Here is a 57,671-nt window from a genome sequence, read left to right as displayed (position 1 = left end):
CATAGATCTTTTGCCCGCTGCCCGCGGAGTATTTGATTGCGTTCGACAGTAACTGTACCAGGACAAACCGAATCCACTTGGCATCGGATTGCACAACCAGCGCAGGATCTATATGTATCTCTGGATAGACGTGATTGCGGATGAAGAACCGTTTCAGCTCATGGATCGCCTCTTCCCCAGCGGTCCTCAGTATCACAGGTTCCACACTGAAATCCTGTTCGAAGGTATCCAACCTGGCCACATACAGCACAGTCTCCAAACCTCGCCTCATCTGGTCCGCTTCCTCCCGAATGCTTACGAGCCGAGGATCATCATCTTCCTGACCTTCCACGGTCAACTCAATAACGGATAACGGTGTCTTCATCTGATGGACCCATTGGTTCATGAATGTCAGATATTCTTGCTGCCGTTGTTCCAGCCGATGAAGATGAGCATGATACTGGCCGTATTGTGAATCCAACAACTTCTCCAGCGCCAGTGATAAAGGACTTGTTTCGTTCAATGGTACAAATTCCTTCAGCGAATCCATCGACCGTGACATCCGGGTATAAAAGGAGCGATGTGAATAATAACGATACACCAAATATCCGATGTATAAAAACAATCCCAGCGCTACGGCATAAGCAGCCGTGACCCAATCGTTGTAACCGTCATACCAGAACACCGCAACAACGGTGAACAAGATGGCAATAACCCAGCACGTTAAAGCGAGATGTTCTCGTATAAACAATCTCATGATGGTGAAGCGGCCTTCCAGGTATTGTTCAATCGGTAACCCGAACCTCTGACCGTTTCCAGTGCGTCCGTAATACCAAGTTCGGCTAATCGTTTACGCACCCGAGTAACGTTTACGCTGAGTGTATTGTCATCCACAAAAGAGTCATCCCACAGCTTCTCCAAGATTGTCTCTCTGCTCACAAGCTTTGGACTGCGGCGCAGTAACGTTTCCAGCAAGATCGTTTCCTTCTTCGTCAGCTGCACTTTGCGATCACCAAGCTGAATCTCCAGTCTTTCCAAGTATACGACCAAACCGTCCAGTTCCACCTTGCGTTCTTCGTCACGTGCAGCATAGTCCCCATATACCCGGCGCAGCTGACTTCGAATTTTTGCTATCACAATCTCATGCTCAAATGGCTTCGTAATATAATCATCCGCCCCGTTCTCCAGTGCCATGACCTGATCCATCTTCCCACTCCGTGCGGAGATAAACAAAATGGGGCATGTAGACAGCGTACGAATCTGGCGGCACCAATAGAAACCATCGTAACTGGGCAAGTTGATATCCAGAAGTACCACATGTGGCTGTACCTGCTCAAACTGTTGTACAATCATCTCAAAATCCTCGACCAGAACGGCCCGGTCCCCGTAGCGTTCAATATGTGATTTCAATAATCCCGCAATCTTGGGATCGTCCTCTATTATCATAATGGTATACATTATTGGATCTCACCTCTGGCAAAATCATAACACAGGATTTATTATCGAGCATCGACTTCCTTACGCCAATCCACAATATCTGCATTCAATTGCTTCAGGTCTCCGGAAGCTTTCTGATCATCCGATAACTTGTATTGTTGCTTCAATGCCAGGATACGATATACACTCTCATCAATTCGGGACTCGGTGATCTTGCCTGACTTTACTGCACTTATTAGCGTATCAAAAATCGTCTTGGCACTCTCATAACTGTGAGCTACCAACAGAATGTCACTTCCAGCTTTGACAGTTGCTAGGGCTGCCTGGTCCAACTTGTAGTTCTTCGCGATTGCACCCATACTCAGGTCATCTGTGATGACCACACCATCATACTTGAACTTCCCGCGCAAATGTTCACCTATAATGACATCCGATAAGGAAGCCGGATGATCCGGGTCCAGCTTCGGGAACAAAATGTGTGCAACCATGACCGCCTCTACCTGCTCCTTCACTGCGGCCTGGAACGGAATCCATTCAAGCTCGGCCAGTTGTTTTTCCGTTTTATTCACGACAGGGAGATCGAGATGGGAGTCTACGGACGTATCACCATGACCCGGAAAATGTTTCACTACCGGAATAATGCCTTCACTACGTAATCCCTTCATCTCTGCAATCCCCATACGTGACACCAGTTCTGCCGAGCTGCCGAATGAACGATCTCCAATTACCGGGTTCTTCGGGTTACTATTCACATCCAGCACAGGGGCAAAGTCCACATTAAAACCCGCAAGCTGAACCTGTCTCGCCAACAATTCGCCCATCGTTTCAGCAAGCGCGCTGTCTTTCGTCTCGCCTACTTTTCTACTGGAAGGAATGGATTCCACCGTCTCCGGCATACGACTGACTTTGCCACCCTCCTGATCCACACTCATGAAGATCGGTACCGGGTTGGACTGATTCGCTTCCTTGATGGACTTCACAAACTTGGCTGTTCCCTCGAGTGTTGATACATTGTTGGCATAGAAAATAATGCCCCCTACCTTTTGATTCGTAATCATCTGTTTGGCTTGATCATCCAACGTTGTCCCTTGAACACCGGCCAGTATCATCTGTCCAATCTTCTCTTCTAACGTTAATGAACTAAGCTGCTCCTGCACCGGATCGACTTCTTCTTGCGGTTCCTCTGGTACTTCTTCCTGCGGTGGAGCGGTATTCTGCTCCGGCAATGAGGAAGATTGCCCTGAGTTGGAGCCAGCGTTCGATCCGGTATTCGAGTCCGTTGCGGAGGAAGGTTTCTGTGCTTGGCCACATGCCGATAAAAGCAGAACGATCCCCAGCAGAAGACACATCATATGCAGTGGTTTTCTCCATTTATTGTTCGAGTTGTACCTATAGTTGTGCAAGGATATTCATCCTCCTTATGTAATGTCATCTTGGCAACCCTTGGGTTCAGGCCTAACCTTATCATAAGGTGGTGGATTTTCAAAATAAGTCGTACTGAAGATTGAATCGTTGTTTAGACACTTAAGCGGTAAAAAAAGTGGTTGCACTGGAACCTGAGATGTGGAACTTAATGGTGTTGTGACTAGGCGCGTGTGCGATGTATGTGGAGAATAAAAAGGAGTAACGGTGCAGAAAACGATTTTCTATTGTGAATTTTTCATATGTTGAAATTATTAGTATAGGAAGATCAAAAAGCCGCCCAAAGGCGGCCTATTTGTTCGTTTTTGTTTTACTTTTTGTTATAAATCGTTGCCGTTCAGTGTTAGTTCACCTTTCACCAAACGTTATTAGGCTTCTATTAATGGAGTGTTTGCAACACTTCTGTTGTAAATGGAATGATTTCGGATATGCGACCTTCACGAACTTTGGCAGGCCATTCGGGATCACTAAGCAGAACACGACCCAAGGCGATCAAGTCAAATTCATTGTTCTCCAACTTCTCATTTAATTGATCCAAATGGGCATCCCCTGTTCCCTGGTTCTCGGTTGCTCTGTCTACAAATTCAGCTTCAAGACCTACCGATCCAACGGAAATGGCTGGTTTACCCGTTATTTTTTGCGTCCAACCCGCAAGATTCAGCTCAGATCCTTCGAATTCCGGTAACCAGAACCGGCGTGTAGAGCAATGGAATATATCCACGCCAGCAGCACTAAGTGGGGCCAAGAATTGCTCCAATTGTTCTGGCGTCTCCACCAGACGTGCCTCATAATTCCCCATCTTCCATTGGGAGAACCGGAGCACAATTGGGAAATCAGGACCAACCGCCGCACGACAAGCTTCAATCACTTCAACTGCAAATTGAGTTCGCCGTACCAAATCACCACCATAATTGTCGGTCCGTCGATTCGTCTGCTCCCAGAAGAATTGGTCAATCAGGTATCCATGGGCTCCGTGCAGTTCAATGCCGTCAAACCCGATTCGCTGTGCATCCGCTGCCGCTTGGGCAAATGCCTGTACAAGACCTTGAATCTCCTCTTCCGTTAATGGTTCACGTGATGGTTCACCTGCCATGCTAACCCCTGACGGACTTACAGGATCAGCTTCTGCGTTAGGCAAGTCACCGGAACGACGTGCTGTACCCACATGCCACAATTGTGGCATAATTTTGCCACCCGCTTCATGTACTGCTTTCACTACATTAGCCCATCCTTGCAACGAATCTTCACCATGGAATAATGGAATACTCGCTCCACTAACCGAAGATGGATGATTAATGCCTGTACCTTCCGTTATGATGAGCCCCACTCCACCTGCTGCTCTGCGACGATAGTATTCAGCAACTTCTGGTCCAGGTACACCCTCCGGTGAGAATCCGCGAGTCATGGGTGCCATAACGATTCGATTAGACAATGTTAGCTTGTCCGAGGTGAAAGGTTTGAATAATGCTGAAGGTACGTTCATAGTACATTGCTCCTTTGCAATTGGAAGTGTGGAACTCCGCATCCACATGAAATGCGACATGCTTTTGTATATTGTAACACGTGTAATCCAGTTGACTGGTTTAGGATTATTTCTCTATCCATTTTATAGTTTCTTAATTTTATTTTCAAATTTTCGAAGTTGGGCGTTCAAACTACTCTTATAGAAAAAAAAGAAAGCTACCTTACGGCAGCCTCTGTTGGATCACACTACCGAAGCAGTCTGACATGCACTCTACTACATCTTAAAGTATTTTCCCGGTCACCAATAATGTGGATGTAGCATAGTATATAATCCATAATCTTCCTTCCGATTTAATTAGCATTCACGGGGATATCACTGCGATTCACTCGAAGCAATTTACCTGATGAAGTTGATAACACATCCGGATCGGTACCCAGACCAAAGTAGTAGTCACCCTCGTTCTCTTCGAAAGACTTGGCATAGGTGTCCTGGTTAAAACGTAAAATCTCATTCCATGTGGTCAGATCGGTTGATTGGTAGACCCGATTGATATACAGATTGGCACTTTGGCGAGTATACGTAAGCACATACACCTTGCCATCACGCAACAGCACATCGGTTGGGAGCGCCTTGGCATCCGGGAGGTTAACTCGCCTTGCCTGATTGATGTCGGTCATGACATTCAAAGATTTGGGCAGCAGCTGCCCATCATTAAACACGCCACCTGCTATATAGAGCAACTTGTTATTGAAGTTAACATTTTTGCCTATTTTATTATAAGGAATCGTGCCCGTTTGATAGGTTAGTCCAGGTAGCATTTTGTTACCATAGATGACAACATCCCGTTTCTCAAGATTTTCATTAATCTCCAAAATATTAGTTTTGTCATTCCATATTTTATTGGCAGGATACATCATGCCAGATGCATATAACTTGCCATTAAGATGGAACATGGTATAAGCCCGGAAACCAAACGTATTAATAGTCGCATATTTCTGCCAAGTTTCACCTTCATTATGAGAGATTAGTATGGTTGGTTTGGACTCCGTACCCAGCGCGGCAAACATCTTACCCTGATACGATGCCAAATCGTAAACGTGTACACCCAGCGGCAAATTGCGATATTTGGTCCACACCTCTCCATCCAGACGATAGAAATTGCCCAGTTCCCACTGTTCACTATCCGAATCATTGCCAGGAATATATAACTTATCGTTTAGTACTCTGTAGATATCAATCTGTTCCTCATCCACATACATCTTCGTTGATGGCAAGATGCTCGGGTTGCTGTTAGTCACCGACTGGGTCTTGAATTTTGCATTCGCTGTATCATAATAAATGACTGGAATAGGGCCTGAATTAGGAGCTACGCCCAGATTGCTACTATTTCCGTGGCCCAAATATATCTTGCCGTTGTACAGTTGCATGTCCCAGACGTTATTAGCATATGGTGTTTTGGTAAAAGGTCTGCCTAGCAGTTCGATCTTCGATGTTACATCCGCTGAACTGATCGGTGCATTCGACACCTTGGCAAGCCCACGTTCCGTCGCAGGGGGTTGAGTCGTTGAGGTGGTGTTTTTCGGCTTGGAGCTCCCGATAAGCATCCAGCTCATTCCTGCGACAATGGTCAAAATTACGGCTGTCCATTTTGTATGTCTCTGCATGTCCGCTTCCTCCTTCATTTTTTCATCATTAATACCTTCACACCAAGATGATACAATTTGTATCTTTTTATACTATGTAAAACCACCCGCACATGCAACAAATTCCGCCCTATTTATACAAAAAAAGTAGACAACACATCTGTTGATGTGCTGTCTACTTGTTCTTACTGTCTGTGATTTCTATTCAGCTTTTACCAAAATCTTAACCTGATTTTTCTCTTTCAACAGTGCTTCAAATCCATGCTCTACCACTTCATCCAACGAAATTCGTTTGGTCACCAGCTTGTCAGCCGGGAAGAAACCTTTATCCATCAGACTGATAACCGCCGGGAACACATCGCGATAACCAATAATGCCATTAACTGTACGTTCTTTCATGACAATTGAGTTCGGGTGAATCGGCGCTTCCTGTTCAAAAATACTGACGATCATCAACTCTCCACCAATACGTGTTGAATCGATGGCTTGTTGCAGAACACGTGGAACACCAGTTACTTCATAGGCTACGTTAACGCCGCCTTGTGTACGTTGATGGATCTCTTCCACGACATTAAACTGCATTGGATCAATCACAATGGCACCGAGCTCTTCGGCTTTTGCTTTCCGTTCATCCGATAACTCCACCACATAAATATCCGACGCTCCCGAAGCTTTAAGCGCTTCGATGACCAGTAGTCCGATTGGGCCTGCGCCAAACACAGCTGCTGTATCTCCCACTTTCAGCTTGCTTTGGCGCACAGCGTGAAGTGCTACAGCTGAAGGTTCAACCAACGCACCTTGCTCATACGAGATTGAATCCGGAATGGCATGTACCATGTTTTCTGCTGCAGTTACATACTCGGAGAATCCTCCTCCGCCTCCAGCCAGTCCGAGGAAACCCATCTGATCACACAGATTGTATCTGCCCTGTTTACAAGCTTCGCAGTGTCCACATGCATAGATGGGTTCTACCACAACACGATCGCCCGCCTTGAAACGCGTAACACCTCCCCCTACTTCAACCACCTGTCCTGAGAATTCATGCCCCATAACTATAGGCGCTTGTTCCCCTGTTAGCGGATGCGGTGCTTGAGCGGGAATGAAGATTGGACCTGCTGTGTACTCGTGCAAATCACTGCCGCAGATACCGCACCATTCCACTTTTATTTTGACCTTTCCTTCTTCAGGCTGAGGTTCATTAATATTTTCGAGACGTAAATCTTTGACTCCATGCCAACGTAATGCTTTCATTCATTTCATCTCCCAGATCATAATTTGTGATATAATCGGAAACGTTTCCGTAAATTAAATATGTCACATTTTAGATACGCTGTCAAACATATTTCTCCATTAATATGTCTATTTCATGATCATATCGAGTTCACTTAAGAATGCTCGCACTTTAATTCAAGTGATCTTAGCGGTATTACAAACGATGTGATCCTTGTTATTAACATATATCATGGCAAATATTATTGTAGTCCCATTGAAATTTAATCAGGCATTGCCATAAATCTGGCCCATTCACGGGATACTTCATTGTTCAAATGTTATAATCAAGTTATATAACTATCGTGAAGTTCATACATATTCCTAATAATTCGGAATCGTTTCCGATAAAGTGAGGTAACCGTACATTGAGGAAAGAACAGAAACTTACGATCAAGGACGTTGCAGAGCGTGCCGGCGTGGGCATCGCTACCGTATCCCGGGCCATCAACAATTCAGAAGGCATCAGCAGTAAAACACGAGATAAAGTGATGCTGGCCATTGAAGAACTGGGGTTTGTACCCAACACCTCGGCACAGAGTCTGAAAATCCGGCAAACGCACCAGATCGCGCTTGTTGTACCCGACATACGTAACGCCATCATTCCGGAAATCTCCTGGTCTGTAGAGCAAACGGCGAAGCAGCATGGGTACCATGTCGTGCAGATCAATACGGCAGGCAATGCCAGAACGGAGCTTGAAACCATTCGTAATGTCAAAAAATTGCATGTGGACGGACTGATCTTCATGCCTCTGGCGTACCCCAAAACGTTACCCGGACTGATTGATAAAGCGCCGCTCCCTATCTCCATGATTAATTACGGCAAAAAACTGGAACCTGGCATGAAGGCAGATATCGTCTCTCTTTCTCAACCCGAAGGCAAATTGGTAATGGAACATCTGTTCAAGATCGGTCGGACTCGAATCGCATACGCCGGTGCACCGAAGGACATTATTGAAGAACGCTTTCGTGCGTATGAGCAAGCCGTAGGCCATGTGGACATTTCTCTCGTCTACTTTGGTGAGGACTTTTCATTAAATACAGGTGCCAATGCTGCAGATTATTTTTACGGACTTACGCATATGCCAGATGCCGTCTATGCCATTAATGATATGGTTGCCATCGGATTGGTTAATCGGTTCAAGGAGTTAGGGGTTCGTGTACCTGAAGATGTGGCTGTTGTGGGTGTGGATAACAATCAATGGACAACCGTCACGTCTCCTCAGATTAGTTCCGTGTCCATTATGGGCGAAGAAGTCGCCAGACTTGCTACTGAGCTGTTGTTAAAACGAATTCGGGAGATGAGCACGACCGATTACGAACACATCCAGTTTGAACCGCGCTTAATCGTTCGTGAATCAAGCGTAGCCATGATTCATTCTTCCCAGCGAGGGCCACACAGTTAAATTTGGTGAGGGGGACGGGTCACCAGGATAAAATGTATTTTACATCCGTCCCTTCATTTGTTTTCTACACAGATATACTAAAAAGGTGTTGCTCAGGTCTAACTCTTTCCTGGCAGCACCTTATTTGTCGTTGATTCTATATAACTATAGCAGAGTCATACTCCGCATACGTTCATTCTAAGAAAGCAGTTGCCTGATCGGTGTTCCCTTCAGGAACATCGCTATATTCTCTACGGTATGATTATAATAGATCTCATAATTTCCACGAGTCACATAACCCAGATGCGGTGTGGCCAGAACGTTGGGCAATGTTCGCATCACATGGTTAACTGGTAGCGGTTCCTGCTCATATACATCCAGACCTGCACCAGCAATCACACCACGCTGCAATGCCTCCACCATAGCTTCCTGATCAACAATGCCCGCTCGCGACGTATTGATGAGTAGCGCACTCGATTTCATTAGTTGAAATTCGGCTTGTCCGATCAGATTCCGCGTACGATCACTCAATACCAGATGAATGGATACGATGTCGCTCTGTGCAAGCAATTGCTCCTTGGTCTCGGACCAGATGACACCATGTTTTTCAGCTTTCTCTTGTGTCAGATTCTCGCTCCAGGCCATCACATTCATACCAAATGCTTGTGCGATCTCAGCCATGCGAGTGCCTATCTTGCCCAAACCAAGCAATCCAAGTGTTCTCCCATGCAGATCCAACCCGACCGTGCTCTGCCAGTTTCGATTGGAGCGAAGTGCATTATTTTCCGTAACCAGTTGTCTGGACAGCCCCAGAATCAGTGCCCATGTAAGCTCCGTCGGCGGATTAGAGCTTCCCTCGGTTCCACACACAATAATCCCGTTCTTCTCTGCAGCCTTTAGATCTATCGACGCGTTGCGCATACCACTTGTAATCAGAAGTTTTAGATTAGGGAGCTGCGAAATGACCTTCTCTGGAAACGGTGTACGTTCCCGCATCAGGACCACAATATCGAAATCCTGCAATTCCTGAATGACTTTTTCTTCCGAGCCCATATAGTTGTTGAATGTCTGAATCTCCACCTGATCCATCAACGGACCCCAATCCGCCGACGTCAGCGCAACGTTCTGATAATCATCCAAAACGGCACAGCGCAACTTCGTATTCATTTCTGATCCCCTCCTATATCTGCTCAATTCTCATATATATTGTAGCAACTCCGCATCACTTTAAACAGAATAATTCCCTATTAATGTAACAAAGACAGCGTAACTTGGATGCTCTGCTCTACAAATAAGCGGTCTGGTCCTGATTTCATCAGTACAGTCAGTCCAATCATGGATACTACCAGGGACTGTGCGACCGCACTCGCGTTCATGTCAGTAGACAACTCCCCGCTCTGTTGCCCTCGTTCTATCGTTTCTTTGAAAAGAACACCCAGGTACATCTGATGCTCCCGTGTAAGGACAGCGAATTTGGGATCATGTGGAGCCAGCTCAACCATCGTATTAATGCAAAAACAGCCGTGACTAGGCTCGGTTACACTCCCCTCTGCTCCAATATGTTCAAACAATCCACGAAAGGCTTCCCGCACGGAGGAGCCCTGTTGAAGTCTGGCTCTGACTTGGGCCGCATGCTGAGTGGTATACCTGCGAAGTGCTGTTTCGAATAATTCCTTTTTATCGCCAAAAGCCGCGTACAGACTGGGACGTTGTATGCCCATTGCGGTCGTCAAGTCATTTAAAGATGCCGCTTCGAACCCTTTGTCCCAAAACGTATGCATCGCTGCATCAAGTGCTTTATCCGTATCAAATTCCCGTTGTCTAACCATACAATTCACCTCTTTATGTATCGATCAGTATGTTTATATATTTTAACCTCACTCTTATTACAAAGTCAAAACCTAATAACCGGAAAGGAGTTTTTAGCTATAAATGAATCGAAAAATCTGGAATATAAGCGATCGGATAATTATTTTGTCGTCATATTCTCTGGGTAAAAATCTTTAGTTTAACCCTAACCCAATTCTCTGTTGACAGAATTCACGCAAATAAAGTATGGTTATTCCGAAACATAACATACTGATCAGTACATAATAGAAAGGTGACATTCATTTATGCAAACTTCTTCTCCAGATGCACAATTATCCAATAAGGATCGTCCTGCCATGTCACGGTTAGTTGCTCTTCTTTTTGCCGTGTGCAGCGGACTTGCGGTCGCCAATATCTATTATGCTCAGCCTTTACTGGACTCCATCGCTCAAGAATTCAGCCTCTCGCCATCATCCATTGGGATTGTCATCACAGTGACTCAAATATGTTATGCCTTGGGGCTGTTCCTTCTTGTTCCGCTTGGTGACCTCTTAAATCGTCGCAAGCTGATTATCATTCAAATGCTCTTCTCTGTACTTGCACTAATTCTGGTAGGCACCTCACAGTCCAGCTCCCTCTTATTCACGGGCATGGCTGTCGTCGGTCTACTCGCGGTCATTACGCAAACGCTCGTTGCCTTTGCTGCACACTTGGCAGCTCCTTCCGAACGTGGTCGCATTGTCGGTCAGGTAACCAGCGGAATCGTCATTGGCATTTTACTTGCACGAACGGTTGCAGGTACGCTGAACGATTGGTTCGGGTGGAGATCGGTATATCTCTTCTCTGCCAGCCTTACATTACTCGGAATTGTCGCCTTATATCTTGTTCTCCCAAAGCAGCAGTCCCCGCAAGTAAAACAAAGCTACTTCCAATTACTCGGTTCCGTCTTGCAACTGTACCGTGAGTTGCGTGTGTTACGAGTACGAGGTGTGCTAGCCATGCTGATTTTTACAGCCTTCAGCATCTTATGGACTTCTATGGTTCTGCCACTAAGTAGCCCTCCACTGTCCCTGTCTCATACAGTCATAGGTGCATTCGGTCTGGCTGGAGCGGCGGGAGCATTGGCTGCTGCCCGTGCAGGTAAACTTGCCGACCGGGGCCTTGGGCAGAAAACAACGGGTGTCGCCCTTGTCATTCTGCTCTTGTCCTGGCTGCCCATCGGTTATGTCCATCATTCTCTCTGGTTTCTGGTCCTGGGTGTTATCCTGCTGGATCTCGCCGTGCAGGCCGTACATGTTACCAACCAGAGCCTGATCTACGAAGTTCGCCCCGAAGCACAGAGCCGCCTGACGGCAGCTTATATGATCTTTTATTCCATCGGCAGTGCAACCGGCTCCATCGTTTCTACCCAAGTGTATGCATGGGCGGGCTGGACAGCCGTTTGCTGGTTAGGTGCTGGCGTTAGTGCAGCAGCCCTTGTGTTCTGGATGATCGATCGTTATATGCATCGGAATCTCGATCGTTGAATTAGTCCAGTTTATTCCACACCACAATAAAGAGGGTTGCCAACGGACCAAATAACAGGGAAATCAGAAACCAGTTCCGACCACTTCTGTTTTTTCCCTGAGCCAGTCCGGCATTAATCAAGGCAAGTGTGCCCCAACCTACAAAATATTCATTATCCATCAAACGTCTTCTCTCCTCTATCCATTCAATTCTGGCTACTGCTCAAGCATATCTTTGAGCTCACGATTACGATCCTCCAGAAATGCCTGCATGTATCTCTTCAGCACAAGTCGCTCCGTTGCCCATCCCAGTAATCCAAGTGGAGCTTCGAATCGAAGTGTGTCTCTCATGCAAGTCATCTGATCCCCAATTACGCTGAAATGATGTTCATGTCGCATGCTCTTGAAAGCCCCTTTCTCCATCTGATCCACAAAGAGGTAAGGTCGTTCAAACTGCACAATTCGGGACTTCAACTTCTGTCTGACCCCAAAATGAGTAGCCTGAAATGTAACGGTATCCCCTGCTCCAATTCTTCCTGTGGTTACTCCTGCAACTGCTCGCTCTCTTGTATGTTGCCAGACGGTCTGAGTATGTAAATCAATATCCCGGGCATAGTCAAAGCATCGTTCAATCGAGGCATGTATCGTAATCTCGGTTGTCACTTCAATCATAGCGATCGCTCCTTGGCAGGAAAAATAAGGTCTTTGCAAAGTATACGCTTGCTTCCTTGGTCGAACAACACATCTAGGATGATATAACAAAAAACGGGTCCCCTGTCTTCGTACAGGAGGCCCGTCCTCAATATAAGTAAGGAATACAGATCATATTTAGATTAAATAAGCAATTCATCAATGGCAAGCGTACGCTCTTTGGAGAGATCGCGATATTCTTCAGACTCCACTTTGATGAGTGGTTTGAAAATATCGGACGTATTGTTCATGACAATAACACCTTTTTCTCCATTGCTGAGCAGTACCTGTTTCCCGATGAAATTAGGAAGCAAATGTTGCATCAATGCCTGAACCGGTTTTTCATTCAATTTACCAAATCCCATTCCATAGATATCTCTAAGGTTGTTGATCAGATTTGGATTGCTTCCTCCGTGGTTCCCGGATCTCATGCCTATATAGATATCCGCTACAGATACAATCTGTGTATATGGATGAATTTCACTTTTCTCAAGTTGCATCGGATAACCCGACCCATCTTCCCGCTCGTGATGTTGCAGAGCAACCAGTGCTGTCGCTTCATCCGTCATCGAATTTTTGATAATTTCATGGCCATATATAGTGTGACGCCGCATTTCAAGCTGCTCATCAGCCGTCAACGGTTCTGTTTTGTTCCGAATCCGGTGGGAAACTTTGCACTTTCCAATGTCATGCAGATAACCACCGCGACTAATCTGATAACTCTCCTTCTGAGAATATCCAAGCCAATTCGCGAGGTAGAATGACAACAATCCTACCTGGATTGAATGTGTATAGTTATTGACGTCATCCCGCTCCAGCATCATCAGGAGATGAACGACATCTTTTTGCTCATCCAGTCCTTCAACCATCGGTTGCAGTGCATCATCCACCATGGTGGCGTTGAACTTGCCAACGGTCAGAGCTTCGAGAAAAGCATTTTGATAATTATGTACAGTCTGAATAAATTGGGACTTCAGCTCTTCTTCAGGCGGTTCTTCCTTCGTAGTTATCCCCGAAGCATGCTTTGCGGCTGCTGCAAAAAATTCTGCTTCAGTGATTTCCTCTTCGCGTGATTCAATATCTACATAATCTACACGGTGCTGCATAAGCAAGGTGATATCCTCACCTTTGATCACAGTTCCCTTCCCGAGAACGTGTAATCCTGCATCGCTGAATGTATCCGCAGTTAGACGGTCTCCGTCTTGCAGGTTCATAATATGGATTCTCAAATCGGTATTCCCCCTGAACAATTCATTATAGTAACAGCACCCAACGGAACGGGGCCACAAAAATACCTATACTTCTTTATATCGTTATAATTCTTCAATTCATACATAGTTCAAACGACCTTAATCACAATGGTAAATACGAACGCCTATGACTTTATCCTCACTCCAATATCCAAATTAGTCCCGGTTTTAAGCTTTTACACACTTTTATGCCTCATCGCCGTATCAGAGTAAGCCAACGAAGTTCAAACGCTCCGTTTGAACTTCTTCAAGACATCTCAAATTAGATTTTGATCGAACCCAGACTAGCCCCTTTAACAAAAAATCGTTCAATGCTCTTCTCGACCGAAGCATCGGGAATCAGCGGTGGTGCCTGATGGGGTTTGGTACGTGCATCAATAATCACCTGATCACAGCCCCAATGCTTGTGGTCATATCCGCTATTAACCCCGTACATATCATGTGAAGGGTTGCTTCGAGTAAAGGTTGCCCATAAGAAGTTGCTGAGGTTAGCACTCAGGAACGAACTGTCGTCACATAGAATGATCATCGGACACGAGTCCAGACCTCCCTGTTCTTTCAATAGAGACGTGAATGCTTGCATCTCCTGTGCTATATCCGCATAACTCGTAAAGGCCGATGTCTGGATCGAAACGATACCCGGCATGATGAGCTGTGGATTCTCATAACCACGAATGTTTTTCAAAGACTCCGGAACTTCCGCACACAGATCCCGAACCTTGTCGCCATACGCTGCAAAAACTACCTTGCTTCCGCTGTTCAGTCCTGTACCCGAATAATCGAGTGTATCAATCGTTGTATGGGTATGGAAATGAATATCCCGCTGCATATCCATACGCTCCAAGATATAGGTCAGGAATTCAACTTCCTTGTGGGTATCCAGAGGTTGCTGATCCTCAGCAGTAATAAACAGGTACTTCGCCAGACTGAGCTGACCCGTACCCAAAATACGGTTGGCAATCGTAAGCAACTCTGTCGGCTGCTTCACCGCCTGATATGGGGTGTAACGTTCACTGCCGATTGCAAACAGCAATGGATGGACACCTGCCGCATCGACCGCATGTACTTCTTTAACACCTGGAATCTCCTGTTTAATCGCGTCTCCAGTAATCTCATGAATCAAATCGCCAAAAGCCGTATCCTCTTGCGGTGGACGACCAACAACCGTAAACGGCCAGATGGCATTAGGTTTGGCATAGACTTTATGCACACGCATTAGCGGGAATTCATGTGTCAGACTGTAATAACCCAGATGATCACCGAACGGCCCTTCGGGTTTTGTCTCACCTGGGTAGATATCACCCGTGATGACAAAATCAGCATCATTACTGATGCAATATCCGTCCTTGTAACTGTACCGGAAGCGACGTCCAGCGAGCAGACCGGCAAATGTCATCTCACTTAGTCCTTCAGGCAAAGGCATAACCGCTGAAAGTGTATGTGCAGGTGGACCACCAATGAAAATACTCACTTTCAGTGGTTCTCCCTTTTTGACCGCTTTGGCTTGATGTATACCAATTCCGCGATGAATCTGATAGTGTAACCCAATTTCCTTGTTCATTTCAAAATCATTGCCATCCAGTTGAACCCGGTACATCCCCAAGTTTGAATTCATGATTCCTGGTTTGTCCGGATCTTCCGAATAAACCTGTGGTAGCGTCACAAATGCCCCACCGTCCATAGGCCAATGTTTGATGAGTGGTAAGTCCGAGATTTGAATCTCTTGCGCCGACACGGGTAGGCTTATAGATTTCTGTTTTGGCAGCGCCTGCCACGCAGCAAGACCTGTGCGGACATGCTGAAATGGCGTCTTAAGCGCCTTCATGGGATCGTCACGAACAGCCATGACCCGTTGTACGCCTTCCAGCGTACCGCGGAACATGAACTTGCTTCGTTCCACCGTGCCGAACAGATTGGATACGGCCTGGAACTTTGAGCCTTTTACATTTTCGAATAACAACGCCGGGCCTTTAGCCTCGTGCACTTTCATGTGGATCGCTGCCATCTCCAGATGAGGATCAACCTCTTCTTTGACCCGAATCAAATGACCATGCTGTTCCAGATCGTTAATACAATCTTCCATATTGCGATATTTCATTGGATGGCTCCATTCTGTGTATGATAAATTAATTAAGTTCATAGATTCACATAACGTCTCTTCTATTTTATCAAATGATCCACTGCTAAACAAAACTATATGTGAAATTTTGTCGCGAATACATATATCAAAATAAGCAATCTGGCAACAATCTGAATCCTGAACACACAGGAACCGATTGTTACCAGATTGCTGCTCTCTATTTTCTGGCTTTCCTTAAGATGGAGGTGTAATGGTCGATCTGGGGATCGTGACAATAAACTGTGTACCTTTTCCTACTTCGCTCTCTACATCAATTGTACATTGATGCAATTTCAAAATTTTAATGACAATGGACAAACCCAATCCATTCCCTCGAAGCGAGCTGCTTCGCGCTTTGTCCACCATGTAGAATCGATCAAAGATATACGGGAGTGCTTCCTCAGGTATTCCTTGTCCAGAATCTCTAATCAATACCTTCACATGTGAAGATGACGTCTCAATTTCGACATGAATGATACCCTGTGCACCGGTGTATTTGATCGCATTGTTTATTAAATTCTGCCAGACCTGATCAAACAAATCTTTGTCCACTGTGATCTCGCAGGGCAACAAATCCAATTCGATCTGTATGTCCTTCTGAGCCCACTGCGGCTCTGCCAGTAAGATCACCCTTCTTAATTGTTCATCTACCTGGAATGTGGTGAAATGAACCGGATGATGCTCTGAATCCAGCGAGGCTAGCCGAAGCAGATTATCACTGAGCCTCGATAAGCGCAGCGTTTCTTCATATATAATATCCAAATGCTCTTTCTGCTCTTCTAATGGAATAACACCATCTTGTAGTGCTCTGGTAAATCCTCTAATTGATGTGAGCGGAGATTGCATTTCATGAGAGACGTTGCTGACAAAGTCATCACGAACCGAATCGATTTTTTGCAACTCACTGGCCATATGATTAAAGCTCTCCATCAGTTCGCCAAACTCATCCTGATTATTATGTTTCAAGCGAACCGACAGGTCACCTGATGACATCTCCTTCGCTGCAACCGTTAATCTCTTAATCGGTTTCACAATGTACCCGGACATGAACAGGATTAATAAGCTGCCAATCACCAGAACTGTTAATAGTGAGGTTAAGAGCGTGTTTCGCAGTGTATGAAAAAGAGAGGAGAAATCACTTTGAATCAGAAATGTGCCGATCCCCTCGTTTGTTCCAGGAACACCTATGGTCGCGACTCCATCTTTACTGGACAGAAAAATGGCATCCGTTGTACCCGCCTCAAATAACGAATGAACTTTGTCCTCTGGCAAGGAAGATAACACTTCACTTTGTTCATTCACGGGAGTGATATTTAAGCCGTAGCGAGCAAAGATACCTAAGCTTGATTGTACTTTTTCCGGATCATCGATCAGGTTAATCAGTGTAGCGAGATCTTGAGCAAAAGTAACCATAAATCGATTCGGTGTCTTTTCCTGGGACCCGTTATTTATCATAAAGGAGAGAATCAAACTCACCAGAACAATCCCGATAAACGTAGCTACGATGCGAAGTCGCAGGCTTTTCCTAAACATTTTCATGCCCGCTCCAGCCGATATCCAAGTCCTCTTATCGTTGAGATCACTAACTCAGGAACATGTTCAAGACGTTCCCTTAACCGTTTGATATGTACATCAACTGTACGCTCATCTCCTTCGTAATCGATGCCCCATATGTCATCTATAAGCTGTGTACGTGTGAATATTTTCCCTGGCGAACTCGCCAGAGAAAATAACAATTCACATTCCTTCTTTTTCAATTCGATAGATTGTCCATCCGAAACAACCATCAGATTGCCCAAATCAATCGTTACACCGCTGATCTGAATCATGTTTGATGCACTTTTGTTATATCGTTTCAGTAACGATTTTACACGCAAGATTAACTCCACAGGATCAAATGGTTTAACCAGGTAATCGTCTGATCCTGCATTAAATCCTCTGACTTTGTCCTTGGATTCTCCCTTGGCAGTCACCATCAGGATGGGAATATCCAGATAAGACCGAATATCTTCCGTCAGTTCAATGCCGTCTATTCGCGGCATCATCACATCCACAATCGCCAGATCAACTTTCGTGTGCGAGAGGATATCTAACGCCTCTTGACCGTCTGGTGCTTCCAGCACGGAAAATTGATTCTTTTCAAGATAGATTCGGATTAATTTACGGATATGGGAATCATCGTCCACCACCAGAATTGTGTTCATGTAGCCATTATCCTTTCCAAAATTGATATTTATTCGTATCGTAAGGATTCCATCGGGTCCAGCTTCGCCGCTTTTGATGATGGCATCAAACCGGCAACAATACTAATCGCTGTACTTACCACGATACCAAACAAGATATAATATCCCGAGAGATTAATGAGTTTAGCTCCAAACGCATTGTCCAAAAGAATGTTTAATACATAACTAATGATCACTGCAAAGATTACCGCAATAATACCACTAAATACGCCTAATAAGGCAGATTCGGAGAAGAATATTCGCTTGATATCTTTCTTTCTTGCTCCAATCGCTCGGAGAATTCCGATCTCCTTTGTCCGTTCCACGACACTAATATAGAGTACTACCAGTATCATAATACCGGATACGATCAACGAAATACCTGCAATACCCGCAAGTACAATGGAAGCCATACTTACATATGTGGTGATATTCTCCATGACCTTGGCCATTTGGGAGCCTGCGAAACCAGCGTCTACAGCAGCTTCATTGATATCATTTACATATTTCATATCGGTTGCATAGGCGTTAACTTGAATTGGCCCAATCGTTATTCCTTCGTCCGCATACATTTGCTCCAGCGTCTCTGATGAAATGTACCCCGGGGATTGTTGCATTGGAGATTGCGGATCTGCCGCTTCGTAGATCCCTGAGATTGTTACTTCTTTCTCCAAAGTCACTGGTTTATTATTACTATCCATCTCATTGATATATAAAAACACGGACTTGCCGATCATGGTTTCAGCTTGATCATCTCCGCTTAATTGTTTCGCTGTATCGAGAGGTAACAGCATCTGATTTTCTACCGGCAGAACACCAGTTGTCATCAATGCTGGATCAAAAGCATCCGTTAACGTTGTTAACTGTGTGAGTCCTACACTTTGTTTTTCATTCACCATAGTGGATTTGCCTGTAATGGTCGTAATTGTCTCTACATGATCCACATTAGGAAAATTGCGAATCGTCTCTACATCAGCTTCGGTGAACGGTTCACCTGGTGCCATCAAGGCCTCGGGACCTTGCATGTCCTTGGCTTCTTCACTCGGCTTTGTTATATCCACGAGCAAAGGGTCCATACTTGAATTGATTTCGTCATTCATATACGTCGTTATTCCATTCCCCAAGGAGAGCATCAGGAGTACACTTAATATACCTATAGATCCACCCAAAGCGACCAGAACATTACGCTTGCCGTTGAGTTTCATATTTTTAAGTGCCATCTTGAATGAAGCAAGCAAGCTCAGGCTACGGGAAGAATCCTGACCACTCTCGTAAACAGCCGTAGAAGGATCTTTCAGGTGAATATCATCACTAATACGCCCCTCTTCAACCTTCACAATCCGTGTACCGGAGTCAGCGACTTTCTGCGAGTGAGTTACGGCAATCACCAGCATTCCCTTTTTGGCTATACTGTCGAGCAGAGCGAGGATTTGATCTCCGTTTTCCCTATCCAGAGCACCCGTCGGTTCATCTGCAAGAATAATATCCGGATTGTTGGATAATGCCCGTGCGATGGAAACCCGTTGCTTCTGACCGCCAGATAACTGGTTGGGACGTTTGTTCAGATGATCCTTCAGTCCCACCTCTGTCAATATATCAACAGCACGTTGGTTGCGATCCTTCTCATTGGTATCCGTCATTTGCATCGCAATCGTTACATTTTCGAGGACAGACAGATGCGGGATCAGATTGAAATTTTGAAAGACAAAGCCGATATTATTCTTCCGATAATCATCCATTTCCTTCTCTGTCATGGCACTTAAGTTCTTGCCACGAACAACGACGTCCCCTTCATAATCGGAGTCCATGCCACCAATGATATTCATCAGTGTCGACTTACCACAGCCAGATTCGCCGAGGATGGAGACAAATTCCCCTGTCTCAAAACTTAAGTTCAAACCGTGGAGTACCGGAACTCTTTCTTTTCCATATAAGGTGTATGATTTCTTCACATTTTTAACTTCTAGTATTTTCATATGGATCTCTTCCTCTCCTGATCATGCACGATATCTATCTATTTGATGTTCATATCGTAACAAATCAGTATGAACTGATAATGAACTGGACCAGTGCACCTATAAGAGGTTGTTCAAAAGAACTATATACAAAAAAACCGAATCCTTAGATATAAGGACTCGGGTAGTCTTATTTCGTTATTGCATTTGATAATATAAGTTAAACTAATCATTTACACGATAACGGAGAAGACAGAAAAAACCTGAAAAAGCGAAGCGTTCGCCTTTATCCCCGGATTTTCACCTTTGGAAAAGGGATTCAAAAAATCTGGGGATAACAGCGATTGGAAGGTTATTCTGTCGTCGTAGTGTCAGTGTAAATAATCTTTAGTTCAACTTATAAAGTTTAGATTAATCCTGCTTTTGCCAGCAGCCTTTTCACAATCGCGGCTGACTGCGCACGACTAATGTCTGCATCGGACATCAGTTTGCCATCAGCACCTTGTACCAGCTCTTGTTTAATCGCGGATGCAACTGGCTCTGCTGCCCAAGCCTGTACTTTAGCGCTATCGCTATATGTGCTAAGCAGACTTGTTGTCTCTGACGCGTCGGCCTGTGCCAGACCGACCAGTTTCATCGCACGTGACACAATAGTCAGCGCTTCAGCACGAGAAATTTCGCTATTCGGACGGAAGCTGTCGTCAGCATAACCTGAGATTAGGCCGTAGGACACAGCCGTCTGAACCTCATCCTCATACCAGCTACCAGTCTTCACATCTGTGAACGATGCCGCTTCTGTACTGCGCGGGGAGTGCAGCCCCAAACCTCTTAACAGAACAGCCGTAAACTCTGCCCGTGTAATACTCCGGTCTGGCGCAAACACGTTCTCACCGGTGCCTTGTACGATCAGACGGGATGCCAGATCCTGTACGTCATCCCGACTCCAGTGACTTGATACATCGCTGAATGTTGCCGGATGATAGATCAGGGCGTAAGTGCTGTTCGTCAAGCTGTTAATAATAGCAGAATCTTGCACGTTACCTTTGATAACCTTGGTCGGTACATGCAGAAGGCTGCCATCTGGCTGAAGCACAACTCCTGTCGTGATCTTTGAACCATCGACACCTTCTGGCAAAGTAATGGAGCGCTCTACATAAGAGTTGAAACGATCTACATTAACTTGCTGTCCATTCCAGATCGCTTTTACTTCAAAATCAATCGGAGCTGCGATCACCGTTGTGTTCTCCAGCTTATCCGCTGCAGCCTGAATTGCTGTTTGTTTAGATGTGGCACTAGGCACAATAGCGATTTGGATTGTGATATCTTCCAATGGAACCGTGCTTCCGAATTGGTTCAGAATCTGATCCACTTGAATCTGGTTAGCTGGAAGTGTGTACGTACCGCTATCAGTCTGAATGACAACTTCGGCATTACTTCCTTCCATTGTTTTGACCAACTTGCCGTTCAGTTCACCAACGACCGCACCCTTGCCAGTACCTGTAATAGGCAGCAGAAGCGTTTTTAGTCCACTTCCAATCTGATTGATGACTTTGTCATTATCCACATGAACCGTGGTGGTAACCTGATTGTTTACCGTTGATGTGGTGGCCGTAGCAGACTGTTCCTGTTTCTGACCGTTCACATAGATGTCTACACCTTTAGTTACCACCGGAGTCGATGGAACTGGGGTAACGACTGGTGAAGTTGGTGATACACTTCCTCCTCCTCCACCTGAAGAGTTACCAGGATTCGGTGTAGGTGTCGAACCGGAATTGTCGCCACCTGAATTTGCTGCTGTAATTGTGATTGTTCCACCAGACAACTGAGCACCACTATTGTGTTCTACATTTGTAAAATGCCAATGTTCTGAATCAGTTTGATCTACGGATAGCTGTTTCGTTCCAGGCGCCGCATTGCTTTTGGCTTTGACCTCAATATCAAATAATTGGGTTTCATCTACAATTGAGTGGTCACCCCCAGTAAAATCAACCCAGATGATCCGTACCCAGCCTTCCGCATTATTAATTTGGTACTGGAAGTCTGCTACACCATCTTCATTTGGGGATGTGCTGATGACGTTGACAGATTTAGGCGTGATACGGACAACTTCTAGGGCAGATGTATCATAATCAATCTGCATATTATAAGCGCTAACCTGAGAATAGGACTGCTTTAATGTAACAGGGACATGAACCGTCTGCCCCGCCTGTACACTAACATTTGCAAATTGCACCTGTGATGGTTCTGCCGGTTCTGCCCCAGCTATACTCGGGAATACGAGAGACGAGAGTAGCGTCAGTGCGATGAGACCTGACATTGTTCTTCTGATTCTTGGACGTTTCTTTTTCGGTTGAAACATGTATTAGCCTCCATGTCTGTATCAATTGGTAGAATGTATGGTGACGATAGAAAAAATATTGTTATTCGTTATTTAAATTAAAAAATATGAATTAATCAGGGCGTTGTATTTTTTCTTTTCCAACAATGTATACTCGTCTAGGCTCCGTATTCGTATCCGAAGTGGAATGAGTAGTCACTTCGAGCACAAGATAATAACCTTCGTCCTCAGATGTAACGGTATGCTGTTCTCGTGTCTCCCCTTCTATTGGAACCATATCTTCTCCTGAAGGGTCTGTTGCGCGGTACCACTGATAAGAAGGAGTATTAATGTAATCAATATCATCACCATCAACATCCATTAAATAATAATCTGTGGCAATTGTGTTCTCCATGTAATTCTTCAATTGACCATTCAGCACATACGGCGCATCGTCCACTTGTTGAAAGGTCAACACATAATCATTGTTTTTCGCGCCAAGTGTTTTATTGGCATATCCGTTTAACAACGCATTCATATCCCCCAAAGTGGGTTCCGCATTACGATCCACGTCCATTCGGTTCATCTCTACATAAGAATAACCGCGGCGACTGACCATATTACGAAGATAAGTCAAAAGTTCTGCTGCATCCGCAGAATTCACTTTTCCGTCTGCATTTACATCCCCTTTTTTACTAATGTTAAGTTCAAAGTTATCCGTAACCGTTTCCGGTACATCAGATACAGTATATTGAGCTTTCAATTCAATATTGATCTTGCCGCTCTTGTAAGGAATAACAACCAATGTATTTTCATTTTCTATCGTTTCTACATACACCCTAGCTATACTGTTATCACTTGAGTTGGCTGTGAGCATACTAAACTCATCAGATCGTAAATGGGTACTCAAATCAATTCTAACTCTATTGTTCATTACCTCGATGGGTACACCGGACACAAAAGAAGGATCGTTTTGTTCCGATGAATAATTTAACCAATGGATGCCGTCGTTGAGTACAGGCCGTGAAATGTTAATCTCTGGGCCAATTTCACCTGCGTTAGCTTGAGGAAGCGCTCCACCTATAGGCAACGCAATGCCCAGCCCGATTGCAGTCAACATGCTTTTTTTCAATATCGGCTTAAGCCGTTTTTTGTTTTGTTTCCCCTTCAATTCATGTTCCTCCTCGTATACATTTCAAATTTGAACAACTACATGCTCAGTATAACGACCCATTCTGAACCGATTCTGAACAGGACCACAGAACTACTTCCAGTTGAAATTCGACAAAAAACGCCATGGAGTAAGCCTCCATAGCGTTTTGAACACAAATCATTTTCCAGTTTGGATCAAATTCACCTAAAATTAAATTCCCTCAACAATTCTTTTGGCTCTAACCTTCACCTCACGGTAAAGTTCATCCTCATCGATCGTGAGCAGCTTCCTGCCTCTCATGAGGAGCTGACCATTCACGATCGTGGTGTCCACGTCCGCCCCATTTACGCTGTAAGCCAGTAACGATTCTACCTCATGTATCGGTTGAAGATGTGGTTTCGCCAGATCGATCAGGATCAGATCAGCTTTGTGCCCCACCTCAAGCATACCCACTTCATCCAGTAGACCAAGCAGACTAGCACTTCCACGTGTAGCCATGCTTAGTACGTCCTTGGCTGGCAAGCGAGTGGGATCGCCATAGTCCAGCTTTTGCAGCCAGGTCGCGGCTTTGATCTCCTCGAACATATCGACGGTTGTGGCACTTCCCGCTCCATCCGTTCCGATTCCCACGTTAATTCCCTGAGCCAACATCTCGGTAATTGGAGCAATTCCGCACCCCAGCTTCAGATTGCTGACTGGATTGTGTGCTACACCGCCGCGCATGCCCTTCAATCTGCCGATGTCCCTGCGATTGAGGTGTACACCATGCGCAAGCAACACATGTGCCTGTTCGAACATCCCCGCCTCTTCCAGATACTCTGTCGGTGTCATGCCATAGCGCTCACGAATCTTCACAACTTCTTCCTTCGTCTCAGCCAGATGAATATGTAGCGGGATATCCTCTGTGACAGCCAGAGCAATGACTTCACGTAGCTGCTCCATGGGACATGTATAGGGTGAGTGGGGTCCATACATGGTTGTTATCCGCCCATCGGCCGCTCCAGACCAGCGCTCTACAAGGTCGATCGCCTCCTGCAATCTGCGTCCCCCATCATCCTCCATGAATACCATTCCACGTGTAAGCGATGCCCGCATCCCCGTTTGCTTAACCGCTTCTGCAATCTCATTCATATGAATGTACATATCCGCAAACGCAGTGGTACCCGAACGGATCATCTCGGCGATGGATAACTTGGCACCCCAATAGATGTCTTCCGGGTTCATCCGTGCTTCAGCAGGCAGCATTTTGCGTTCGAGCCAGTCCATCAGCTTCAGATCATCCGAGAATCCCCGGAGCAGACTCATCGGTGTATGTTGGTGGGCATTAATCAGTCCTGGCATGGCAACCTTATTGCGTCCATCGATAATCTCATCTTGGGGGTGAGGCACAATGTGTTCAGCAATATGCGTAATGCGATCACCCTCAACACGAATATCCCCCGTAAAGGGGGCATCGACATCTTTCATCGTTAGGATCGTAGCTTGCTGAATCAGTATACTCATTACATTCACGGCTCCTCTGAATTGGTTGTGGTTCCTTCCATATCCGAGGGTAAGCCTTCACGTAACGGCAAGGTCAAGTCATTTTAATTTTTGGATCGTCATCTTTCTGAAATGTTGTATAAACGGTTTGGGGTCGATTTCGACCATATATGGATATACTCCTGTGCTTGTGTGCAAATAGAAAAATCCACCTTCATCACCCATACGGCGAAATGACATATCAAACACTTCCGTGATGTTGAACTCGCGGTATTTGGTCACGATTTTATCTGAATACAGAATCATGGAGCGGGCATTCATCTCAATCTCTTGGGCGAGACCCGTCACTTCTCTCTGTACTTTGTAATAAGGTAATACAGCAACGCAGTTCATGATCTCCCTCCATTCATGCCATGATTATTGTTCCATCATAGCAGATCGGAGGTTCTCAGCAAAAGAACATGAAACTAGGTGATCTTGGTCGTCACCTTTAGTGGCGTATGAAGTGCATCCTGAATGTCTTGCAGAGAGAGACACTGTTCAATATGAAACACACCATGTGGCAACTCTGTTTTATACACACGTTCTGCCACGGCTGCAGCTACCGCTGCTGTTGCATCTGCTTCCTTTGCACCGACCAGTAGTTGTTCGACGCGGATTTGCTCACCATTTTCCCATCCTACGGCATCGACCTTGACCGCATACATCGGTTCTCCCCCAGGAATAAGGCCAAATGCCTTAACCGTTCCATTCCGAATAGACGGGATACGCAACAACGAAAACAACCCTGCACGTTTGGAGATTGCCATGGATCTTGTGATCCAGCGGGAGTCCAGACAGAGTCTGGTAGATACGGTTGGAATACGTAACGTCCGAGCAACCACATGCTGATCCGAAAAGTTAAATCGATACGCCTTCCGGTTCCCTAGTTTTGCTCCAAAATCAATACGTTTGCCATCTCCGAAACTCTGTACCTCAGCAGGTTTGCCCTTTTGCATCACTTGGTAGGTGGCATTCATCTGATCAACGGTCCACTCCACGGCAGCTTTTCCGTGCTTCTCTCCAAGTCCCAGCATTACGGTAATGTCTGCTTCCTCAACCTGATCCATATGCATGGTCGCTTCGCGCACAAGCAAATTAGTCACTCCAGGTGATAATCCAACGCTGAGGATCGCGGTCGATTTGGAACGTTGCATTTTGGTGTGGAGCTGTTCAACCTGAGCGAGAAAATCATATTTTGCAGAAATATCAATATAGTCGGTTCCGGCTTGTGCGCAGGCTTCAACAAAACGGGTATCGCTCTGATCCACACACATGATGACCAGCTTCACAGGCCGTAACATGGATGGCTCCACAGGTTTTGTTACATCCAGTTGAAGCGGTAGCACAGCACCACCTGTAGACCTGCTGAACTCTTCCGCACGGTTCATGCGTGTACCCGCAGCCCATACTTTACCCGGGAACAATTTCCCCAGTTGAGTACATATCATCTGCCCCACTTGACCATAACCACCAACCACCCAGATCTGATCTTTCATAGGCTTCACGTTAGTTTCGAATTGCATAATACCCCTCCACCCAGAACGCCCCGAAGTAACGTGTAATATGTGAGAAACCGCATTCGGTCAGTAGCTGAGTCATCTCTTCAGAGGATATTGGATCGGATTCACGGCCCAGGGAAGCAGCAAAGCGCTCCCACTCTTCAGGAAGGACGCCCACACTCAACATGTGATCCTTCCAAGCTTGCATCATGATTGGATGTGCAGGTGAACGAAGATCGGCATTTACAGCCGCAATGATCAGTGGTGCACCCGGTTTAAGTCTAGCTGCGAGGCTGGTCAGAAACGTTCTCTTGGCCTCCATCCCCTGAAGGAAATGTAACATGAGCATGCTTGTCGCCCCATCATATACAATATCCTCCGGCAATTCTTCAACCGTGACAGGTTGCAGTTTCACTCTGGAACCGATGCCTGCTTCCGTGACTCGTTTCTCAGCAAGTTGCAGCATGGGCTGTGATGGATCTACTCCAGTCAATGTCCAACCGGCATGACGTGATCCGAGCAGAGCAATCTCTTTTCCCCCTCCCGCACCGGCAACAAGGATATGAATATCGTTGTTATTCGCGAAAGATGCTGACAGCAGCCGTTCCATTAGATCATGCATATGAGAATAACCCGGAATTTTCAGGGCTATCGATTGTTCGTAACGATGAACATCTGCTGTTTCCCAGCTCATCGGTGATAGATTGTGATTCATGGACACCGCACTCCTCTTGAATTGAAGTTAGACTTGACTCGTTGTTCGTCTAATTTCATTATAGAAGGATACGGCGAGCCTACAATCCCAGAACATTGGGATATGCGCACAGAGAGAGGAGTAATCTTGTTGACATCACGTATTGATCGGAACCACAGACTTATCACTTCTCTTGAAAAAGGAACCTGGACCTCACATACCTATCGGGAAGCTGTTCTTAAGCAGATCCATACGGTTATACCTTACGATGCATACTGTTTCACTACCGTTGATCCTCTGACTCTTCTCTCCACAGGAGCCGTGACAGAAGATGGCATTGAGGCCATTCATGATCGGTTATTCATCAATGAATACATGGAAGAAGATATACATAAATACGCTGAATTAATTCGCAGCGGTGAGCATACAGCTACACTTCATACGTCTATGAACTCACAGCTTGAACAAAGCCAACGTTATATCAACATTCTTCAGCCAGCGGGGTTCGGTGATGAACTACGTGCTGTATTGGTTAGTGGAGACGCTTGCTGGGGATATCTGACCCTATATCGTAAGACAGAAAGTGCTGTCTTTACAGAGGGGGAGCGGTTGATGATTCAGTCCTGGACCGCTTCTATTGCATCGATGCTGCGGTCCACGAGCTTGACACTGATCGATGAGATCACGAGTGAAAGTCCCGAGGAACCCGGAATTTTGATCACCTCAGACACGTTCCAGCTCTTATCCCTGAACGCCTCCGCTCAATATTGGCTGTCCCAATTGCGCATGCTGGAACATGTAGGGCCGGATGTTCTGCCCCGTCCGGTACGTGCAGTGAGTTCCCACCTGCAGCGCAAGAATCGGGCAGATCTGGCCGTGGATACTCAGATCGCTCCCGAATCACCCTCCAAAGTTTGCATCCAACTTCCGGATGGGCGTTACCTCATACTTCATGCTAGTCTCATGCAACAGCTTACAGGGCCGGATCAGATTGCAATCCGTTTGGAGCAGGCGATGCCACAGGATTTGCTGCCCTTGCTCGCCGAAAGCCATGGATTATCCAGTCGAGAGCGGGAACTTCTCGGATATGTGCTCCGCAGTTATTCGTCCAAGGAAATTGCTGCTGCGATGCATATTTCTGTCTACACCGTTCAGGATCATTTAAAATCCATTTTCGCCAAAACCAAGGTATCCTCACGTCGCGAGCTCATCTGGTATTTCGTTTCCCGTTTTCAGCTGTCGGATGAATCTGCCATATAAATCTTGAATAATTCTCCAGTATCAAATTAACTATCAAATGAGAAAAAATCAAAAGATGCCAATACGATATCCTCGTAATGGCATCTTTTTCTATAGCTATTGTTTAAAAAGCATAGCGGTAATACAGGGTAACTTCGATGTTTGAACTTTTGATATCGTGCATTCTGCTTTAAAATGCAGCGCACAGTCCTGCCAAACCGTTTTCCACAAAAAATTCCGACTATATTATTGATTGTGTTATTTGGCTTTTGCTAGTAAATAAAGAAAATATGGAACACTAATAACTGTAATAACGATTCCTGTTGGCACATCTCCTACGAGGCTAACCGTGCGCGTAATCGTGTCAGCCAACACCACGACTAGTCCCCCAGCCAAGCTGGCAGCCGGAATGAGCAATTTGTGATCGGGACCGACCAGTTTTCTGGCCATATGCGGAGCGATCAATCCAACGAAAAAGAAGCTGCCTCCCACAGCTACACTGCCAGAGGATAAAGCAACAGCAGCGATTGACAACCCCAAGAACTGTCGCTTCACGGAAACACCAAGCCCCTGTGCTGTCTGATTGCCCAAATGGAGGGCATTCAGTATGCGAGCCTTGTAAAAAATATAGCCGAGTAAGATCAAGACCCATGGTGTCAGTATGGAAATATAACCCCAATCATCGCCCCATAGGCTTCCCGCCAGCCAATACAGCATGAAGTTCATCTGCGAATCATCCAGCTTGAGTGTCAAGAAGGTCGTCAGCGCCCCGTACCCGCTTCCTAACGCGACCCCGGTCAAGATCAAACCGATTGGCGAGATGTCTCGTCCGCGGCGATACGATAATAAGAAGATCAAACCCGCTGCCAATAGTCCGCCAACAAAAGCCAACAGAGGCAGAGCAATAAAGGAACTCTTGCCTGTGGATGCAATGAATACAACGAAGAACAGGACAAACAAACCCGATCCCGAACTAATTCCCAGTGTTCCCGGACTAGCCATGTCATTACGCAGCAAACTCTGCATCACGACCCCCGCCGCTCCCATTCCCAGACCTACCAAAATCGAAAGTACAATTCGTGGCAAACGAAAATCAAACACAATCAGATTTTGCTTATCGGTACCGTTTCCTATGAGAACGTTCAGCACTTCTAGCGGTGAAAGATTCATTTTGCCAGAATTCATGCTAATGATCGCAAACACAAGTATGAGCACCACAAGCACTACATTGATGATAATGCCTCGTTTCATCGTATAACGCCGCTTGATCATTCATATTCCCTCCTTTGTCTTCGAGCCAAGAAGAGAAAATACGGCACACCAATGATAGAAAATATAATGGCAATCGGCGTTTCGAACGGTTTATTGATCAAACGTCCAGCCAAATCAGCCGATACGGTCAGCAACGCACCATATAAAGCCGCTGCCGGAATAATGTATCGATAGTCGACACCTACCATATATCGCACAATATGCGGGGTAATCAGACCCACAAAACCAACCGGGCCAACCACAACAACAGCCAATCCAGTCAGCACAAGTACAATAATTGTCGACAAAATCTTGACCAGTCCGCTACGAATGCCGAGTCCACTTGCCACATCATCTCCCAAACTGAGCAATGTAACGGAAGGGGACAGCGCCAGTGCCAGCAGTATACCCCCAACAAAGAGCGGTGAGATAATCAGCAATTCTCCCCATTTGACCCCCGCTGTGCTACCCGCCGTCCAGAATGTCAATGCTCGCCCCAAATCATAATTGATTGCCAAGTACTGACTGAGTGCGCCAAACAACATTGAAATAGACAGACCTGCCAGTACAAGCCGCTGAGGCGTCATTCCGCGATTGCCCAGTGACGCGGTAAAGTAAGTCATACCGGTGGCGATCGCTGCTCCCAGACAAGCGAACAACATCATCTGCCAATACGAATAACCCGGCAGAAAGGCCAGGCATAGTGCAATTGCAAATGCTGCGCCAGAGCTAATCCCCATCAGCCCGGAGTCGGCCAGCGGATTACGCGTTGTCCCCTGCATGATAGCGCCACATACCGCAAGGCTGCACCCAACGATCAGATCAGCTACGGTACGCGGGAGACGCATGGTTTGAATAATTTGATGTTCAGTGAGCATTGGATCAAATCGGAAAATAGCCTCCCATACCGTTGCTAACCTCATATCAGCAGCACCAAACATAATGGATGCCGCCGACATGAGAACCGTTAATCCAAGCCCTATTACCATGTACATGGTGAAGTTCATCGCCCCACGGCGTTTTTGTTCAGGCTTGCTTTTCATCTCGTTTCCCTTTCATCACCTATTTACAATCCAAACGAATATGGATATTAACGTCCATAAATTCGACTGGTCATGTTTGAAAATTTGGAGTGCTCAATTAAAATTTCGTTCTAACTCTTATTTAGCTAATGCTAGCAATTGACTAACAATATAATCAATCAATGCACTGGAAGTCATTACGTCGGTGGACCAAGATAGCGAAGAGTCTACCTTTACGATCCGATCATGTTGCACAGCAGGTATGGCATTCCACACTGCATTATCAGAAGCAACGTTTCCATCTCCTAAGAAGATCATATAATCCCCAGAGTAAGCGGGTAATACTTCCATGGAGACATCGCCCCAATATTTATCTGCATCGATAATATCCGTTTGGACTTTTGCAGGTGCCTGCAATTGAAGTTCATCATAAACAAGCTCGCCAACGGCATGCTTGGCTCCAGCTATGTAGTTACTTTTATCACTGAATTCTCCAACCGTAATCGTCACATCGGATAGGCCCGCATTCTGAAAGGCTAGCTTTGCTTCTTCAATTTTTCCGGTATAAGCATTCAAAACATCCTTAGCCTCTTCCTGTTTGTTCAAAACATCGCTAATAAATTGTATCCGCTCTTCTGTAGTCATATCACCATAGGGAACATAAATGGTCGGGGCAATTTTGGATAAATCATCATACGACTCATCGCTCCATGCCAAAATGATAAGATCCGGCTCAAGCGTCATGATATCTTCCGGCTCCATGGCTACTTTTATGGAGTCTGTAATCTGGTTAGCATAAACAGGCTCTGTCTCTCCCCGTGCAGCTCTAGCCACACCTAAAGGAGTTACACCTAGGGCTACCACATCACCAACCAAATAATCGACTACAACTCGCTGAGGGTTGTTAGGTACCTCAACATCACCCTTAACTGTGGATATCGTTCTGGTCTGCGAGACTGCTTCTGAAGCTTTTGTCTCCGACCCTTCTTGTTGTGTCGCCTGCTGTGTCTGCGCAGGTGTTGTATTTGCCGTTCCCCCATTATTCGCTGGCGTCCCTGACGTACATGCCGTTAATAACAGCATCATGCTTATCGCCGCCGCCAAAATCATTTCTTTACTTCTTAAAGATCCAAACATCGTTGATTCCCCATCTCTATAAGACTTAACTAGACTCGCTAGTTCCCTCTCATCGTAAGGGAGATGAGAATCATTATCAATACCATCAACCTGCATGGATAGTGCGTTTATTTTCCGATAATCACTTGGCGTCATCTTGTAATGCTTCTTAAACATGCGGAACAGATTTTTCTCATCTGTGAAACCAGCTCCAGTTGCGATTTCTTTAACTGTCGCTTCTGTATGTTTCAAGTCATGACAGGCAGCTTCAATCCTTCTCTGAATGAGATACTCCTGTAAGTTCATCCCTTCCCTTTTTTTGAACAACCGCGTCAATTGTCCACCACTGATCCCAAACATATCGGCAATTTGTTGGAACATAATCGGCTCCCTGTAATGTTTATCGAGATATACCTTGGCAGAACAGGCTGGATCTGGCTGGAGATACCGAATCTCACCACCCTCCAAATCCCTGAACACCTCATGAATCAATTGATATAAAAAACTTTTGGCCTGTAGCTGATCCATCGCCTTGCCACGTTTCCAGCCATTCATCATCCGTTGGAACCAATCGCGTAGCAAGATCGGATTACTTGGCGTATAACCAAACTGTTGAACAAATGGATTTACTTGCTCCAGTAATTGTTGCAGATGTTTCTTGAAAAAGAGAGGTGATTCTGCTCTATAAAACACCATAAATGTCTTCACCATCTCCTCTTTAGGCGTAATACTGAGCAGGCTCCCCTTCCCGCCGTGAACTAAACCGAAGCGTTCCATTGCAAATGTGGTTTCATTCAGTTGGATTTGCGCTTCTCCCCCATATGCATAGATAAACATGCTACTAGGCATTTTATATTGCTCCAACGGGTATTGTGACGCTACATTCTGAAAGCGTACATCTATTAATGTAATGATCGAACGTGTCCAGATACTGGCCATCATATCAATCATCTCTGGTGTAAATCCCTGTCTTGCTTCTTCCTCTTGCATCTACCCGCACTCCTCGTTTCACTTTTTCCAATGTATACATCACTTAATAATTGATATTGATTATCAATATCACATTTGATCAGGTAAGTATATATCATTAAGTGATATTGGGAAACAGGCAGTGGACGTTATGCTTTCCATCCGCTTTCGTAAAAAACTAAAAAGGAACACCTGATAGTACAAAAAAGAAGCCTGATCCATATGGATCAGGCTTATTCATTATGTTTATTGTATTTAACAAGATTACGTAGTCACCATGTTTCTCTTGTCACCTGCGACCAAATTTATTAAGACTTTGCAGGTTTCCGAGAAGGTTTGGCGGAGCTGGATTTTTTATTCTTTTTCTTACTTACTTCCACAACCACAGGCTCCTGTGGGTGTTCCACCGGGTACATTTTACGGAACAATAATGTCTGTAGTACCAGGAACGAACCCCCAACGGTCCAGTAGAGCGGCATCGCTGCCGGAGCTGTAAGAGAAAAGAATGCCATCATCAATGGGGAGAGATAACCCATAATGGCGAACTGTTTTCGCTGCTCAGGCGCCATATTGGCTTGTGATACCTTGGCTTGAATCAGATATATGACCGCAACAACCACAGCGAGTACGTAGTCCGGCGCTCCCAGTTTGAACCACAGGAACGAGTGGGAGGACAACTCCGGTGTAAGTCGGATGGCTGTGTAAATACCTGAAAGTATAGGCAGCTGAATGAGCATCGGCAAGCAACCAATGTTCAGCGGATTGAACTTATGTTTCTTGTATAGCTCCATCGTTTCCTGAGACATCTTTTGCTTATCAGCAGGATCATTTTTGCCTTCATATTTTTTCTTGAGCGCATCCATCTCGGGTTTCATGGCGTTCATGATGACTCGTGTTCCCTGCTGGGACTTGGCTTGACGCATCATCAAGGGCAACAATGCTAAACGAATGACCAGCGTAATCACGATAATCGCGACCCCGTAGCTTCCGTTAAATATGGTGGCAATATGCTGAATCAGATACGACAGTGGAAATACAATGTAGTGATTAAAAAATCCCGGTGTCGATGAAGTAATCTCCGACACGTTGTTGCTGCATCCGGCAAGCAGCATGACTGCAAACAAAATGACAATCAGGCCATAGATCCGTCCCTTGCCCGAAGTAAAAGTGAATCCCTTGTTGGTCTTATGTTCCATATATATCCTCCTCGTTGATTTGTTGACCAATCGTTCAACGAGGAATGACAATCTGGTTCATCTTCATCGGGCGCTTCTCTTCGTCTAATCATGCGACTCCAGTCTTCCTGTCTATGCTGTCTGTCCAAACACAGGGCGGGAAGTACAGGTTCAAGTCCACCACCGGCGCCACCTTCCATCCAGTACTCTGTCATGCCACAATGAAGATGGGCAATATAGGCATAACTGACGGTGAAGATGAGTCCAATCGAAAATAAATATGGTAATAACTCCTGCAGTTCAAACAAGGGATTCACCCCCTTTATAGGTTAGTTTTTATATTATAACACTTACATATTGTTTTTGCATAAATCTGTACGTGAAAACAACTACTATTCAGCTATTCCGTTCTCAATTTGGACATTTCTAGCTCAGCTCGGTGTCTCGCCACGTTATAAGAAGGCCATGAACGATCTGATGAATCATCGTCCAGGTAGGCTTGACGTTCCAGCATTTCCCTCTTGAGATCCGGATACTCCTCCTGAGCAAACTCTCGAAGCAACGGAACTGCATCTGCCGACAGACTTGCCAGATAGGTTGCATCAATATTGCCAGTCTGATGATAACGTTCTATGTTCAGCTCGGCAATCCGTTTATCCATGCCCACATAATTGACAGCAACATATGCAGTGAGCGCAAGCACAATATACCAGCGGATCAGAGGTATTGATGTGTACCGTATACGAAGGCCAGCAATCAGCAACAGGAGTGCGAGGAAGATCATGAATGCGTGTACCAGGAAGCGGATGTACGTATATCCATATGCCTGCTCATACAGATTTAGGCGCATAAACGCGGAATACAACATAATTGCTGAACAACTGACCAGAATCAGGAGAAGTACCTGATGTACGATGGAACCCGTTTTGCCACTCGAACGGGTATACTGCAAAGCAACAATAAGAATAAAGAAGTTAATACCTGTGACGAGAATTAACTCTGCGAATCCACTTCTCGCATAATCTGCGTAAGACAGATCTACCGGAAGATGCCCCTCTCCTGCACCAAAGAGATACGAAAACTGCACAAGTACAAACAAAACGTACACACAGTTAATGACAATCAGCATCGTCCCCACAATGATGGGGTCCAATCTGAATGGTTCCCGCTGAACCGGAGTGCGTTCGGGCTCGGGTGTAATCTTATTTGTAACCTTACCTTCAGTGGCCGGGTCCACAGGAGAGAATATATAGGTGTGATCACGCTTATCAACCGTGGATACTGCTCCATTTTTCCAATGTGCGTTCGCTCTCTTCTCTGCCTCATATTGCATTGGCTGTACAAATCCCCATACATAACCAAACAGCAATACACCTGCGATGACAATCCAGATGATTCTTGGTATCCCTGGAGTAAAAGCCAATTGATTCAGCCACTCCGGAAAACCGGCTAAATACTGATCAAAGACCCCGTCAGCAGAGGACAGTAATGCAACGACTACAATGAGGATAGGCAAGGACGCCACAAGACCAATGAGTACTTTGAAAACAACTGTTTTCTGGGATTTGCCCATGCCACGCCCGCCTGCTCTCACAGCAATAGCAGCAACAGTCCCCCAATGACGCATGGCTTGAGGTAGCAAGTGGTCAATAGCCGTACCAATCAAGCCAATCTCCCACCACTGCTTCTGTTTTCTGCCCATCAGATACGTCATATGTAAGATAACTACGCCAGGTATGACCAGAAAATTAAGAACATACAGCAGTTCATTGTCGTATAACAGGAACGTTAGCGACAACAATAGCACTACAGCCGCTACAAAAGCATCAATGAACTTGAAAGACCTCATGCGGTCCCTTGCAAACAGATACATGAACACATAAAAGAGAATTACAAAGATAGGATACGATACGCCAATCTCATTACCATAGAATAAATACTGGTGAATGATCGCCAGCATCCATGCAGACAGTAGCGTGATTAGAGCGCGTTGCGGTGAAGCCATTATTTTATCAATCATGGGAAAAACCTCCATTAACCTTTCTATGCTATATTCTAGATGATAAAATAGGAATATAAATAGAAATTAAAATCGACAAAACTTCTTATTTTAGAGGAATACGTCAGAGTTCACCTCCAGGAGGGAATCAACACTTGAAATTACATCAGCAATATCTGCTGTTACATCGTCATTACGGTCACCATACAGAACATGAACTTACACTCGCCGATCTCGCTGAGTTGCTAAATTGTACACACCGCAATACGTTAACGATTGTCAAAAAGATGGTTGCCCATGATTGGATTCGTTGGGTTTCCCAGCGTGGCCGGGGTCGGCGTTCTTCACTGACTTTGCTTGTTCCGGCTGATCAAATCGCCGCAGAATATATGATGCAGGCCATGAATCGCCGGGAGTTACAGGAAGCTGCCGAGCAGGTGAGCGCATTCTCCAGTTCAACAATCATGCAGGATCATCTAAACCAGTGGTTGCTTGGATATTCAGGACATCATACGGAAGCCGGCACCAATAATGAGCAGATTGATACGCTTCGGTTGCCCCTCCGCCAACAGCTTCATGCGCTTGATCCGCTGTACATTAATCTATTAGCTGAATCCTTTGTTACCAGCCATGTCTTTGACGGGTTGGTTCAGCGGGGTGAACAGGGAGAGATCCTCCCATGTCTCGCTCATACCTGGGATGTCAGTGCAGACCGAAAGACCTGGATCTTTTATTTGCGAAAAGGTATTACATTTCACGATGGTCAGTTGTTGACGGCCCATGATATAGTGCATACGTTTGAACGACTGCAGTCTACAGATCGCCGGACACTGTACCGTGATGTAAGTAAACAGATTCTATCTATTGAAGCGGTCGATTCCTTAACCGTGTGTTTCCAGCTTAAAAATCCTCATGAATTGTTTTTGTCCTTCCTGACAACAAGTCGTGCGGCGATTGTACCCTCACCAGGAACAAACGAACATAAGATGAAGCATTCGGGTGATGTGCATGGGATGCAAAAACCTGTTGGGACGGGACCGTTCAAGGTCACCGCCTGGGATGATCACTTGTGCAGACTTGAAGCCTTTTCATCGTATTTTCAGGGTAGAGCACATATGGACCGGGTAGATATCCTGCAAATTCCGTGGAGTGCCTCGGCAAAAATGGACGATAGCCAAGATATCGAAACTCCGTTCTTTCATCTTGTTCATAATCCGTCTTCGTCTGCGGGTGCAGACTGGACACAGATTAGTGCAGGTGTAATGGTTCATAAATTACTCACGTGTAATACACAAAAAACCGGACCGTTAAACGATCCGGAAGTAAGAGCACACCTTCAGTCATGCCTTGCTGGAATGTATAGAGATGACGGACATGCAGATAACTCTGAGATCGTGGAGACTGATTTTAGTGCGGTGAATACCAAGAAAGTCCTGGCCCACTCGGAGGGATTTAGCGATATATCGATAAGTTCCGTATCCTCCAGTCCCATCTCCCTGCACATTGCAACCATTCCACAATATCGCAGGGATGCCCAACATCTGGCGTCCATACTGGAGCAATGCGGTTTCTCCTGTACCGTCCGAACCGCTACGATGGAGCAGTTCAAAGGAAATCTGAGGTTGGAATCTGATCTGATTCTCTTCTCTCTCATTCGGGACAGGGACGAAGAACTGCGAAGGTATGATCTCTACTCTACGTTATCTGAGCATCTGGAAGATTCTGCTCGTATAACGATCCATGAGATCTTGCAAACCATCGTCGCCTCTCCCATCGCTGCGGATCGAACTTGTGAATTAGACTGCATTGAGCAATTTTTGGTTGGTCAGAATTTACTGTTCCATTTATCTGAAAAACCAGTAGAAACCGCTTATCTGCCTTCAGTACGTGGTCTATCTTTCAACAGCCAGGGCTGGGTAAACCTGCGTCATATCTGGTTTCCGTGAATGCTCGTTAAACGAGCATAATAATACTTTCATTTCATGATGCGGTAATGATTTTGGATACCTATGAACTGGTCATTGGGTCGGCATCCACCTTCTGCTGTATTTTTTCATTTATCGTCGAAATGGTATCCTTCCGACGATAAATACCGAGAAGTAAACCGACCATGGCATATTCGAAAAGCAGGTGATTTCCATATCCTATTAAAGGAAAAACTATGCTAAGAATTGGAGCCTTGCCGGTAGTCATCGCCAATGAATAGATGATTTGCAACGCAAACATGGATGTGATACTGATAATTATCATTCGACCGAAATCATCCCGAATGCGAGGAAGCATCTTCACCATACTTGCAACAAACCAGATGATACCCACCAATAATATTATCCCGGCTGACCAGCCAAACACATCAATGAGCAGAACACCTGGGTAATCTAAATAACTCATTTTAAACATGTCGAACGTTGTATCAATCCCATTACCCCACCAGCCGGCTGATTGAATAATTTCAATAATGGAATTGTTACTATAGCCACCGTAAGGGTCATCCTGAAGATTCAAAACGACGGAAAGCCTCTCTAGGCGGCCGTACTTATCTGCAAAAAACAATAACAATACAAAAATACTTCCTGTTACAGCAGCACCTAAGGCTGTATAAAGCCATTTTCGCGTGAGCCAACCAAATAAAATAATGGACATTGTGCCAAACAGAAACATGCGAACCCAGTCCGACATTTGAAACAATAGCACTACAGGTAACGCTACCATAGCAATATAGGTCAATATGGATTGCATATTGCAGTTTGAATGAAACTTCTCCTGCACAATTGCCCCTATGGCAAGTGGCAAAATCCATACTGAAGCAGTCGTAAGGTCTATTACAAATCCAAGTGGTGCAATCAGGAATCTGCTCATACCATAAAAATCCGTAGATATCATTGGATTAATCCACAAAAGGGCATTAAGTAGAATATAGATCCACCAAGCAGCTTTTTTCAACTTACGATAATCAAAGTAAATAAAGAACAACATCAACATTACACCTATAACGGTGTACACCACATGCCCCCGATATAAGGACTGATACTTTTCATCTGCGACATTCATCGTAAAAATCCATATCAGTAACAGGCTAGTTATAGACAAACCAATTAGTCCAACTAACAGCCCCCAATGCATGCGATGACGATGCAATCGGTGCATACTCTTGCCTACGACAGCGGGATCGCCCATCTGTTCAATGGCATATGCAATTGCTTCTTCCTCTGTATAACCTTCTTGTTCTTTATCCAAAATCATCTCTTCCATGTGGTTTCCCAACTCATCACGCAGGTCGTTATGTACTTCGCGAGCTTTAACCTGAACACACATGTGATCAAGATAATGCTGAATTCGCTCATGTCGATTCGTCATGTCAGGCCTCCTTCCCCAAGCACCCGATCCACAGCTCTACGGAACAAATTCCACTCTGCTTTTTTACTTTGTAAGGCCTCCATGCCCTTGTCACGAATCGAATAATATTTCCGTTTACGACCTTCAACCTCCATCCAGTACGACTCTACCCAACCTTCAATCTCCATAGCATGCAAAATAGGATATAACGTGCCCTCTTTCAGATTAAACACACCCTCGGATTGACGATGTAATTCCTTAATTAATTCATAACCATACAACGGTCGTTCCTGAAGCAAGGTCAGAATCAATGTTTCGGTACTTCCTTTAATCATTTGTTTGTTAACCTGCAACGCACTCACTCCTTCCTTTTCAATTCATTTAGCAAGAGTTTTTAGATTTCGAAAAATAAATTTTTAAATCTCTTCTTTTCATATACATCGGAAACCTATGCATAGAACAACTAGGTATGATATTACCTTATCCTTCCTTTTCTGTCTAGCCAACAAGCTTCTTTATTTATGTTAAAATAAACAAGTCCTTTCATTCACGAACTCTAATGATGACTCTATATATTCGTGTGTTTTTCAATTACATATACTATTTTTTCAATACATTTAAGGAGGCATTACATTCATGAGCAAACTAATTTTCTTTCTCGGTGGGGCCGGAAGTGGCAAGACCACACTAGCAAAAGCCCTTTCCCGTAAACATAAAGCTGCTTTCTTCGATATGGATATTCTGCTTCGTCCCGCGGCTGAGGCGATCATGACCCTTCAGGGACTTGATCCTTCCGACCGAGATTCGCCTGAATACAAAAGGTTGTGCCGTGATCTTGGGTACCGCATTACGATGGACGCCGCTCTGGATAACGTTCAGTTGGGTATCGATACGATTGTTGTGGGGCCATTTACCAAGGAAATCGGTACCCCGGATTGGATTGCTCAGGAACTTGAACGAATTGGACATACTCTGGATGATACGGATGTGCGTGTGGCCTATATTTATCTTGAGAATGAAGCGTTGTATCACAAACGAATCTCAGCAAGACAATCCCCACTAGATGAATGGAAGTTAGCCAACTGGGATGCCTTCACAGCTTCTCTCGTCCGTAAAGAAATAGCCTGGCCTCTCCCTGCTTCATCCGTCGCTTATATTGATAATTCCAGTGATGATCCTGCGATTGCCTATGCTGAACTTGAACGACGGATGTACGCGTAGTTTTATAAAATCTACTTCCCAATTCCTTTGCACGATGTCGCTTTGCATGGAAAATAAGAAGACAAAACAAAAAAAGGTATTTGTCGAGACCCCCGTTGGGTCATCATGACAAATACCTCTTTTCATATATTCAAGATTATTCAAAACTCACTCTTCATCCTCCACAATTGCGGGATCACGCAAAAAGGTTTGCGGAAGTCCTGCCATAATAAGTGCGTACTACGGAATCGCCATTACATTCAAACTGATAGATTATAGATGTACTTAAATGTAAGAGAACGAACATATCTCAACTCAAAGGAGAATTTCATGAAATCTCACGTAGCAACATGTCCAACTCAACAACAACAACAGAGCTACAAATCAAATCCTAATTGGAAACGTGCCGTAGCCAACATCCTCCTGGTTGCATCTCTGAGTTTCACCACAATAACCAGTGTATCGGCAGAGAGCAGCCTCCCTCTTCCTCAGGTAAGTCCTCAGGAAACTGAATCGTTCATCAATCAATTCTTCGCCCAACCTGAAGTGAAGTCTGCTTTGAAAGGTGCCGTAGTCACGGTTGTTCACGACCAACAGATCGTGTTGAATAAAGGATATGGTTATGCCAATGTGGAAAAACAAATCCCCGTCGATGCCGACTCCACTCTATTCCGTGTAGCCTCCATCTCCAAAACGCTGACAGCAACTGCCATTATGCAATTGGCCGAGCAAGGTAACGTAAAGCTTGATCAGGATATCAGCGCATACACAGATGCTTTGCATCTGACCAACCATACCGGAACAGCGTTAACATTGGAACATCTGATGACCCACACCAGCGGGTTTGATTTCACAGATGCAGCAGCTACACCCAGGGAGTTGAATCATCCTTATCCGCTTGAGCAATTCATCCAAGACAACAAACCGTCCGTTGTTCGCAATCCAGGAGAAGTTTTCCGTTACGACAACTACGGCTATGCACTCTTGGGCTACATTGTTCAGAAACAGTCCAAACTTCCGTTTGAGACTTATGTACAACAGCATATATTCAACCCTCTTGATATGTCGGATAGCCATTTTACACTAAGCAAAGACACGCTGAGTAAACTCGCAATTCCTTATGGCGCTGAAGGACAAGAACTTCCGCAATATCCCAATGTACCGGACAGCTCCCCTGAGGGCGGATTCATTACAACTGGACGGGATATGGCTCACTTTATGCTTGCGCAGCTCAATCAAGGTACGTACCAGGGTGCACGTATACTAGAACCGTCATCCGTCCAAGCAATGCAAACGCTGGATGTCTCCATACACCCGGATATACCTGGAACAGGTTACGGATTCGAATCCACCTATTCGCAGTATAATCATGGACGGAAAGTCGTGAGTAAAGCAGGCGATCTGGACGGATTCCACTCCAATCTGTGGCTGTTGCCTAACGAGAAGACTGGACTATTTATCGTCTCCAACAGTGATGGACCAGATCTGCGAGAAGCGCTTTTTCAAGCATTTATGGATCATTTTTATCCGAGTAATGAGGTCCAAGATGTCAATTATAGCGTACCCGAGTCTTCACTCCATTCCTACGAGGGACTATATCGGGATATCCGTTTGCCTGCATGGTTGTATGATATTACAGCAACAGAGAAAGGTCTTCAGGTTATAGATGCTTATGGCACTCACACTTTAACACCCGTTAAGGACATGTTGTTCATGGATGAGGAAGGCAAGCTCGCTGGTTTCAAAAAAAATCAGTCAGGTGAAATCACGTATTTCTATTACAACAAGTCAGATAGCTGGTCCGAGAAATTGCCAGAAGCCAAACCTTATGAAGATGTGCCAGAAGACCATCCCTATGCTCCGTACATCTATCGTTTAACACAGATTGGCCTGTATCCACAGGATCAATCCCTATTTGAACCAGAGAAGCCTGTTAGTCGTGGGGAGTTTGTAACACAGGTTGTGGGCATAAGCGGAATGTCCATTTCAGCTCAATCACCAAAATTTAAAGATACCCAATCAAGTCCCTACGCCGCCTACATTCAAACCGCTCTTGAACTGGGTATTGTGCAAGGTAATACTCGTGGATTGTTCCATCCTGACCAAGCCATAACAAGGCAAGAGGCCGCGGTGATCATATCGAGAACGGCACAACAACTCCTTGGCGCACCTGCCGTAACTGCCGATCTCATCGGTTCACAGGATCGTTGGGCTGAAGAAGGTGTCCAGTTTGTGGTTGCTCTAGGTCTCTACGGTCCGGAAGTATCTGTATCCAGCACCGGTGCTGTGGATTATAGATCGAAGCAACCTATGCTGAGGCAGGAATCATCAGTTTTGATGTACAAAATGTTAGGCACTCTGCTACATTAACATAGAGTGATGCTCGGCAAGCCATGTCATTGCTACATGGCTTGTTTTTCCACTTCATTTTACCAACGATGCATTTTATAAGAACGGATGATTTTACCATGCGACTAAAACTCTCATTACATAGATTCATGAAAACTAAATTTAATTTCGTATGGTTTGTAACGATGTTGTGCTTTATACTGACAGCCACGTATATCCATATCTCTTCATTTATGAATCCTTATATCGGACTTTCGTTGACACCAAATGCCTCCAATTCTTGGGCAGTACATGATGTAGATCCGCAAGGTTTAGCTTATACATCCGGGATTAGATCAGGTGACACCGTTATCTCCTTGGAACCCAAAGGAGGAGTCCGGTTACTCCATCAAAAAGGTGTATTCTTAGTGACTGAAGCCTACATCATCGACGTTGAGAATTCTCACGGTCAGGCATCCGAACATACCATGAAGCCTGGACCACGTGAATGGTTCAACATCGGCTTCTCATCCATAGTAGAATTATTGCTATTGTTGACCGGAACCTATGCCTTCTTTAACCAACCCGGTTCACGAGTGATGCGCCTGTTCTACCTCCTTAACCTGTCCATGGCCATATGTATACTGACGATATACACATCCCAGTTGCCTTTATCCAATTATATTCTGGCCTTTTGTGCGGCATGGTTACCTTACTGTCTAACTGCTTTTTATGTGTCTTTTGTATTCCGTACCCGTCTGCATCGTTTTCGATGGTTATTAATCATCAGCAGATGTATTGCGATTGCCTACTCTACTGGCCTTGCCTTTCTGTACATCAAGCAGTGGATGATGACCGATATTCAGATCAATCAAGGCATTACTACCGTCAGTACTCCTGTTGCACCGTCTGGTCCAACCAATCTGCTCAACTTTATTCTTTGTGCAACCCTTCTGATCTTAATCTGGATGACATGGGTTAATCGTAAAAGCTACAATCGCAAGGAGCAGAACCAGCTATTGCTCATGTTAACAGGAATTATTGTCAGCCTGATTCCCTTCATCATCTGTTTTGCTATTCCAACCCTGCTTCAAGGTGAACCGTTATTGCCTGTAGAGTACACATTAATTGGATTTCTGCCTTTATCATGGATGTTCACTTATGTACTTGTACAACGGAGTATGCTTGACCTCAAACTGGTTATGCCAAGATTGATGATTCATGGACTATATGCTTTAATCGCATTTTTACTGTTTCTGGCTGCTTCTCACCTGCATTCGTTAATTCATATCAGCTTGCTGTTTGTCTCGTTTTTGCTGATCACTTGGGTGTATCAGTACACGCTCACACGCTCACGCAAGAAAAACAAACTTAACAAAGACTGGCTGGAACACCAGCAACTGCGGTTGACTGTGCGAATGGCTGAGCAGCAAAACATGCGGGACATGATTCACGTGTTTGCCGAGATGTTCCACAAGATGCTGGATATTGAAGGTGTAATTCTCATATGGATTGATGATAAACACAGATATTCTCAGGAAGGCACAGGGATTTTTGCTTCCATTCAGAATATAGATAACCAGATTTTGGATATTGAAGTTTTACGACAAAAATATGAATTGGCACAGGTTTGGGAGCTATCAGGTGAACCCACTACGGAGACGATAGGATTTTTGGGCATCGGTCACAAAGAAAATCGCACCCTTTTTTCAGCAGAAGAGCAGGATATCATTGATCAAGGCAGGCTGGAAGCAATTCGAATGCTCGTCAATGGGAGACTCTTATCCGATCTGCAGAAGCGATATGAATACCGTGTAGACCAGACAGCTCTTCATGAATACCAGATACGCCGTCATCGGCAGTTCAATGATATTATGATGGAAGCCCAACAGGCAGAGCGTATGAAAACCTCTTATTTCCTTCATGATCAACTGCTTCAAAACCTGATTTTCCTGTCTCGTGATTTGGAGGAATTACACGATACCGGAGATACGCATAAGGATCAAACGGCTGTTTGGCTGGAGTGCCTGTATGCTTCCCAGAGAGATATACGTCAATTGTGCGATGATCTCTACCCTCATATTATGGATCGAAGTGATCTTGAGGAAGCGTTGCAATGGCTCATCCGTACACTTCAAATGCAAAGTGGCATCAGAATGGAACTAAACTACAACGCCCTCTCTGAAGAGTTGAAGCACGAACCTCTGAAGTCCACCGTCTTTCGGACGGTCCGCGAACTCATTATGAATGTGATGAAGCACGCACAGGCGTCGTTCTGCTCCATTCAGGTACATACAAGGGATACTGACTTGATTCTCCAAGTAGAGGATGACGGCTTGGGGTTTAATGTTCATACCACATTTGATACTGCAACAGGGCACTTCGGTTTGATATCCATACAAAGCAGCATTCAGCATCTCGGTGGAGAATTCACCATACATTCCAGCCTTGGCAAAGGAACCTCAATCAACATCCGTTTGCCTTTAACCAAAGGAGCAACTGAACAATGAGCGAACCCATTACAGTCGTACTGCTTGATGATCACCCCCTGGTCATGGAAGGTCTCAACAACCGCTTAAACCGCGAACCCGGCATACAGGTAATAAAAACATTCAGCGATCCATTGCTTTTTTTATCCGAAGTAGAGGCGTTGCGACCAGATGTTGTTGTGATGGATATCCGCATGCCCCAGCTTGACGGGTTCGAGGTTGTGAGAAGATTGAAAGATCAATACGGGTTATCCGTCAAAATTATACTGCTATCCGGATACAACTATCACGAATTCCAGTTAAAAGCTTATGATCTGGGCGTTCATGCCTACTTGTCAAAGCAAGCAACGTATGGACAGATTATCAACGCCATCCACCAAAGTATGTTGGGTCATGTGCTTATTCCAGAGAAAATGTTATCTCCTAATCTTGAGCAATCCCTCACAGCAACTGAACGGGAAGTGCTTAACCGCATTGCACTGGAGATGACCAACAAGGAGATTGCACAGGATCTGGCGATCAGTCCACGTACAGTGGAGTATCATATAACTTCTATTACGCAGAAATTTGGTGTGAAGTCCAGAGTTGGTGCTGTAGTCAAAGGCTATCAGGCAGGGATTCTCGGTGACGTAACACTCCCTGAGAAACGGTAAAACATGTACCACTTTAAAAGAACAACAAAAGAGCGGCAGAACACCCTGTAATACAACCTGAGGTTTGTTCTGAACCGCTCTATTTGTTGATTTACTTTACTATGAGGTTTTCCTATAAGGAGCATTCATGCTTGATACGTCTGCTCCTTTACCCGCGCTGACGTGCCGCTTGACGTTCAGCAATGCGAGACTTAATCATTCCGTGACTTTCATCAATCTCTTCCGGTGTGCACGCGGCTTTCAGCTCATATACTTTCACCGGAGAACGGTCGATAATATCCAAAAACGAATCAAAAAAGGTCATGTCTTTACTATGGATGTATGGACACCAATGATCTGATAACCCTACGGTTTCATGAATATGCACGCCAACCACGTGATCAATCAACGCGTTAGCCTCACGTACATTATCGTACAGCCCCATTCGATCCATCATCATGCCGTGACCAATATCGTACCAAAGACCAAGCGGTGCGCCCTTCATTTGTCCAATAATCGTTCCCGCTTCGTGCAAAGTCGGCATCTGATAACAGCGTGAACGGGTCTCAATACCGAAATTCACCCCGTATCCCCGCTGCTCCGACAAGTTACATACCTCTTCCAGACTCTCCTGAATAAGGCTCAGGTAATGTGCGCTGCCATCTTCCCGCTTCTCCAGCATCTCTTGCCATAAAGATTGATATGCTGGTGAATCCGGTCCTTGATCGTGGTATATCTTTTTCAACGCTTCATCTATATTATATTCAAACGGAACCTCACCGGGATGTACAACGACAGCCTTGGCCCCATAACGATGTGCGTACTCGGCTGAGCGAAGTAACAGCTCAATCGCCCGTTTGCGGCGCGGTTCATCATCGAACCCAAGCAGGACGGAATCCGTCCCATAGTCGGGATCAGCCACATGCGGGAATGTATTATGCACACTGGATACACCGATCTCGCCCCGTTCAATCATCGGTTCTATCGTCTGCAGCATCTCTTCCGTAACGTTATAATTCAGCTCAACTTGTTTGAATCCAAGAGACTTGATCTCCTCGATCATGCCTTGTCCGGTCGTATGACGTTTGATATTCCAACATGTTGAGAACGAATATTCCTGTTTGTCCGTATACATCATTGGTCCTCCTGTCTCTCATTCTATCGCCCATTCATATTCCATTTATCTCTATCTATATAAGTTGAACCAATACACTTTATACTAGATCACTCCAATTGCAGTACCATCTTCTGATCGCTGTTATCCCCAGATTTTTTTGATCCCCTTCTCCAAAGGGAAAAATCCGGTGATAGCTTATGCTTCCGATGCAGCTTTCTTGCAGAAAGCTTTCAGGCGAACGCTCCGCTTCTTCAGATCGGTTCTGCACTCTTCGTTCTCGTGTAAATGTTCAGTTCATCTTATATACCTATTTATTCCTCAATCCGTTGTCTTCACGGAGGGTGAGTTTAAATCTCATCTTGTTTGCCGTCTTTCCAGGCACATAACGATAGATGATCTCCGCATGATTCACGTACATTAACACGGATGGTTCAGGTGCTTCAGCCTTCACGGTACACGTAAGTCCCGGGAACTGCCATAACGCTGGTGTAATATCCTGCTGCCGAAGGGATGGCCCTCTGATTTCAAAATAAACATCGATTTCTTCCGCCGTATCCAGCTCCACATCAATGGTTAACGAATCTGGTGTGAGATCCGCATCAAACGTTACTCCGCGCAGATGACTGTTCCACCCCTCGCCTACCTCACGGCGGATCAAGCGAAGATAATAACGCTCCCCCGTCTCTGTCTGCCAGTGGATCGTGGCGGGATGCATCTGGCCGTTGGTATTCACGCTTCCCGACATGGCCCCGATCATCCGATCCTCACCGATCCAGGCTTTGGCTGTACACAGATTCCGATTGGACGTTGGATCATTGCGCTCACACAGTTCCATGAACTGTTTCTGCACAAGCCGATCTTCTTGATGAGCCTTGAAATACGGCACGGCTTCAGCGGGCACATCCACCCCAAGGAGCGCAATCAGTGGATCATGGCCTGACTCACAGTTGATTCCTGCCAGATATTCATACCCTTCTCCAAGCAAGAGATAGATAAATACACCGATCGAACTATGCTCTCGCATCTCCATGTCGTACGCCCGAGAGAATGGGCCGGAGAGATTCTCCAGGTTGGCATTATAATATAGCGCAATGTTATTCCACAGCCCATGTTCAATCCGGTGTCCGATTTCGATCAAACGTTCCGTGAGTCCATACTTTCGATACATGCCAAGCACGGACAGATCAACCCCGTAATACGTTGTCGTATTGAACTCCGCGAATGTACCGTTGTATTGTTCAACCTCCTTCATCAACCCCTCCGCCTGTTCATCCGAATGCTGAATCCAATCTGTTCGGTTCAAGCGATGGCCGTAGTAGTGGGTAATGAAAATATGCATCAACTCAATATTCGTGTTCATTGGAATTACGTCGGATAACCTGCGTTCTATTGACCCTTGAACAGCCAGTTCCATCGCATGGTCCATCCGTTTCATGAGTGTCTCCGGCAGTAGTTCGGCGAATTCGGCAGTTACGACCACACAGACACAAGCGATAAACTCGCGCCAGTTGGGATCATAGCTGATCCAGACCGGTGGCAGAACCTGATTCACTGCCGAATGAAAAAGGTGTTTCAGTTGTTTGGGGTCTACTGCCTCTGTGAGCAGAGAACCCTCTTCCTGTAGTTTATGGATAAACTGCGCAGACACCTTCTCAAAGGTGCGTTCCAGGAAATAGGCCGTGCCTGGCGCAAAAGATTTCCAAGCATAGTGACCCGCTGGTGGATGCACATCATTGGGGCGGGTCGCGAATGTTCCGTGATAGATCTCATCCGGAGCGTCATATTGAACATCGAGCACCTTGTGGAACACCCGTATCGCGTGTTCCACATCACCAGGCTTATTTCGAATCAACAACCCGAGCGCATAATGTGCACTGGCTCGTGTGCTATGCTGCGATGAATCCTCTTCTTCAAAACTGCGAAGCAGATCCATTTCCTTGTCATAGAAGCTATCCATCATCAACATGGACTGATTTATAAGATACTGTTGTTCTTTCGACATCTTCTCTACCATTCGTTGTGTCATGTCATGTGACCTCCCGAGACTATAGGTGTGTGTTCAAAAAGATCAGTTTTCAGTACCAAGAAGATGGAATTAAGCTAGAAATGGAGTAGCGGAGCGTAGGACAACTACGTGAGCAACGGACATTTCGGCTAAATTTCATATTCGATGCTGATGATGCCACTAGGCATCATTCGTAATCAAAAGTGAACTTTTTGAACAACCTCTATTAACCTTTTACAGCACCTACCATTACGCCACTGATAAAGTACCGCTGCAACCACGGATACACAAGCAGGATCGGTAACGTGGAGAATATAACGCTGGCTGCTTTCAGACTCTCAGGCAGGACTTGAACAGCACCAATACCTTCGTTCTGCATCAGTTCTGTAATCTGGTTTTGCTGAATCATCTGATACAATTTCAATTGCAAAGGGTATAGTTCAGGCTTGGTAATATACATGAGTGCATCCTGGAAACCATTCCACCGTCCTACCGCGTAGAATAGGCTCAGTGTTGCCATAACCGGAAGGGATAGCGGCAAGATGATGCGCATAAGGGTTCCAAAGTGGCTGCTTCCATCAATGCCTGCTGCTTCTTCTAGACTTTCGGGAATCCCTCTGAAGAAGGTAATGAGGATAATCATATAAAACGGACTAATCAATCCAGGCAGAATAAGTCCCCATGTGCTATCAAGTAGATGTAGATTTTTGATCAGAATGTACTCGGGGATAATGCCGCCACTGAAGAACATCGTCACCACAATGACAAGCATGAACCACTTGCGCCCTTTTAGATTACTCTTCGCCAGTGGATAAGCTGCTGCAATGGTCATCACCATGCTTAGCACCGTACTCAGGACGGTCAGCCAAATGGTATAGATGAGGGAACGAATCATTGATCCATCTGCAAATACCTTGGTATACGCCTCAAACGATAACTCTTTGGGGAAAAAGGAAACTTCTCCTGAACCGATCGCCCGGTTTGAGCTGAGCGAGATCGCAATAATATGAATGAATGGTGCAAGACACACCACCATCGTAATGATAATAAGAATGACGTTTACCGTGTTGAATATTCGATTCGCCGTGTTTTCAGACATCTCACTCACTCCTTACAGATCATATGTGAATCAATCCACTACATAATGCTCTCATCGGTTAATTTCTTGGACGTATAGTTCGCTCCGAGTATGAAGACAAGTCCAACTAATGCCTGGAACAAACCTACAGCTGTTGCGAGCGTAACCTGACCAGATTGTAAACCGACACGATAGACAAATGTGCTGAGCACATCCGAGTATTCACGTACAGCCACGTTACCGATAATAAACGGTCGGTCGAAGCCGATAGAGATCATGTTGCCGACATTGATGATCAATAAGGTAACAATCGTTGTTTTGATGCCTGGCAAGGAGATGTGCCAGATTCTGCGTAGCCGACTTGCTCCATCCACTTCTGCGGCTTCGTAGAGTTCCCGGTTAATGCCCGTGAGAGATGCCAGATACAGAATCGTACCCCAGCCTGCACTCTGCCACACGCCTACCGCAAGATACGTGAAGAGCCAATAGTTTTTGTCTGAAAGGAAAGGTAATGGATCAAATCCCATGCTCATCAAGATATTGTTAATAAAACCGGATTGTGTACCGAATACCTGAAGTACGATCCCTCCAATAATAACCCACGAAATAAAGTGAGGAATGTACAGTAAAGTCTGTGCCAACTTTTTGAACCAGGCCTTCTTCAGCTCGAATAATAAGATGGCTAATATAAGTGGTGCCGGGAAGGAGACCAGTAGATCCAGCATGTTAAGCACTAACGTGTTGCGTAATGCCGTGTAGAATCCCTGATTTTGAAACACTTCTCTGAATGCATCCAAGCCAATCCACTCACTACCGGCGATCCCTTGAAAGAAGTTAAAGTCCTTGAACGCAATCTGCACGCCATACATTGGCCCATACTTGAAAATAATGAAGTAGATCATGGGCAGTAGGAGCAACGCATATAGTTGCCAGTTTCTGCGGAAATAGATGCTTGTTTTCATATACCTTCCCCCCATGTCATTCAGGATTCTTCATCAAGGCGATGTTGCCATCGCCCTAATGAAATCCCTGTTCTTTGTTGTCATACACATTAGATGTGATCTCTACTCTACTTATTTCATCGCTTTGTAAGCTTCTGTACGTTCATCCAGGATTGCTTGACCACCGCTCGCCATGTAGTCCTTCATCATGCTGTCATACGTAGCTTCAAAATCAGCGGGTTTGGAAATGGTTGTTTTCACGAAAAACTCCATAAACTTGTCTTTCAAGCCGTTACCGTAACGTGCTTCTGCGTCAATCGGTTTGGAGAAACGTACCGGTTGAATGGTGTCCGTGTTAGAGATCGCTACCGACTTGCGCATATCATCCCGATACTTCGACTCTACCTGTACGACATAAGCCTCTTCATTTTTCTTGTCATCTCCAACGTATTTACCATTGACGATAATGGCAATGTCACCGGAATTATAGATACGACCTGCGATTTCAGGAGAAGCATCATCTTTGATCAGTGGAACTCCATCCACGAGCTCATAGTTCTCGTTTTCAACACCGAATTGCAGATCGAACAGGTTGTTGCCCGAAGCCATCCAATCCAGATACTTCGTCGCTGCTTCCGCATTGTTGCTTGACTTCGGAATCATGACATACATCGCATTGGGTGCATAAGCCGGTTTGGCGAATTTGCCTTCGGAGTTTTTGAATGCATCAATCGGTGTCATCACTGCACCAGGTTGATTGGTTTGCAGGTTTTTGTACGTACCGGAGATATAAATCTCCCCTGCATCCTCGGTGTAGAATCCAACTTTGCCGTTAGATACATCTTCCCACAGCTTTTTCTTGTCTTTGTCGAGTCCAAAGTCCTTGCTCATTAATCCTTCATTATAAAGTGTGTTCATATATTTCAGAGCGTCCTTGAAACCAGGCAACAACGTTGGATAGTCATTGGAACCCAGTTGCTGCGTTAATGTATATTTCTGTTCTTCCGTCAGCGGTTCAATGAATGACCAGATCAGTGGTTCATATTGAGCCGAGGCAATGGACATCCCCATCGGAATAAGTCCTGTACCAACTTTACCCGGATCTTTTTCCTTAAAGGCCTTCAGTGTTGTATGCAGCTCCTCAGCTGTCTCAGGGGAAGGCAATCCGAGTGCATCCAGCCAGTCCTGACGAACATAGGATGCGTACTTCCCAAGTACAAGACGTTTACCTGGAACCGCGAACTGTTGTCCATCGTATTGACCGTAGGCCAGCGTTTCATCTCCCAGGAACTTCTTCAGGTTAGGACCACTTTGATTGATCAGATCCGTAAGTTCGGTCAGACCTCCTTGCTCTGCATACCGGTTGAATGTTCCCGAATCGTAGGTAAAGACGATATCAGGTACTTCAGAGCCACTCGCCATCAGAACGTTAAGTTTCTGTACTTCCTCCGAGCGTGGTACCGGAACAAACTGAACATCGATGTTATTTGGATCACCAAACTTCTCTTGAATGAAGCGAGTCAGATAACTGTCCGAAATGGTGTAGCCCGCCGGAGTGTTTCCCCGATCGAAGATTTCTACTTTCAAAGTCGTTTTCCCCCCCGAACCCGACTCTCCAGAGGAAGATGTTGATTCGCTTCCTGATGAACATGCAGATAATAATAGAGTGAATGCTGTTACCACTGCGAGGATTGAACTTGCCTTGCGTGCCTTACGTCTTTGAAATAATCTCATTTGACCTTTCCCCTTTCGCACACTCTCTGAATGGATTCACATGATTGCCACTCCACTTTGTTCATCCCATTTTGTTGCACCTGTGAATGTCACTAATCATTACATAAGATCTGATATTTAGACAATAAACTATTTTCAACATGTGAAATTCACGTTTTTTAAGTTAAATACCGCGATATATAAACATATTTCCTGACAATATGCAATTTTCACACCATTAACGTTAACTATAATAACATATTGTGTTGTATTCATTTTGGTTTCTCATAGACAATCTGGCATCACCCATCTTGCAATAATCTTTTTTCCATTAAATCTCTCTTCAAAAAATGAAAAAGAGACCACATCTTATGTGATCTCCTTGTTTAGCAACACGTGTAGAACGATTCGACGCACTAATTCCTTGGCGGAAGATTAAACTTCATTTGACCAAACAACGTATCGATGGCATTTCCCGCAAATTGATCGATGACATGTTCGTTGATCGTGTCCGTATGTTCCAAAATCAACACATTATACTTCTCATCATAATGCATTCCGCCCAAAATAAATCGTACTGGAATGTTCTGAGATGTCCCTTGCTTCGAAATGGCTTGAATAAGTTCGGATTCATGCCTTTGTTGACTTGTCGTGTAGGTACCAACAGGTATAGTTATCGTATATGACGAGTCATCTACATGAAATGTAAATGTGTTGTTGCTTGCTGTAATGGTAACCCGTTTACTGATATCTACCGATCCCCACACTTGCTGTCCATATTTGTACACCATCTTCAACTCCTGCCCTATTAATCTATGAATTGTCATAATGCTAGTATAGGACATTCGTAAAATTCATTAACAACATACCAGCTACACTGGCCTAAGATCGTGGTTGAACATCCAAAAAATCTCCTGCAAAGAACGATAAGGGACGAAACCTTATTGCCTCATACAGGAGATTTCATAGATATCTCTAGGATTATTGGATTTTACCCGATACTCGGATGTTCTAACACGTGCAATTCCGTTATTGATCCCCTTGTTTTCCACTCCGCTTGCGATAGTCCCCTGGTGTCACGCCCATAATCCGTTTGAATACCCTGCCGAAAGAGATGGCATTGGCATAACCCACTTGCAGAGCAATATCCTGAACAGCCATATCGGATGCAGACAACAGACGACAGGCCTTTTCGACCCTCAGTTTCACCAGAAAATCAACAAACTTCATCTCAAACTCTTCCTTGAACAGATAACTCGCATATTTGCCCGAGATCTGGAACCGATCACTCAGATGTTTCAGCGACAGATCCGGATCATCAAAATGCTCTTCAATATAAATCCGGAGCTCGTTGATCATCGCTCGATGACTTTTCGTTTCATTTACAGATACATAATTGCGATAAACTTCTTTAAGCCACTCCTGCAAAATCTCTTGAATCCCCTCGAGTGTCTCCACCTGCTGGATATCACTGCGAAGACGAGTCAGGATTTCCTCGGAAAATTGGCTTTGCAACCGCTCAGACAGCTCCCCGAATTCACGGGACAACATCTGGATTAACGCCTGCAGCAACATGCGAATATCGTTATCTGTAATCTGATCTTCATTAAACGCAACAAACATCTGATCCAGCTGCGTTCGCCAACCATCACCGGTTAGTCTGAATTCACGGACAAAGTCTGCAAGCATCTGCAAATACTTGTACGATTGCAGCTCAATACGATCTGGCAGTTGCTCACTGAGAACGATCGCATCTTTACCAAGGGTAAGTCTATGCTGCAAACCCGCATCTGCACTCGCATAGGAACGAGTAATCTCCTCCCAGCCCGATACGGTTCGTCCAATCCCGAACGTAAACCGTAGGCGGAAGTTTTCCGCAATCCACATATGCATCTGCTTAGCCAGATCCATAAGTAATTCACGGTCCAGTCCTTCCTGCTCATCCGATGCAATCACCACAATAAGCCTGCGGTTCCCAAACCATTCAGCCCAACCGCCGAACTGGGTCTCATTCTGCACAAGTTCTTCCACTACGTTCATAAGCGCAATCTTCAGAATATTCTGATTGGTCGAGAGATCGTCACCATTCATCTCCGCAATGAGGACAGCAACACTCTTCGGTTCCATGAATCGTTCCTCTAGCGGTTGCAGATGGCGAAGTCGCTGACGGAACGAATCCATTCGCTCTCCTTCCATCAGATCAACAAGCAACTGTCTGCGATGAATCAGCAAGTTTTCATGATGTTGTTTCTCATAGTCAACCGTTTGAGCAATCAGATGTTCCAGCGCACGGTCGATGAGTGCCAGTTCATCCTTGACGGATGGTGCTGCTTCATCCTCCTCGGCACGTGGCTGTAACGCCTGAATTCGATTCATGATGAGCTGGATGGGGCGTGTATTTCTGCGAGTAATGTAGATTAGTCCCGCCACCGCACCAACAATCGTTAATAAACCAATACCGATCCACACATAAGAAACAAGGGAAACCCATGAATACAGTTGTCCGGATTGAATACCACTCTCGAAGACCAGACCAAGTTTGTCCGCAGTCACACGATTAAGGATTTCACCTGCTGAAGAGTCCATTTGATGCGCGGTATAGATCAGATTGTCGCTCTTATCCCGAACCTGAAGAACAGATAACTTTTCATTGGTCATGTTATCAATCTGCCGTTCTACTGCATACATGCGGATGGTAATGACGAGCAGTCCTTCCCCGCCCCACGGTAACGGAAGCCACTTATTCATGCTAATCACCTGTGAAGGTACGTCGAATGAACGTTCCTTATAATCACGTGGCAGATTCCAACCGAGGTTCTCCCGATTTTTCAAGGCTTGCTCAATATAGGCACGATCTTCGAAATCTTCCAAACGCATCATGCCTCTGGGCGTAAGAATCTGGGAATCCGACATACGATAGAGATAAATGGATTGAATCATATCCTGCTGATCCAGCATACGTCCCAGCCCACTTGCCGCATCATAGATGAACTGACTCGATAATTGTCCCTGTCCAGCTTCCAGAAAGCGACTATATGTTTTGTTTGCACCAATGTCTTCAAGCAACCGAAGCTCAATGTCACTTAGCGAGCGCTCCAGTGTATCCACGATATAGCGGGTGGAGATCATGTCAGCTTTTTGTGTTTCGTTACGTGAGAGTTCGTTGACAATCAGGAAGGAGAGAAAGATCAGAATGGAAATCGTAAGCAGAAAAATAGGAAAATACGAATACATCAACTTGGTGTGCCAATTCCGCTTCAGATTTACTTTCATAGGCTCCAACTCCTTCCATCTCTATTCTAATGAGTATGCTCTTCTCTGTTCTTTGGCCTGCCTGCTGACGATATACAGAATCACTGATCCTAGTGCCGCACTGATCGTGCAAGCCAGATACATCAGTGATGGACCGCCGGAATCGAGTAAATATCCGTTAAGCATATTACCAACAATTCCGCCCAGGCCAGCAAACACCATGTTAAATAAACTTTGTCCGGTGGCCTGCATTTCCCGCCCCGTAACCGATGCCACATATTCCACTGCTGCAATATAAAAGAATCCGAAGGATAACCCATGCAGCACCTGAACGCCAATCATGACCTCAGGCGTCGGCCATAGCCATTGTATCCCCCAACGTAACATATAGGCCCCCGCTGCAAGCAGCATCGTGCGTTCATGCCCCCATTTTCGGAGTATGAATGCCGCTGCCAACATGGATGGAACATTGGTAATCGACGCAAGCAACAACGCCGTACCTGTCATGGTTACAGAACCGCCAGCCATCTGAAATGAAATAACAAAAAAGGAGTTAAACGCAGTGAGCGTTTGGTTAACCAGGAAACAACCTGTTAGAAATAGAAGGAATGTCCGGTTTCGGAGCAATCTTGCCAAACCTACGGAGAAGGTTACCGAGGACGAGGATATGCTCGTCTGCCGGGGAAGTGTACTTGCCAGTATAGCGCTCAGAATGTTAAACAGAAGAAATGGCAGCCATAACATGTGAATGGAAAACTGGGAGAGATACATCCCTGCGGCAAATCCCCCAACTCCCGTTCCTATGCTGCCGAAGAGTCGGATCATGCCATATGAGGTGTTCGCGGCTCTCGCAGCTGTAACCGCATAGGAGTCAGCAACGGGTATTTGAGTCACTTGGAATATAGTGCATAAAGTATAAATCAATATTAATATAAAGTACACTTGAATATTGTAGAAATACGCTAACGATGCAGGAACAAGCAGGCTTATCACCAGTACGAACCGTGTCTTTTTAAAATTATCTACCAGAATTCCCCATATAGGTTGAAGGATAATAGATACAAGTGTGCCAAACGCCATAATAAATCCGGTTTCTTTACTGGAAAAACCTTGTGCAACCAATATGGGATTAATGTACGGGTTAAACATCCCCCCGGCAAGCCCCATAAACAGATATAGGCCCTGTAATTGGAGTAAAACACGTTTTGCATCCTTGGAATCGGCTTTTATTTTCTCTGTGTAAGCCTTCATATGTCTACTTCTCATCCGGATCTCCATCCTTTATTTCTGTAGTTGCTTCGCCTATTCTCTATTTTTAAGCGCGTGTCAGACTGGACTTGATTGCAGCCAATGCCCCGATTGCTCCTGCTTTGTTCCCCAGTTCAGCTACAGCTAAAAGTGTAGGCAGAACAGTGTAACGTTGGAGGCGTGTGCGCACTTCATTTAGATAATAGGATGGATTGGATGCAGCC

46 protein-coding genes (2 of these 46 only partly in view) are annotated in these 57,671 nt (G+C 45.3%); 8 read left to right on the top strand and 38 right to left on the bottom strand.

The window, feature by feature from the left end; all coding sequences use genetic code 11:
• The 6 genes from C161_RS13270 to C161_RS13245 all read right to left on the bottom strand — a co-directional run.
• On the bottom strand, window positions 1–736 hold the 5' portion of the coding sequence (locus C161_RS13270; RefSeq protein WP_081745893.1) for a sensor histidine kinase. 248 nt of this gene lie to the left of the window's left edge; only the first 736 of its 984 coding nucleotides appear in the window; it begins with the start codon at window positions 734–736; its stop codon lies off the left edge, out of view.
• Window positions 733–1,437, bottom strand: coding sequence for a response regulator transcription factor (locus C161_RS13265; protein WP_036608604.1), 705 nt, complete (start codon window positions 1,435–1,437; stop codon window positions 733–735). The genes C161_RS13270 and C161_RS13265 overlap by 4 nt, the downstream gene beginning before the upstream one ends.
• A 41-nt stretch (window positions 1,438–1,478) precedes the next feature.
• Entirely contained in the window at window positions 1,479–2,819 is a 1,341-nt protein-coding gene (nagZ, locus tag C161_RS13260; RefSeq protein ID WP_235193802.1) for a beta-N-acetylhexosaminidase, read from the bottom strand.
• A gap of 398 nt (window positions 2,820–3,217) precedes the next feature.
• Entirely contained in the window at window positions 3,218–4,321 is a 1,104-nt protein-coding gene (locus C161_RS13255) for an NADH:flavin oxidoreductase (protein ID WP_036670667.1), read from the bottom strand.
• 332 nt (window positions 4,322–4,653) lie between these two features.
• A complete protein-coding gene (locus C161_RS13250) occupies window positions 4,654–5,967 on the bottom strand; it encodes a hypothetical protein (protein ID WP_036670665.1) in 1,314 nt (437 codons plus the stop codon).
• A 180-nt stretch (window positions 5,968–6,147) separates the two neighbouring features.
• Window positions 6,148–7,197, bottom strand: a complete 1,050-nt coding sequence (locus C161_RS13245; RefSeq protein WP_036670664.1) for a 2,3-butanediol dehydrogenase — start codon at window positions 7,195–7,197, stop codon at window positions 6,148–6,150.
• A 386-nt stretch (window positions 7,198–7,583) separates the two neighbouring features.
• On the opposite strand from C161_RS13245, the gene C161_RS13240 reads away from it, so the two are divergent.
• The gene (locus tag C161_RS13240; RefSeq protein ID WP_036670663.1) at window positions 7,584–8,621 is read left to right on the top strand and encodes a LacI family DNA-binding transcriptional regulator; all 1,038 of its coding nucleotides are present in this window, start codon (window positions 7,584–7,586) and stop codon (window positions 8,619–8,621) included.
• 177 nt (window positions 8,622–8,798) lie between these two features.
• On the opposite strand, the gene C161_RS13235 is transcribed toward C161_RS13240, so the two are convergent.
• Together C161_RS13235 and C161_RS13230 are read right to left on the bottom strand one after the other, a co-directional pair.
• Window positions 8,799–9,767 (bottom strand): D-2-hydroxyacid dehydrogenase family protein, encoded by a 969-nt coding sequence (locus tag C161_RS13235; protein WP_036670662.1) that lies wholly within the window; start codon window positions 9,765–9,767, stop codon window positions 8,799–8,801.
• Window positions 9,768–9,847: 80 nt separating this feature from the next.
• Window positions 9,848–10,429 carry a TetR/AcrR family transcriptional regulator gene (locus C161_RS13230; RefSeq protein WP_036670661.1) on the bottom strand — a complete coding sequence of 194 codons (582 nt, stop codon included), beginning with the start codon at window positions 10,427–10,429 and terminating at the stop codon, window positions 9,848–9,850.
• Between the two features lie 285 nt (window positions 10,430–10,714).
• Here C161_RS13230 and C161_RS13225 point away from each other — a divergent pair, with 285 nt between their 5' ends.
• Window positions 10,715–11,935, top strand: coding sequence for an MFS transporter (locus C161_RS13225; protein ID WP_036670659.1), 1,221 nt, complete (start codon window positions 10,715–10,717; stop codon window positions 11,933–11,935).
• A gap of 1 nt (window position 11,936) precedes the next feature.
• Here the strand turns inward: C161_RS13225 and C161_RS32350 are convergent, their stop codons facing one another.
• The 13 genes from C161_RS32350 to C161_RS13165 form a co-directional block, all read right to left on the bottom strand.
• A complete protein-coding gene (locus C161_RS32350; protein ID WP_155985038.1) occupies window positions 11,937–12,098 on the bottom strand; it encodes a hypothetical protein in 162 nt (53 codons plus the stop codon).
• A 32-nt stretch (window positions 12,099–12,130) separates the two neighbouring features.
• Complete coding sequence (locus tag C161_RS13220) at window positions 12,131–12,586, bottom strand: SRPBCC family protein (RefSeq protein ID WP_036670657.1); 456 nt, start codon at window positions 12,584–12,586, stop codon at window positions 12,131–12,133.
• Between the two features lie 161 nt (window positions 12,587–12,747).
• Window positions 12,748–13,833: an HD-GYP domain-containing protein gene (locus C161_RS13215; protein ID WP_036608620.1), complete on the bottom strand. Its 1,086-nt coding sequence runs from the start codon at window positions 13,831–13,833 to the stop codon at window positions 12,748–12,750.
• A gap of 283 nt (window positions 13,834–14,116) precedes the next feature.
• Window positions 14,117–15,952 (bottom strand): UbiD family decarboxylase, encoded by a 1,836-nt coding sequence (locus tag C161_RS13210; RefSeq protein WP_036608625.1) that lies wholly within the window; start codon window positions 15,950–15,952, stop codon window positions 14,117–14,119.
• A 216-nt stretch (window positions 15,953–16,168) separates the two neighbouring features.
• Window positions 16,169–17,512 (bottom strand): sensor histidine kinase, encoded by a 1,344-nt coding sequence (locus tag C161_RS13205; RefSeq protein WP_084650159.1) that lies wholly within the window; start codon window positions 17,510–17,512, stop codon window positions 16,169–16,171.
• Window positions 17,509–18,177, bottom strand: coding sequence for a response regulator transcription factor (locus C161_RS13200; RefSeq protein WP_036608628.1), 669 nt, complete (start codon window positions 18,175–18,177; stop codon window positions 17,509–17,511). The genes C161_RS13205 and C161_RS13200 overlap by 4 nt, the downstream gene beginning before the upstream one ends.
• Before the next feature lie 29 nt (window positions 18,178–18,206).
• Complete coding sequence (locus C161_RS13195) at window positions 18,207–20,171, bottom strand: ABC transporter ATP-binding protein/permease (protein WP_036608631.1); 1,965 nt, start codon at window positions 20,169–20,171, stop codon at window positions 18,207–18,209.
• A 385-nt stretch (window positions 20,172–20,556) separates the two neighbouring features.
• Entirely contained in the window at window positions 20,557–22,509 is a 1,953-nt protein-coding gene (locus tag C161_RS13190; protein ID WP_051447080.1) for an S-layer homology domain-containing protein, read from the bottom strand.
• A gap of 91 nt (window positions 22,510–22,600) precedes the next feature.
• Window positions 22,601–23,638, bottom strand: coding sequence for a dockerin type I domain-containing protein (locus C161_RS13185; RefSeq protein WP_036608633.1), 1,038 nt, complete (start codon window positions 23,636–23,638; stop codon window positions 22,601–22,603).
• Between the two features lie 192 nt (window positions 23,639–23,830).
• Entirely contained in the window at window positions 23,831–25,123 is a 1,293-nt protein-coding gene (locus C161_RS13180; RefSeq protein ID WP_036608636.1) for an amidohydrolase, read from the bottom strand.
• 78 nt (window positions 25,124–25,201) lie between these two features.
• Window positions 25,202–25,495 (bottom strand): hypothetical protein, encoded by a 294-nt coding sequence (locus C161_RS13175; protein WP_036608638.1) that lies wholly within the window; start codon window positions 25,493–25,495, stop codon window positions 25,202–25,204.
• Window positions 25,496–25,569: 74 nt separating this feature from the next.
• Window positions 25,570–26,667 (bottom strand): saccharopine dehydrogenase family protein, encoded by a 1,098-nt coding sequence (locus C161_RS13170; RefSeq protein WP_051447081.1) that lies wholly within the window; start codon window positions 26,665–26,667, stop codon window positions 25,570–25,572.
• On the bottom strand, window positions 26,651–27,358 hold the full coding sequence (locus C161_RS13165) for a class I SAM-dependent methyltransferase (RefSeq protein ID WP_036608640.1): 708 nt from the start codon (window positions 27,356–27,358) through the stop codon (window positions 26,651–26,653). The genes C161_RS13170 and C161_RS13165 overlap by 17 nt, the downstream gene beginning before the upstream one ends.
• Before the next feature lie 129 nt (window positions 27,359–27,487).
• On the opposite strand from C161_RS13165, the gene C161_RS13160 reads away from it, so the two are divergent.
• Window positions 27,488–28,597, top strand: coding sequence for a helix-turn-helix transcriptional regulator (locus C161_RS13160; RefSeq protein ID WP_051447082.1), 1,110 nt, complete (start codon window positions 27,488–27,490; stop codon window positions 28,595–28,597).
• Window positions 28,598–28,834: 237 nt separating this feature from the next.
• Here the strand turns inward: C161_RS13160 and C161_RS13155 are convergent, their stop codons facing one another.
• The 6 genes from C161_RS13155 to C161_RS13135 form a co-directional block, all read right to left on the bottom strand.
• Window positions 28,835–29,848, bottom strand: a complete 1,014-nt coding sequence (locus tag C161_RS13155; protein ID WP_036608650.1) for a FecCD family ABC transporter permease — start codon at window positions 29,846–29,848, stop codon at window positions 28,835–28,837.
• Entirely contained in the window at window positions 29,845–30,870 is a 1,026-nt protein-coding gene (locus C161_RS13150; RefSeq protein WP_051447083.1) for a FecCD family ABC transporter permease, read from the bottom strand. The genes C161_RS13155 and C161_RS13150 overlap by 4 nt, the downstream gene beginning before the upstream one ends.
• Before the next feature lie 117 nt (window positions 30,871–30,987).
• Complete coding sequence (locus tag C161_RS13145) at window positions 30,988–32,955, bottom strand: AraC family transcriptional regulator (protein ID WP_036608653.1); 1,968 nt, start codon at window positions 32,953–32,955, stop codon at window positions 30,988–30,990.
• A gap of 287 nt (window positions 32,956–33,242) precedes the next feature.
• Window positions 33,243–34,130, bottom strand: a complete 888-nt coding sequence (gene yidC, locus C161_RS13140; protein WP_036608656.1) for a membrane protein insertase YidC — start codon at window positions 34,128–34,130, stop codon at window positions 33,243–33,245.
• Entirely contained in the window at window positions 34,067–34,417 is a 351-nt protein-coding gene (locus tag C161_RS31960; protein ID WP_235193801.1) for a hypothetical protein, read from the bottom strand. The genes yidC and C161_RS31960 overlap by 64 nt, the downstream gene beginning before the upstream one ends.
• 92 nt (window positions 34,418–34,509) lie before the next feature.
• On the bottom strand, window positions 34,510–36,129 hold the full coding sequence (locus C161_RS13135) for a DUF4153 domain-containing protein (protein ID WP_036670655.1): 1,620 nt from the start codon (window positions 36,127–36,129) through the stop codon (window positions 34,510–34,512).
• A 134-nt stretch (window positions 36,130–36,263) separates the two neighbouring features.
• Between C161_RS13135 and C161_RS13130 the strand changes: the two genes are divergently transcribed.
• Complete coding sequence (locus C161_RS13130; protein ID WP_036670654.1) at window positions 36,264–38,054, top strand: ABC transporter substrate-binding protein; 1,791 nt, start codon at window positions 36,264–36,266, stop codon at window positions 38,052–38,054.
• Between the two features lie 61 nt (window positions 38,055–38,115).
• Here the strand turns inward: C161_RS13130 and C161_RS13125 are convergent, their stop codons facing one another.
• Window positions 38,116–39,465 carry an FtsW/RodA/SpoVE family cell cycle protein gene (locus tag C161_RS13125; RefSeq protein WP_036670653.1) on the bottom strand — a complete coding sequence of 450 codons (1,350 nt, stop codon included), beginning with the start codon at window positions 39,463–39,465 and terminating at the stop codon, window positions 38,116–38,118.
• Window positions 39,462–39,797 carry a PadR family transcriptional regulator gene (locus tag C161_RS13120; protein WP_017688825.1) on the bottom strand — a complete coding sequence of 112 codons (336 nt, stop codon included), beginning with the start codon at window positions 39,795–39,797 and terminating at the stop codon, window positions 39,462–39,464. Before C161_RS13120 ends, C161_RS13125 begins: the two co-directional genes overlap by 4 nt.
• A 283-nt stretch (window positions 39,798–40,080) precedes the next feature.
• Between C161_RS13120 and C161_RS13115 the strand changes: the two genes are divergently transcribed.
• From C161_RS13115 to C161_RS13100, 4 genes are all read left to right on the top strand, one after another.
• The gene (locus C161_RS13115) at window positions 40,081–40,665 is read left to right on the top strand and encodes an AAA family ATPase (protein ID WP_036608665.1); all 585 of its coding nucleotides are present in this window, start codon (window positions 40,081–40,083) and stop codon (window positions 40,663–40,665) included.
• 309 nt (window positions 40,666–40,974) lie between these two features.
• A complete protein-coding gene (locus C161_RS13110; protein WP_051447084.1) occupies window positions 40,975–43,014 on the top strand; it encodes a serine hydrolase in 2,040 nt (679 codons plus the stop codon).
• 128 nt (window positions 43,015–43,142) lie between these two features.
• Complete coding sequence (locus C161_RS13105) at window positions 43,143–45,482, top strand: sensor histidine kinase (RefSeq protein ID WP_235193800.1); 2,340 nt, start codon at window positions 43,143–43,145, stop codon at window positions 45,480–45,482.
• Window positions 45,479–46,114, top strand: a complete 636-nt coding sequence (locus C161_RS13100; RefSeq protein WP_036608667.1) for a response regulator transcription factor — start codon at window positions 45,479–45,481, stop codon at window positions 46,112–46,114. The genes C161_RS13105 and C161_RS13100 overlap by 4 nt, the downstream gene beginning before the upstream one ends.
• Before the next feature lie 148 nt (window positions 46,115–46,262).
• On the opposite strand, the gene C161_RS13095 is transcribed toward C161_RS13100, so the two are convergent.
• The 9 genes from C161_RS13095 to C161_RS13055 form a co-directional block, all read right to left on the bottom strand.
• Window positions 46,263–47,228 (bottom strand): sugar phosphate isomerase/epimerase family protein, encoded by a 966-nt coding sequence (locus C161_RS13095; RefSeq protein WP_036608668.1) that lies wholly within the window; start codon window positions 47,226–47,228, stop codon window positions 46,263–46,265.
• Window positions 47,229–47,517: 289 nt separating this feature from the next.
• A complete protein-coding gene (locus C161_RS13090) occupies window positions 47,518–49,236 on the bottom strand; it encodes a hypothetical protein (protein ID WP_036670651.1) in 1,719 nt (572 codons plus the stop codon).
• A 205-nt stretch (window positions 49,237–49,441) separates the two neighbouring features.
• Window positions 49,442–50,314, bottom strand: coding sequence for a carbohydrate ABC transporter permease (locus C161_RS13085; RefSeq protein WP_036608671.1), 873 nt, complete (start codon window positions 50,312–50,314; stop codon window positions 49,442–49,444).
• Between the two features lie 38 nt (window positions 50,315–50,352).
• On the bottom strand, window positions 50,353–51,255 hold the full coding sequence (locus tag C161_RS13080; protein ID WP_017688833.1) for an ABC transporter permease: 903 nt from the start codon (window positions 51,253–51,255) through the stop codon (window positions 50,353–50,355).
• A gap of 111 nt (window positions 51,256–51,366) precedes the next feature.
• The gene (locus tag C161_RS13075; RefSeq protein ID WP_036608672.1) at window positions 51,367–52,968 is read right to left on the bottom strand and encodes an extracellular solute-binding protein; all 1,602 of its coding nucleotides are present in this window, start codon (window positions 52,966–52,968) and stop codon (window positions 51,367–51,369) included.
• A gap of 395 nt (window positions 52,969–53,363) precedes the next feature.
• Entirely contained in the window at window positions 53,364–53,774 is a 411-nt protein-coding gene (locus tag C161_RS13070; RefSeq protein WP_155985039.1) for a hypothetical protein, read from the bottom strand.
• 202 nt (window positions 53,775–53,976) lie between these two features.
• The gene (locus tag C161_RS13065) at window positions 53,977–56,220 is read right to left on the bottom strand and encodes a helix-turn-helix domain-containing protein (RefSeq protein ID WP_051449718.1); all 2,244 of its coding nucleotides are present in this window, start codon (window positions 56,218–56,220) and stop codon (window positions 53,977–53,979) included.
• A gap of 21 nt (window positions 56,221–56,241) precedes the next feature.
• Entirely contained in the window at window positions 56,242–57,465 is a 1,224-nt protein-coding gene (locus C161_RS13060) for an MFS transporter (protein ID WP_235193799.1), read from the bottom strand.
• Window positions 57,466–57,514: 49 nt separating this feature from the next.
• Window positions 57,515–57,671, bottom strand: partial view of an ROK family protein gene (locus tag C161_RS13055; RefSeq protein WP_036670650.1) — the end only. 896 nt of this gene lie beyond the right edge of the window; only the last 157 of its 1,053 coding nucleotides appear in the window; the start codon falls outside the window, past its right edge; its stop codon occupies window positions 57,515–57,517.

The organism is Paenibacillus sp. FSL R5-192 (genome assembly GCF_000517845.1).
In the GTDB taxonomy this organism is placed as follows: Bacteria; Bacillota; Bacilli; order Paenibacillales; family Paenibacillaceae; genus Paenibacillus; species Paenibacillus amylolyticus.
This window is presented reverse-complemented; position numbering and strand designations above follow the sequence as displayed.

Excerpts from the sequence above, each read along its gene's own strand:
- C161_RS13265 (WP_036608604.1), bottom strand. The coding sequence starts at position 1,437 with ATGTATACCATTATGATAATAGAGGACGATCCCAAGATTGCGGGATTA.
- C161_RS13255 (WP_036670667.1), bottom strand. The coding sequence starts at position 4,321 with ATGAACGTACCTTCAGCATTATTCAAACCTTTCACCTCGGACAAGCTA.
- C161_RS13250 (WP_036670665.1), bottom strand. The coding sequence starts at position 5,967 with ATGCAGAGACATACAAAATGGACAGCCGTAATTTTGACCATTGTCGCA.
- C161_RS13245 (WP_036670664.1), bottom strand. The coding sequence starts at position 7,197 with ATGAAAGCATTACGTTGGCATGGAGTCAAAGATTTACGTCTCGAAAAT.
- C161_RS13235 (WP_036670662.1), bottom strand. The coding sequence starts at position 9,767 with ATGAATACGAAGTTGCGCTGTGCCGTTTTGGATGATTATCAGAACGTT.
- C161_RS13230 (WP_036670661.1), bottom strand. The coding sequence starts at position 10,429 with ATGGTTAGACAACGGGAATTTGATACGGATAAAGCACTTGATGCAGCG.
- C161_RS13225 (WP_036670659.1), top strand. The coding sequence starts at position 10,715 with ATGCAAACTTCTTCTCCAGATGCACAATTATCCAATAAGGATCGTCCT.
- C161_RS13220 (WP_036670657.1), bottom strand. The coding sequence starts at position 12,586 with ATGATTGAAGTGACAACCGAGATTACGATACATGCCTCGATTGAACGA.
- C161_RS13210 (WP_036608625.1), bottom strand. The coding sequence starts at position 15,952 with ATGAAATATCGCAATATGGAAGATTGTATTAACGATCTGGAACAGCAT.
- C161_RS13205 (WP_084650159.1), bottom strand. The coding sequence starts at position 17,512 with ATGAAAATGTTTAGGAAAAGCCTGCGACTTCGCATCGTAGCTACGTTT.
- C161_RS13200 (WP_036608628.1), bottom strand. The coding sequence starts at position 18,177 with ATGAACACAATTCTGGTGGTGGACGATGATTCCCATATCCGTAAATTA.
- C161_RS13195 (WP_036608631.1), bottom strand. The coding sequence starts at position 20,171 with ATGAAAATACTAGAAGTTAAAAATGTGAAGAAATCATACACCTTATAT.
- C161_RS13190 (WP_051447080.1), bottom strand. The coding sequence starts at position 22,509 with ATGTTTCAACCGAAAAAGAAACGTCCAAGAATCAGAAGAACAATGTCA.
- C161_RS13180 (WP_036608636.1), bottom strand. The coding sequence starts at position 25,123 with ATGAGTATACTGATTCAGCAAGCTACGATCCTAACGATGAAAGATGTC.
- C161_RS13175 (WP_036608638.1), bottom strand. The coding sequence starts at position 25,495 with ATGAACTGCGTTGCTGTATTACCTTATTACAAAGTACAGAGAGAAGTG.
- C161_RS13170 (WP_051447081.1), bottom strand. The coding sequence starts at position 26,667 with ATGCAATTCGAAACTAACGTGAAGCCTATGAAAGATCAGATCTGGGTG.
- C161_RS13165 (WP_036608640.1), bottom strand. The coding sequence starts at position 27,358 with ATGAATCACAATCTATCACCGATGAGCTGGGAAACAGCAGATGTTCAT.
- C161_RS13155 (WP_036608650.1), bottom strand. The coding sequence starts at position 29,848 with ATGATCAAGCGGCGTTATACGATGAAACGAGGCATTATCATCAATGTA.
- C161_RS13150 (WP_051447083.1), bottom strand. The coding sequence starts at position 30,870 with ATGAAAAGCAAGCCTGAACAAAAACGCCGTGGGGCGATGAACTTCACC.
- C161_RS13145 (WP_036608653.1), bottom strand. The coding sequence starts at position 32,955 with ATGCAAGAGGAAGAAGCAAGACAGGGATTTACACCAGAGATGATTGAT.
- yidC (WP_036608656.1), bottom strand. The coding sequence starts at position 34,130 with ATGGAACATAAGACCAACAAGGGATTCACTTTTACTTCGGGCAAGGGA.
- C161_RS13135 (WP_036670655.1), bottom strand. The coding sequence starts at position 36,129 with ATGATTGATAAAATAATGGCTTCACCGCAACGCGCTCTAATCACGCTA.
- C161_RS13125 (WP_036670653.1), bottom strand. The coding sequence starts at position 39,465 with ATGACGAATCGACATGAGCGAATTCAGCATTATCTTGATCACATGTGT.
- C161_RS13115 (WP_036608665.1), top strand. The coding sequence starts at position 40,081 with ATGAGCAAACTAATTTTCTTTCTCGGTGGGGCCGGAAGTGGCAAGACC.
- C161_RS13110 (WP_051447084.1), top strand. The coding sequence starts at position 40,975 with ATGAAATCTCACGTAGCAACATGTCCAACTCAACAACAACAACAGAGC.
- C161_RS13105 (WP_235193800.1), top strand. The coding sequence starts at position 43,143 with ATGAAAACTAAATTTAATTTCGTATGGTTTGTAACGATGTTGTGCTTT.
- C161_RS13100 (WP_036608667.1), top strand. The coding sequence starts at position 45,479 with ATGAGCGAACCCATTACAGTCGTACTGCTTGATGATCACCCCCTGGTC.
- C161_RS13095 (WP_036608668.1), bottom strand. The coding sequence starts at position 47,228 with ATGTATACGGACAAACAGGAATATTCGTTCTCAACATGTTGGAATATC.
- C161_RS13090 (WP_036670651.1), bottom strand. The coding sequence starts at position 49,236 with ATGACACAACGAATGGTAGAGAAGATGTCGAAAGAACAACAGTATCTT.
- C161_RS13085 (WP_036608671.1), bottom strand. The coding sequence starts at position 50,314 with ATGTCTGAAAACACGGCGAATCGAATATTCAACACGGTAAACGTCATT.
- C161_RS13080 (WP_017688833.1), bottom strand. The coding sequence starts at position 51,255 with ATGAAAACAAGCATCTATTTCCGCAGAAACTGGCAACTATATGCGTTG.
- C161_RS13075 (WP_036608672.1), bottom strand. The coding sequence starts at position 52,968 with ATGAGATTATTTCAAAGACGTAAGGCACGCAAGGCAAGTTCAATCCTC.
- C161_RS13070 (WP_155985039.1), bottom strand. The coding sequence starts at position 53,774 with ATGACAATTCATAGATTAATAGGGCAGGAGTTGAAGATGGTGTACAAA.
- C161_RS13065 (WP_051449718.1), bottom strand. The coding sequence starts at position 56,220 with ATGAAAGTAAATCTGAAGCGGAATTGGCACACCAAGTTGATGTATTCG.
- C161_RS13060 (WP_235193799.1), bottom strand. The coding sequence starts at position 57,465 with ATGAGAAGTAGACATATGAAGGCTTACACAGAGAAAATAAAAGCCGAT.